Consider the following 40,897-nt stretch of genomic DNA (forward strand, 5'->3'; position numbering starts at 1 on the left):
GGTTTAAAATTTCAGAGTAGATTGTTGTAAATATAAGTAAAATGGTAGCTTTAGTCAATACTATAACCAGTAAAGATTATTTTAATGAAAACGATTATAAATTTAATTCTGTAGTTTTAAAAATTGTTATATTTTCAATCATTATAGATCTTGATTTATCAGGAAACACAAAATACATCAGGGACGCAATGTCAAACGATTCACGGAAATGCTGGGCATCAAGCAGGAAGCCCTCGGTGAAAACTACAATCAGAAGAAAATTTCACTCCTCGAACAGAAAGACGTAATGAAAGAAGCCCTGCTGCAAAATCTTCGAAGTTCTGAACATTCCCTTGGAGGCTTTTCAGAATTTTGATGTGGAGCAGGCAGTGAATATTATTGTAAATACTTTTCATGAAGAAGCGGTTGCAAAGAATTCAGTTTATATAAATTTTATATTTAACCCAATTGATAAAAAAATCGAATTACATAATGAAAAAATTGCTTATATGAACGAATGTTGAAAAAGAAAGATGAAATGATGGCTAGGTTAAAAAGCTTATTAGATAATATAAAAGCCTGAGAAATTTCTCAGGCTTTGGTTTTAAAATGACCATGCTATTTTTTGTTATTAGGGTTTAGCTGTTTCCCTCTGTTTCCCTGATTTTGTACATACTGCTTGTTCACTCCATTAGTTCCTTTGTTAGCATTCTGCATGTTGGAATTGTTTTGTTGTTGTGTCATTTTTGGTTTCATAATAATTTTGTTTAGAAGTTAAAATAATATAATTTGTTACATCATATATAGATCAAAGCAAAGTCCAAAAGACAACAAAAAACGCTTTCCGGAAACATCACGGAAAGCGCAGAAACAAAAGCTTTTTTCAGAGGAATAAGAGCGGTCAGCCAAAAAACCGCTTGAGCTCGCTCTGGTAATTTTCGGACACCGGTAAATGATGACTCTTTATCTTGCCCCGATCATCATACAGCAAGACCTCAACGGTCTCTGTTTTCTTATGATAACATTTAATATATTTTCTATTTACCCTGAACGATTTGTGAATGGTAATAAAATGACTCTTCGGCAGTCCTTTTTCCTGCATTCTGGAGAAAGAAAAATCGATCAGGTTTTCAGGATTTCGGTTAATGAAATGAATCTGCTTGTTATTGGATTCGGAACCGGCCTGTTTGTCGGCACAGAGGTAAACAATATCATCCAATGCAATCCTGTTTCCTTTTGTTTTGTTAAAATCAAGATAAACATATTGCAGTTCGGAAAACAAGTGCACTTCCTTTAAAAACCTGCTGAAACTTTTAATGAACTGTTCTCCGGTAAAAGGTTTGGTAATATGGTCAACGCAGATGTCGGCTTCCCTTTTGAGGTCTTCAATATCTTCGATGTAATCTGCCGTATTGACGCTTGCGAAAAATACGGGGATTTTAAGTTCCTGAGCAACCTCCATCCCTGTCATGCTGTCGTTGCCCAGATCCAGATCTGCCACCAGGATATCAGGCTTTGCCGTTTTCAACTGCTCAAAAAAATCTTCCGAACTCCTGCTTTTCAGTACAATTTCCACATTAGGAATCTTGATAAGATAAGATTCCAGCTTTTCGAGCTGTTTGGGGTTGTCTTCGAGAAGGGCGAGGGAGTATGAATTTGACATATTTAATTATTACGGATTGACAGACGACAAAATTTCTAAAGGTACTTCCTGCATATACATTTTTCTGTAAGCTTTTACTTTAGCAACAGAAGATGGCAAAACAGCTTTATCAAAGTTTTTTAAATCACTATCTATTTCTTCGGCATACTGTTCATCACTATCAAGTATCTCCCCTAATCCTTTCGGATAAATAAAATATACCGGAATGATCTGATCATCAGCAATTCCTAACTCCTCGTAAACACTGTTCAATCTGGAATATCCAGATAGTTGCCTTGCGTCTTCTTTGGTTGGATTTCCATTTTTGTAACGGGGTTTATATTTAGCATCGACTACCGCCTTTATCCCATTTTCTTTTTTTTCATTAATGATAAAGTCAAGTTCCTGGTAATGCTTCTTTTCATGATATTTCACTTCACCAGCCCCGGTAAATCTTTCCCTGAGTTTTTTAAAAACATACAGTTCAAATAATTTACTCATATCGATCCAGTGCGGCGGATGTTTTTTGTTATCTCCGTTCACACTTCCATAGCTATGGCTTATCAGTTTCAGGATCTGGTTTCCTAATCCAAATGCATTGTTGTATACTTTATAGAAGGGATTACTTTCTACTTTGTTATAAGATGTGAATTTCTGACTGTTCACCTGTTGAAAAGCAGCAAGGTTGTACTGTACCAATTCTAATACCTGAGCTTTGAGAACTGGCTCTAAGCTACCGGCGTACGAATAAATTACCTGCAAAACATATTTGAGAAACCGGTTTTCTTCCGTATCAATACCAAATTCCTGGAATGAACAGACAGTATAAGTAAGTCGATGTTTAAAAACATTCTGTTTTAATTGCTGACCGACTAATATCTTACCTTTTACTCTGCTTCTGAGATTCTCAGTCTTTTGGTAATATGATTTCTTTAAGCCCTTTCTTACAATTTGTTTAACTGCCATTAAAAACTGAATGATCAGAAAAGGAGTCAGTTCAACCCTGTGTTTTGACGGCACTTCAATCCATTCAGAATTGAAATCCACTTCTATCAATCCATCCAGGTGATTAAAGTTCTCCGGTTCCTGCAATGCTTCAGTCAATATTTTGATAAAATTAAGCTGGTGACTGTCATTATTCATCTTCGGTTCAACCAATACAGGAATATCCCATTCAGGAACATATTGTAATCCGATATAATAGGATGTTTCAAATTGTAAGAAGTTAATCTGATTTTCTTTTACATCTGCTGAAACTTTAAAACATACGGCATTTTCATTATTCCTGAAAAGAAATGATTTGGGAACAGCAAAATGATCTTGCCAGTCATAAATCCCTTTAAGATACTGCTGACGACATCCGCTATAATAAAAATGATTGTGCTCTTTAAGAACCAGTATTTTCTTTTCCAAAATTTTCAATTATGTCTAATGCATTTAATTTTAAAATTCCATCTTTTACATATTCCCTGAGAATGGGTTTTATTTCATATTCTAAGCGGATATCCATTGAGCCCCCGTCTTCTGTTTTGTCAATAAAATAAGAATGTCCAAGTGCTACTTCAGCCGGTTTAAATTCATCAGCAAGATAATCTGAATTTGTCTGGTAGTCATCTTTTGTAAACAAACTTTTAACTTCTGCAAATAATATTTCATCAAAGTTTTCCATCCCATCATCTGTCTTTAAATTCTTAGGTAAAACATCTACAAACGCAAATCTTCTTCTGATGGCGTAATCAATATGCCCTACACTCCGGTCTGCGGTATTCATAGTTCCGATGATGTATAGATTGGGTGGAAGAACAAGCTTTTGAGATCCATCGACTTCATACATCGATTCAACTTCCTCTCCGCGATATTCTAATGCATAAATAAGTTCTCCTAAAACAGATGAAAGATTGGCACGGTTTATTTCATCGATTACTAAAACATAATTTTTAGGATTTTCTTTTTGACTTTCTGGATTGAATATATGTTTTTCGAAGAATTTTTGTAAAAGAGAGTTGTAGTATGTAAATCTATAATGTGAGTGTACAAACTTTTCTTTATCAAGCTTTGGAGATTCCAAAGTAATTTCTTTGTTAACGACTGCTTTAATAAGCTTTTTAAATTCATCAAATTTCAAATGCCCGGGAGTTTTCCAATCCTTGCCATATAAAAAATCCTTTCCTCTAACTTTAAATATATTAATCTTATCAGATAGAGAAAATTCTTCTTCAGTAAGGTTTCCTTCTATATCATTTTTAAAATCTTCAAAATTTTGGTCAATCCAAACGTCAGTCACTTTAGTTGTTTCCTTGTCCGAACTATTGTAAAAATTTCTTGATGCCTCTTTAGCAAATTTCGCAAGTATTTTATTTTCTGCATCGTAGATTAGTCCAGTTACTTCATCATCTGGTTTTGCCACAATTCCTCTTACAAAGTCTTCATAAGTATAACTTGGATGAAACTGGATGATTTTAAACTGTTCACTCTCTTGAAGTTCTTTTTCATCTAATCCTAAGATATTTTGTGCAATCAGTTTTGCTTCTCTTGTTTTTCCGGTTCCCGGAGGACCTTGTAAGATAATTTGGTTTTTGTATTGTAATAAATTAATTATAGTAGATGAATAAGCAGATATTTCACTCATATCATTTGTGTTATTTAAATCATGCACTAAATGTTCATAGATTTGCCAAGGCAATGTCATATTTTCGTAAGGTAAATCGCTGTCGAGATTTTCTAAAAAAAAGGACCAAACAGCATAGCTATTTTTAAACCAATCTCCGGTAATCGGAATATTAGAATTCTGAGTAACTTCATTTAATTTTCTAATGAAATTTCTTAGGTTATCTTCGTTTACGATGGTACATAATAGTTTGGGCTGTAATCCCGCAATTAAACGATTGGTAGATGCTTTACGATTTTGTTTTGTATACTTTTTTATGATGCTTTTCAATTCATGATATGTATCAAACAGCGGTTCATCTTGTGAAAGAGCTATTTTTTGTAATAGTGGAGCTATTTCCAACCAATTTTCTTTAATTTTTTCTTTCTCCTCGCCAGAAAAATAGCCTTGTTGTAAAGAAGAAATACATTGATCATTTGACTTTTCAAAAAACTCCCAAAAAGTATTTGGATCCCAATCCTTCCAATTGTTACCTTTCTTTGCTTCCTCAATAAATTTTGGAACAAATTCTCCGTACTTATCGCGCCAATCTTCCCAAATGTCTATTTCAGTGGCAATTTCCTGTAATGTTTTCATGTAGTTATTTAGTTTTAAATAGTATTAATTCAGTCAGAATAATTCCTGAATTAAAAATTAATCTGACTGATTTTTATTTTTGCTATATCTATAAATTGTAATATTATTTAAGTTCTTTCAATCCCAGTTCCCTTAAGAAAGCATTATGTTTATCGGTTGCTTCCTTAATTCTATTTTCTATCGAAAGCAGTTTTTCATTAACTTCTCCCAAATCTATTCTTTCTTCTTCTAAAGAAGTATTTACATATCTGGAAATATTCAGGTTATAGCCATTCTTTTCTATTTCTTCCATAGAAACTTTTCGGGAATAACGTGGAAGTTCTTCTCTGAACTGATAGGTTTTTACTATTTTTTCAATATCATTTGGCTCTCCATTCTCTCCTTCTCTTAGTGTATTCTGACGTTTGCCTTTTGCAAAATGTTCACTGGCATTGATAAAAAGAACATCATTGTGCTTTTTACATTTTTTAAGAATCAAAATACATACAGGAATTCCTGTTGAGAAAAACAGATTGGAAGGCAAACCAATTACCGTATCTATATTATTGTCCTGTAATAATTTCCTACGAATTCTTTCTTCTGCTCCGCTTCTGAACAATACACCATGTGGTAAAATAATTGCCATTGTTCCCTCTCCACTTAGAAAATGAAAACCGTGTAATAAGAAAGAAAAATCTGCAGCCGATTTAGGAGCAAGCCCATAACTTTTAAAGCGGAAATCATCTGCCATCACTTCCGTAGGATCCCAGCGCAGACTGAATGGCGGATTGGCGACAATCGCATCAAATTCCATCTTCTTGGCAGGATTCATTTCATTCAGAATATCCCAGTCATTATCCAAGGTATCTCCGTGATGAATCTCAAACTCGGTATCCTTTACACCGTGCAGGAGCATATTCATCCTCGCTAAATTGTAAGTCGTAATATTTTTTTCCTGTCCGTAGATCTTACCAATATACCCACCGTTCCTTTCCAATTGTCTCTTTACGTTAAGAAGCAATGATCCGGAACCGCATGCAAAATCTAAAACCTTATCCAGTTTTTTCTTTCTCCCTGTAGTTGGGTCTTGGCCGTCAAGAGTAACGATTTCTGAAAGTATCGTGGAAACCTGTTGTGGTGTATAAAACTCACCCGCTTTTTTACCCGAATTCGCGGCAAACTGTCCGATTAGATATTCATATGCATCTCCAAGGGTATCTCTTGTAGCCGAAAATTTAGAAATGCCTTCTGATATTTTGGTTATGATGGCACAAAGCTTCTTATTTTTATCGGTATAAGTTCTCCCTAGCTTCTCAGAATTCAGATTAATTTCCGAGAACAATCCCTGGAATGTGCTTTCAAAAGATTCATTTTCTATATAGCGGAAACCTTTATCCAAAGTCTTTAATAAATCCTCATCCTGAATTCTTGCCAGTTCTGAAATATTGCTCCAGAGATAATCCGGTTCTATGACATAATGCACTTTCCGTCGCAATTGCTTTTCAAACTCTATAACATCATCTGGGTTTTCTTTATACCAGATTTCCAATGGATTCGTAATTTTAACGATAGACAATACATCTTTTGGTGTATTCGTATCCGGGTAATCCAATCCCAATTCTTTTTTGACAGCTGCTTCGTAATTATCTGATAAATATCTTAAAAACAGAAAAGAAAGCATATAATCCCTAAAATCATCTGCATTCATTGCCCCACGTAAATCGTCTGCAATGGCCCAAAGTGTCTTTCCTAATTCTTTTTGTTCGTTTAATATCATTCTTGACTTTCGTTTGAAGGTTCGTAAGGAAGCAATTCTGGTAATTCGAATTTATATTTGTCCTGAAAAGCTTGTAAAATTCTTGTAAATAATTCTTTGTTATCTTCTCCCATTTCTACCGGCTCATAAACAGAATATTTACCGTGGCTTAATAAATTAAGAGCACGAGAATAAAGTACTTCATCATCTATGTCCTTAATACATTCAGAAAAATCCGTAAAACCAAAAAAGGTAGAAGTCTTTTCTAAAATACTGCGCAACATATTAAAATGGTATGTATTAATTTGCCCAGATTCTTTAACTCTATTTAGTTCACTTAATATAGCAACGTGATGAAAGTAAGGAGTATCATCTGTAGGCCTTAAAATGTGTCCCTTATCAACATTTTTATATAAAAAATAGCGTTTATGCTTAAATTGTTTCAACTCATTACAAACGACATTGAAGAATAAAGAATGATGAGAAGAAATAACTGTTTTTATACGGTCTTTCCCTTTTTTTAGCAACTGAGCCAAGTCACTTGCTACTGCAATTGCATTATTATCATCCAGTGAAGAAATAGGATCATCAATGTAAACATATTTTACCCATTCATATGATTTAGAGTCTTCAATAACCAATTCGCAGATAGATAAGAAAACACACCAAATAAAAATATTTTCTTCACCTCTTGAAACTTTGATGTGATTTTGTTCCCCTTTTGAAAATATAACTTTCCAATTATCATAATCAATTTTAAAATCAAAATCTGCATAACGTTCCAGATAAGCAAATATTTTTTCTTCTAATGCCAGTTCTTTAAAACCATTGAAAAATTTAGACGAGGCATTAATTTTTAATACTCTTTCTGTATCATTTGCTAAATCATTATCCCAAGAAAACAAATCTTCTGTAAATGCATTAAAATACAAAGTATCTGCTCCGGGATTTTTTTTCCTTTTCTTAGCATAATCTTTAAATGCCATTGACATTCGTGTTTTGCCAGTTCCGTTATAAGCGTAAAGCAAAACAAATAAGTGGTCATTCAGATCATCCCTTAAACGGATAACCAGTTTTTGTAAATCAGGAAAAAAAATAGGCTTTGGTTGATTATTCATTCTTATGCATTTATTTTAGGAAACAATCCCTGCATCAATCCTTTTTTATGGATTTTTAGCTGTTCTATTTTTTTGGTTCGCGCAATAATTAAATTATCAACTGCTGACAAAGTCTCTGCTATTTTTTTTTGTTCTTTTGGATTTTTAGGAATAAAAAAAACATATTTAAGAAAGTTTTTTCCATTAATAGAATTTATTGTTGCTCCCAAGTCACCATTAACCTGCTTTTCATATGAAGTAGTTTGAAAAAGTTGAAAAGCAAAACTTGGATTTTCAGCTCGAAAAACACTCATAAAAGCTCCGTGGGTTGACTTTGGCAAACCATCAGGAATAATTGCATTTTTTCCAATCAATGCTTTTGAACCATTTCTCACACAAATCAGAATATCATTTGGTTGAGAATAATGCGCACCTTTAATGTCTGCTCTAACAAAAACAGAATCATTTAAATCAATTAGCCCATCTTGAATATTTGATGAACGTAAAACTAATAATCCATTTTTTCTAATATCATCTGGACTATATGTAAGTCCATTAATCAATTTCCCTAAGATATTTAATTCTTGCTCTTCCCACTCCTCATCATTCACAAACTCTGGAAAACGATAATTTGGTACTTTTTGTCCTTCCTGTGGAAAAAGGTTTTGCAATAATCCTTTTTTATGATTTTTAAGAACTTCTAATTTATCTTTATGTGCTGTAATCAGTTCATCTAAAGAGGTTAAACAATCTGCTATTTTTTGTTGTTCTTTTTCAGTTTTTGGAAAAAGAATCGTCATTTCATAAATTGTACTTAAAACTATATAAGGAGTATTTCCCTCTTTCTTTTCACTTGCAATTCGAGCAGGTAAATTTTTTTCTAAATAATATTTTAAATAAACTACATCTTTAGAAAAGTCTGATAAAACATATGTTCTTTGGTATGCATTAAATTTGCCTTTATAATAGTGGATATATCCTAAATAGGCACCATTTCCCGCAATTAAAAGAGCTTCAGTATCAAACGCGTATTCATTAATTTTATAATAATTTTTTGCACAAGTATAAAATCTGTATTTTCCATTTTCTGACATTGCATTAGCATCTAGCTTTCCTGTAGTAATTTTATCAGAAATTTTTCCAAGAATATTATTATCCCATTCGCCATCATACATAAACTCAGGAAAACGTAGTTCAGGTATTAATTTATTAATTTGCTCCATTGTTATATCATTACTCATACGCTGCCAATCCAGAAATTTCTCTTCCTTCCGCTATCTTTTTCAGTTGTGGCACTAAATCTTCCATTAAAGCTAATTCTTTTACTCGTCTTTCTTTCCAGCTCAATTCTAAAGGTTCTAAAAGATCAGTTAGTTTTTCGCCGTCAAAGATCATCCGGCTCATAATATCATCGGTAAAAGATTTTAATGCCTGGGTTTCCAAACCGTGTTTGTTGGCAATGGCAGCCAATTCTTTTTCGTTTTTTTCAATTTTAAATGTTTCGTAGCCTTGTTTCAATTGTTTTTCATCCTGTCCTTTGCTCCAGTCTAATCCGTTGATATATTCGGTCAGGTTTTCTTTTTCATCCATCAGATTTGCACTGGAACTCAGTAATTTAATCAACTGTTCTTTGCTCATTTTCTGCTTTTGAGATTTAGGATCAGTCTGATCTGCAATAAGGCTCATAATATAATCGTAATCAATCAAAGTGGAAGCAAATAACACAAATTCAAAATCAAGCTGCTGCAATCCGAGCGGTATGTTATCACCTCCATTCTGCTGGATTTCCTTCAGTTGTTTTGCTGTTTCAAGATAAGAACTGCGGAAAGAACGAAGTTTATCCTCCGGCATAATCTTTTCAATCAGCTCTTTTTGGCCGGCGTCAAGATCTGTGTATTGGTCAAGCTGTGTTTTTAAACGCTGGACTTCCTTGAATGTTTTTACAAATTCAATCTTTGCTGTATTTCCTTTCAGATTATAAACTTCATGCGGCTCGCTGATCAGATCCTGGTTTTCCATAAAAATACCCATGGCTTCTACTGCTTTCTGGTATTTTTCAATAATTGCCGGTGCAGGTTCCACCAGCCATATTTCTCTCGCTCTTTTCTCGTTGCCCTCCCCGGAAAATAATTCTATAGCTTCGTTTACCTGTTGCTGCTGAGAACGGAAATCCAATATATTACCATAGGGCTTAGTATCGTTCAATACTCTGTTTGTCCGGGAAAACGCCTGTATTAATCCATGATATTTTAGATTTTTATCAACATACAATGTGTTAAGATATTTGGAATCAAAACCGGTTAACAGCATATCAACGACAATAACAATATCAATCTTGTTTTTATGCGGATAATCGGCGTTGCTGTACTTATGGTCTTTTATACGTTTCTGTATGTTCTGATAATAGCTGTCGAATTCATTAATGGAATGGTTGGTTCCATGTTGCTTGTTATAATCAGCAATAATGCCCATTAATGATTTTTTCTTTTCTTCAGGATTAATCTGATTGTCCGCTTTTTCCTGTTCCAGATCTTCCTGCAATTGTTTGATATCGGCTGCGTTTTTCTGATCACCGTCCTTTGCCATAAATTGAGCCGGAGGTGAGAAGACACAGGCAATATTTAAAGGAATATAGTCAGGATTTTCTATCTTTTTCTTATTCTGTAATTCTTTAAATAAGTTGTAATATTCTATGGCATGATTAATAGACGCAGTTGCCAGAACAGCATTAAATCTTTTATAATGTGTTGCCGCATCATGCTTTTCCAAGATAGCCTCAACTACAGCTTTTTGAGCAATAGCTTCACCTGGTTTTGCATCAACACTGCCCTGTCCTTTATAAAAATCAATATGAAAACGCAGTACATTTTTATCATCAATGGCATGGGTAATAGTGTATGCATGCAAAAGTTTCTGAAAAATATCTTCCGTTGTTTTATAGGATGCATATTCTCCGTCCACTTTTTTGTAACTGGAATTTTCATCAAAGATTGGTGTTCCTGTAAAACCGAAAAGCTGGGCATTCGGGAAAAACTCCTTGATTGCTCTATGGTTATCTCCAAACTGGGAGCGGTGGCATTCATCAAAAATAAAAACCACTCTTTTATTTTTTAATGGTTCCAACCGTTCCTTATAAGTCTGACTGTTTTCTTTCCTGAAATTTCCGTCTAATGCCAAGCCCAGCTTCTGAATGGTCGTTACAATGACTTTATCTGCATAGTCTGTTGAAAGTAATCTTCTCACCAATGTTTCCGTATTGGTATTTTCTTCCACACTACCTTCCTGAAACTTATTGAACTCTTCTCTCGTTTGACGGTCCAGATCTTTTCTGTCTACAACAAAAAGACATTTTTCAATATTGGGATTATCTTTAAGTAGGGTCGAAGCTTTGAAAGAAGTCAGTGTTTTACCGCTTCCCGTTGTATGCCAGATATAGCCGTTTCCTCTATTCTCATGGATGCAGTCTACAATTGCTTTAACGGCATAAATCTGATAAGGTCGCATGACTAAAAGCTTCTGCTCGCTTTCAACCAAAACCATGTATTTACTAATCATTTCACCAAGTGAACATTTTGCGAGAAACTTTTCTGCAAAATCATCCAAATGAGTGATTTTTTTATTTTTCTCATCTGCAAACTGATAAACAGGCAAAAACTGCTCGTCCGCATTGAAAGCAAAGTGCTGGTTCCTGTTATTAGTAAAGTAATAAGTATTGCTTTTATTGCTTACAATAAAAAGCTGCATAAAACACAACAATGAATTTGTATAACCATTTCCCGGATCGTTTTTATAATCAACAATCTGTTGCATCGCCTTTCTGGGCGTGATATCTAAGGTTTTCAATTCTATTTGTACCACAGGAATCCCATTAATCAGAATAATAACGTCATAACGATGATTGCTGTTTTCGGTATTGATTCTTAACTGATTGATTACTTCATATTCATTTTTACACCAGTCCCTGTTGTTGACAAGAGTATAATGTAGAGGAGTACCATCCTCACGCTGAAAATACTGTTGCTCACGTAAAAGTTTAGACGCAATAAAAACATCAGGATTTATAATTTCATCTCTTAGCCTTGCAAATTCTGCATCGGTTAGCCGAACTCTGTTAAGAGATTCAAACTTCTCACGAAAATTTTTTTCAAGACTGTTTTTATCCCTGATATCAGGTCTGTAAATATATTTCAGATCAGAAAGTTTAGATATAAACATTTCTTCGATCTGGCTTTCTGTGGTATGCATTATTGTATAAAAATGAGTTGTTAAAGATAAGAAATCATTAGACGTTATTTGCATAAAAACCTCGGTAAATTGTAAATAAAACTAAGTTGCGAAATACTCTTTCCAGAAAGAGATTTCGTAATTAGGTATATTCCATTTTTCTGTAATAACATTTAATATTTTCTCACTTCTTTCCTCAATATTCTCTAATGTCCATGAGTCATAATCAAGAAGCTGTTTTTCAGATTCATATACTGTATTATTTCTATTTAAAGCGGTTTGTATACGATCTTTATGATCTTTAAAGGATCTGTCTGAATGGCTGTTATTAGACATGAAAAGATTACCTAAAGCATAAGAATATTTTCTTCTTCTGGAATTTCCCAATTTATTAATCTCTTCGTACGATTTCCTGGCAATAAGCTTATCTTCAGGATATAGACGATTGACAGCAATTTCACGATCCACTTTTATACCACTGATGTATTCTTCATATTCTCTGAGAATAAAGTAGATACCATCCCAAGCATAAAAATAGGTTCCCATTTCCAGATTCCGCCTTACTCCAGCCCATGAAAAATGATGAACTCGTGCATTAAGCAATTGTTCAATCAGCGAAGCTCCTGACTGAGCAGAACTACCGCTTATAAAATATTTATTAATGTCCCTGAAGGTAACCTCTTGATTATAATTGGTTTTATTCCCATACAATAAATAGCACATGATATTGTGACGCTCAGCAGCCCAAAGAAATTGTTCTATAGTTGTAATATTTCTTTCATGGTCTTCTGTCAATTCAACGCCATATTCATATTTTGGAAGTAATCTTACCAGAACAGCAAGTACAAGATTAAGCATATAGCGACCATATCCAAAAGGGAAACTATTGAGTCTCAATAAAGACCTGCGAATCTTATCAGTTGAGTAATATTTGAACTCCGGATCTTCTTCCGCTTCTTCAGGATTATTAATGAAATACCAGAGAACAACTGATTCTTTCATACAGTGAAGCCATTTCCTTAATTCATCTGGCTTCATAAAATGATTATTATGAATATTGAGAAGATTAAAGTCTTTCTCGAATAGATTCTTCTGATAAGATTTAAAATCCTGAGCCACCATGTCTTGCTTAGAAAAATAGAGTAACCAAAATGCTTTTAAAAAAGCATCGTCATCCATTACCTTCTTAGGATTTGGATTTCTACCAAGCCATTTGTAAACTTCAAGCCAGGTTTTATTAACCATTATTCTTCGATTAGCTATCCTCTCCTGTCCGAAAGCTTGTTTTGATAATAAGTACAATACTCTATTTTTAAATCGCTCAAGACCTGAAAGCTGTTTGCCTCTAAAGTTCAATGTTTCAAAGACCATTGATATATCCAGATTATTTCCTGCTGATTCACTTAAATTAAGCACAGAGAAAAGTAACTTGTCTGTAATCTTTGTATTCAGATCTTTCAAATTCTGCTGAGAAAATTCTTCTAATTTTTCATTGAAAAAGGTCTTTGCAAAATATAGGTTATGGGTATACAATGTTTCTATATCTTCTTCACCATACGAAAGATCTTCAAAAATATTACGAATCAGATAATTATGAGATGGTACATCAACATGATATCCGAAGAGATATTTATTACTTACATCTGGTACATAAAAAAAACTTTGACTAAATGAAGTTTTCGCATCATTATCTTTCAATCTCTTTACCGCTTGAGAAAAAAGAATGAGAATTGTTGTGAGCCGTTGCTGACCATCTACTAAGTTTAATGGAATATAATCTACACCATTTATTATTACTTTTTGTTGTTCCCTATCTATATGATTTGTAAAGCCTTCTTTCTCTAAATTATCAAAATCCTGACTTGAAAAATTGTTAATAGTAAGAATACCTGTAAAATGATACGCATTATTATGAAGGTGAATGTTATTAAGATCTGCCCAAAGATCTTCTAGCTGGGATTGCTCCCACGAATAACCTCTTTGATAATCCGGAATTCTAAAAATTCTTTGTTTAAAAATATCTTTGAAGGGTAAAATCTGGGACATATTTTTGCAATTTAAAATTAAGGTGGCATGTAAATAAACAGGTGGATCAATGAAAAATTGACTTCATCATAAATTAAAAGTATCTATTGAAACAGTAATTGTTATAAGCTTTTTTAAAATCAATGGAAGTAAGGCACATCACAGGTCTTTTTTAGTCGGGAAATTCTTTTTCATTTCTTCCTGGATATCGCCGGGAAGATCGGTGAAGTTTTTGCGCATCAGCCAATGGTAGACATTCTGCTGGCTTGTGGTCACCACATAGGCCTGCTGGAATTCCCAGCCTAAAGCACCCATATAATTCATCGCATCCACCATGGAATTAAACTTTCGGTTGCTACCATCTTCATTCCTGACTTTCGTATTCTCAAAAAATGAAGTCGCCTGCCCGTAATCAATAGATACGGTCACCTTATTGCTGAGGAACCTTGATTCACCGACAATCTCGGCATAGACAAATCTGGGAACGGACTGCGCATGCAGGAAGGAAAGGGTACCGCACAGGGCGGTTAAGAAAAACAGTTTCTTCATGGTTAAAAGTTTGGTCAAATATAATTAAAAAAACGATTTCACCGCTACGGGAAACCGTAAAAGATAACCGGCAAATCTTTATTTCCGGTCTTACCTATGATAAAGAAACACAGAAAACCGACAGATTATTTAAACAAAAGATTGAATTTACACTTATTTCATCTAAGCTTTCATAAGTAAAAGGAAAAGAGGTTTAACTTTAAAAGCAATTGCAATCTATCGCCTTAAAGTCCGGACTGATATGAATATCATTTTTTATGTCATTGAAGATTTTGGCAGCAGATTCTTTTTCTTCAGGGATATAAAAATTGATTAATTCTTTTTTTGCATTAAAAAATGCACTCCACACATAATCTTCATCATAAAAGGATGTATTATTTTTAGATTGATCTCTATTTAAAAACACGCTATTGGATTTCCCGATTGATTTTTTTAAAAACTTCAGATCTTCATCCGTTTTCCCTACTAACAGGATGGTCATGTTGCCATATGCCTTTTTTGCTTCTTTCGGTGATACAACCTTAAAGGTTTTAATATCGCCAGATGTCAGCTCTACATCAATGTTATAATTTCCTTCTTTATCCTTCAAACTTATTAGGGTTACATAATTTTTATCCAGATTAACCTCTTTGCGGATAAGATTCTCAACAAAAACATTTACAAAAGGATTTAGAGAAAAGGTTACATAGTTTTTATCCAGATTAACTTCTTTGCTGATAAGATTCTCAACAAAAACATTTACAAAAGGATTTAGAGAAAAGCAATCCCTCTTTTTTGTTTGTGAAATAGCATTATTAAAAAATAAAATAAATGCGATGGTATAAATTTTCATATTATTTTTAATTTGCACCATTTGAATCTTTTTAGAATATCTAACGATGAACATTTCTTATCATTGAGTCAGATAATATGAGCTTATGTCCCTAAATTTTAGGTGTATCACGGTCATGGCATTGTTAATGATAATTCCAAATGGGTTATAAGCCTCTTTACTCCTGATTTTGGATTATTATTTAATCTTTATATAAAGCAAGCCTTATCTGGTCAAAACCTCCTCTCCCCTTAAAACGAAATAAATAAGCATTTAAATTTTTACTTTTCCATTTTATATCATCCCTTACCGTTTCCTCTGTAGATTTTTTTAAATCTTCGGATTTAATAGAAGCCGGATTCCCTATTTTTTCTGATAGAAATAGCTTAATCTCTTCAAATTTATCCGTAAAAATTTCTCTTGGTGTTTCAATTTTTTCATTATAATTCCACTCATAGAATTTAAGTTTTACATCTCCTTCTGCATTGAAGAAATAATCAACTTTTAAAACAAAATTATTAGCAGGTCTTTCGTAAGAAATGGGGTTTTCAAATTTATGATGGTCGAAGTACGGATAAATACCTTCGCTTACTTGCCAAAAATACCCCAATGACTTATCTTTCGATTTTTCTGAAATTTCCTCTTTCTTTATTTCAGAAATTTTTGGGAACTCCAAATTGATTTCTTTTTCTACTTTGATGGTTTTATCTTTATAGACAGAACAACCATGTAGTAAAAAGCTAATAATTAATAACAAAGAAAAGCGTTGATTCATAATTTTAAAAATAATATTATTTTGAAGGAGGTGGAGGCATTGAAATTTCATATTCTTTTATACGATAAAAATACTTCGTAGGTCTCCTTTAGCTATAAGCTCTAGGTGGCTGATATCCTTAATCTTGTATATAACTCCTTTTTGATAATCATTACCGTTATAGGCTAATGGGTACTTTTCAACATCATTTTGCTTTAACTGACTGGGATTTTGGATAAGTGTGAACTTTGGATGATATGGTTCAGTTACTATGATTTTACAACAATCAGTATAAAAGGTTCCTTCTTTCTTTATCATAAAAGTAGGCTTGATTACGTTTTCGTAATTAACAGAAAGGATAATTAACGTATCATATCTATTAAGAACATAGAATAATCCTGCTTTTTTAGATATTTCTTTATGTACTATATCAGTACTTTCTATAACTTTATTATAGATTTCCTCAGAAGTAAAATAAGGATTTTTCACCTTTTCTTTACAAGAAACCAATAATACTAAACCTAATAGGAAAATTATTTTTTTCATTTATTTGGCTGGTACCGGCTCTGGAACATGCCTGTCACTATAGTTAAATAAATTCAATTTTATTCCCTCTTCTACAGAAATATTTTTATAGGTATTATTTATAATTTCAAATATTGCATAGTGTGGATGATATAAAGAAATAGTCTCATTTTCGTATTTAAGTGCACGATCTGGTTTGAACTGTTTTTTATTGTTATTTTTGAAAAAATCCTTTGAATATAAAACAATAATTTTCCCATTATGAAGGTAGCTTCCCGAGATAGAATCTTTATTATAAAATTGAGCTGTAGCAATTTTTATATAATCATTTCCATATTTTTTTTCGTGAGTTACAGTATATAAGTTTATTGAATATCCCTTTGGAAAACCAGATGAGATTGAGTCAATGACATTGTTGATTTGTCCATATAAAGGATCATTTTCCTTTTCTTGTTTAGCAAAAGGTTTTTTTACATTTTTATTGCAACAGCATAAAAAAATAAAAAATAGAATGTAACAAACTTTATTTAACATTGTAATAATTTATTTTGTTAAAACTTTTTACATTAGCAGGTGTCATTTTTAACCCTGTATTCTTCTGCCCATTTCGATTATATTCAATTATTCTATTTCCCAATCCTTCATGTACCGTAAAGAATCTCGATAACATACTGCTGTTCTTTAAGGTTGCCTCATGTATAGTTCTCCTTGTATCTTGGTCTGCTCCCCATTGATTTCCAATTTTGTCAGGATTTGCACCTCCGTAACCATCATGATTATGATAAAATGAAATTAAATTATCATAACTACCTATATATTGTGTCATATAATTAAACCCTTTGGTATTGTTATCTATAGAGTGTTGGGTAGTAATTAAATAATTTTCTGAGCTTCCTCCTCTTGAAAATCTCCCCATCCCAAATTCAATTCCATCAGTGGTATTGTTGTTGAGAAAATTAAATACATTTACAGCATCATTAACATTATTTGTATAGCCTGCTGAAACTGTACCATCTTTTATTGGTCTCATACTACTTAGGTAACCAGTAGCTTGGCTCAAATCATTAATAATACTTCCGTCACTCGGTTTATCCTTTGCAACAGTAACACTATTGCCTTTATCTACATTTCCCTTTTTATCAGAAGCAAAAAGAGTATCAGAACTGTCATTACTCCTTTCCAACAGTTTAACCTGCCCATTTTGAAGTAACTGGAAGTTGTCAAGGACACCTCTACCATCAGGGTCAATGTTTTTTATGGGGTTATTCATAACCATGTTATAAGGAGACCAGCTTGAATACTCTTCACTCAAAGGATCAGGAGAAAACCATCTTCCTGCGGTGTCTAAATATGGTTGAGCATCCGGGTCACTTAAATCAATCTCCCTGAACTCAACAATCTCTTTTGTTTTTCTGTTGAATCTTACTGAACCGATGCTTATAATAGAATCCCTGTCATGGAACTCCAAATACTTTCCTTTGCTGAGGGTAGCTACTTTAGGGTAGTAACCGTATTTCTTAAATGGATTTCCAGCCTCAATGTTTTTTCTCCTTCTTTCCGCTTCCTCAGGGGTTAACGGGTCTCTGGATTTCAAAACCTCATCCATGTAAGGTCTGTTCCTTTCCTCCTTGGTAAGTTTTACAGGATTGGTGTAGGGCTTCTCTGCTTTGGGTTGAGTTTGTGTTTTGCTTTTTTCCTGTGCCTGTATAAATCCAGCCATAAGCACAAAGCCGGTCAATACAATTCTTTTCATGGTCATTGGTTATTTCGTAAAGTTATTTAATAATTTTTTATTCTCGTATTTTTCTCTTTCAATTTTGAGCGATACCAGCCAGTCTAAATACATTTCCTCCGGCATCTGCCGGTAACCCAGCTCATAGATGTGGGTATATTCTTTGGTCATCAGCTCCATGAGTTCTTTGGCTTTCGGGTCCTGTTGGGCCTTTTTTATGTTTTCAGGATTGGCGGAAGTCAAATTCTGTTGATCCATCAACTTTTCAAACTGTGCCTTGTGGGTTTCAGCCTTTAGGATTAAGGCCTTGGCAAAGTTGGGATAAATCTCTATCGCTCTGTTTACAGCCTTTAATAGATAATAACCTCAGAAAGCAATCCAAATTTAGGGTATGTAACTTCGAGAGATACAGCAGTATTAATGCAAATTCCTAAAATGCCAAATAAAAATAAAGATCCAAACTCACAATTTTATCTATATCACCTCTGAAGTATGGATTGGTATTAAAATAACTTAAACGATGTATAGATATAAAATAGCTTATAAAGTTATTACAATAACAAAACCCACCGCAAAACGGTGGATTTTGTGTTTATTTATTTTTTGCCCATTCAGGTAGTTCTTTCCAACCTTTAGGGGGTGCTTCTTTTATACTGTCTGAAACAGGGATGTTAGGATAGATAGTAGAAAAAGAATGGTCTTCCAACGAAAACTGAACCAAATATCTTGCAGGTATTATAACCTCCGGATCTAACGCATAAATATTTGTCGTCTCATAATTTTTACCTTTTACACTATAATTAAACCTTATTCTCTTATAAGACAGTATTGGCCAATACATATCAGTTGCATAACCAATAGTATAGTTTCCTTTCTTTATTGGACTTTGTTTATGAAATACATACCAGAAGAGTGGCGATACGAATATCAAAAAGAATAGTATATTCCATTTAGAATTTCTAACAGAGATATAATAATGAATTTTTTGAAATAATTTTTTCATCACGGCACTTTATTTTGAAGGGTTGCCCTTGTATAATCAGGAGTATTTATTAATACATTGGCCACAGTTGTTCCCGCAGTCTGCCCAAAACTTGAAGTGGTACGCATATAAGAGCCAATGACAGTACTTTTAAAAACTGACGATCCTGTAACTCTGTTTACTGCAGTACCTCCTACAATGCTTAATCCCGCTTGGGCAACATAGGTTCTTGCTGATACACCCCTGTAAATACAGATTTAGTGTCAGTTGCATTACTATTAACAGCGGTTGAAATCACTGCATTTCCAATATAGCTCATTCCTACACCGGCTAACGTTGACTGGGTTAAATTAACGTTACCGAGGGCCTCTCCTATATTTCCTCCATTAGTACTAAAGTTAGCGGCAGTTTTTACAGAAGCGTCTGTTAAAAACCGTCCTCCAATAGCTGTAGCTGTCATCTCGCCTGAAAAAGCAAATCCTCCTACGCCACCGGTAGCAAAAGCTACAGGAATCCCAATAAATAAAGCCTTTTCAACACCCTCTAATTGCTTACAGGCAGCACAATTATTAATGGCAGCACCTAGTCTTTCTCTATTAACATTCGTAAAATCTTCAGACCAACTTCCCTCAGTTTTTAAAGTTACCTCAGAGCCGGAATTAGAAGTATATGTATTATTTGTTTTTCCGTCAGAATAGCGGTCATAACCAAGGCTAACAGCTTGCGATGCACTTTTTATTTTATTCTCCCAGTGCCATCGTGTACTTCCATTAGCATCCGTTTTTCCAACCCAATCTGTGCCCGTTCTTCCATCTGGATCAATAAAACTAATTGGATTATTGTAAGCATAAGTATAAGGACTCCAAGCTCGAAATTCCTCGCTTAAAGGGTCTGGCGAAAACCATCTTCCTGCGGTATCCAAATACGGTTGAGCATCCGGGTCACTTAAATCAATCTCCCTGAACCCAACAATCTCTTTTGTCTTTTTGTTGAATCTAACTGATCCGATGTTCACAATAGAATCCTTGTCATGGAACTCTAAATACTTTCCTTTGCTCAAGGTGACTACTTTGGGATAGTAACCCTATTCTTAAAAGGATTTTCTACTTCAATATTTTTTCTTCCACTTTCAATTGCTATGGGATTTTGATGGCGGAGGCAGAGAAGGTAATATTGGAGGATCAGCAAAGAGATTATTATAGTAAAAAGAGTCATGTGAAGTTTTTAAAAAATTATTACCTTGAACTTCAAAGATTTCAAAACATCTTTTCTCGGAAATTACCCCCCCACTGTTTTTATTATTAAAATTTTCATATTTTTTCAAAAGTGTATCTTTTTCCATTCTGTTATGATTAATTTTATTTTCAAAATATTCTTTGTTATAAAATACAACAAGATTGTTTTTATACTCAGTGCAATGAAAAAGTGAATCGGTGCTGTAATCATACACGGAAGCTACTTGTATAAAATCTTTATTGTCATATTTTTGATATCTTACTTGCAACATTCTATCCTTTCCTCCTCTGCAATAGGTTGAATCCAAGACATAATCTATTGAATGTATCAATTCTTTTTGAAAAGGATTAGATTGATTTGAACTTATTTCTTTATTTTTATTGCAAGAAATCAGAAATAAATTAACAGTTATAATTAATAAGAATTTTTTCATTTTATTTCCTTTTTAGATTTTTTAAAAATTGAACATTAAAAGGATATGTTTGTTTAATATTTGGTCCTGTTCTTGAAATTTCTATCATTCTATTATTATCATTAACTGTGAAAAATCTGGGATCTCCTAATCCTTTGCTTTGGTTACTTCTAAAAATCCCATACATTGTCGACTTATCAGAATGCCATTGGTTACCAATGTTTTTATAATCTAAACCAATTTTTCCATCGTGATTGTGAAGCGACCAAGCCAAATTATCTTGGGAAAATTTATTAGAAAAGATTCTTGAACCATCAATATCATGCATCGTTGCTATCTGAAAATTATCCTGCCCATCAACGTTATAATTTGCTAAAGAAAATTCAATTCCGCTATTAGTATTATTATCTAAAAAATTATAAACATTAAAAGCATCATTAAGGTTTTGAGTAAAGCCCTCTGAGAAATAGGGTATTGTAGATTGTCCTAATATTTTAGGGGTTAGCTCCCCTCCTTGACTTAATCCACTAATAACAGAACCATCACTTGGTTTATCTTTTGCTACGGTTATACTTTTACTTTTATCCACATTTCCTCTACTATCTGTTGCAAAAAGTGTATCAGATTTATCTTTTTCACTGCCATCCAATGGATTTACACGTTGAACTTCACCATTTTTTAATAACTTATAGTCAGTAAGAGGAGCCATTCCATCAGGATCTATATTACTTATAGGATTATTAAATACAAAATTATATGGAGACCATGCTCTAAATTCTTCACTCAAAGGATCAGGTGAAAACCATCTCCCTGCTGTATCCAAATACGGTTGTGCATCCGGGTCACTCAAATCAATCTCCCTGAACCCAACAATCTCTTTGGTCTTTCTGTTGAATCTTACCGAACCAATACTCATGATAGAATCTTTGTCATGAAACTCTAAATACTTTCCTTTGCTGAGGGTCGCTACTTTAGGGTAATATCCATATTTCTTAAAGGGGTTTCCAGCTTCAATGTTCTTTCTTCTTCTTTCCGCTTCCTCAGGGGTTAACGGGTCTCTGGATTTCAAAACCTCATCCATGTAAGGCCTGCTTCTTTCCTCTTTAGTCAATTTTACAGGGTTAATATATGGTTTCTCTGCTTGGGGTCTAGTTTGTGATTTACTTTTCTCCTGTGCCTGTACAAATCCTGCTATAAGGACAAAGCCGGTCAATACAATTCTTTTCATGGTTATTGGTTATTTCGTAAAGTTATTTAATAATTTTTTATTCTCGTATTTTTCTCTTTCGGTTTTTAGTGATACCAACCAATCCAGGTACATCTCCTCCGGCATCTGCCGGTAACCCAGCTCATAGATGTGGGTATATTCTTTAGTCATCAGCTGCATGAGTTCTTTGGCTTTCGGGTCCTGTTGAGCCTTTTTTATGTTTTCAGGATTGGTGGAACTCAAATTCTGTTGATCCATCAATTTTGCAAACTGTGCTTTATGAGTTTCAGCTCTTAGGATTAAGGCTTTAGCAAAGTTGGGATAAATTTCTAAGGCTCTGTTGATGGTTTTTAATACAAACTCACCATCATTATCAGGAAAATTCCTGTTGTATGCCTGTGCTAAATCAAATAAACATAAAGCAAGGCTTTCTTTATTGTTCAGGGCTTTCATAAACACCCCGTTTTTGATGGCATCCAAATGAATGTAACCGGAAGCCATTAACCATGAATCCTGTGGAAATATGCCACTTGTAAGCTCTGTATTGTACCAGCCATCGGATTTGATCTGGTGCTTGATATAAACATGGCTCGGTGCCAATGCCAGATTTGCATCCACTCCCAATTCCTCAGCTAAAATCTTGTAGAGGTAAGGCATGGAATTGCAGTTCCCTTCTTTAGTCATTAATAGTTTCGACACAAAAAGGTTTGTTATATCATTGTGTCCGAAAATATCTTTAAAATCATAGTGAAAGGGCTTATACTGAACCACGGTATCTTTAACAGCAATCGGTAAAGACCGGCACATGATGGAATATACGGCTGCATACCTGCTTACCTTGTCTTTATCTGACTGCTTATAGGTCAGTTCCCTGTTTGCCATAATTGCCTTTGCAAACCTCGTTAAAAACCTGACTTGGTTGTTGAGTTGCACCGTATCTAACTTCCCCTGAAAATAAGCATTCTCTACACTGAATACCGCATCTTTAAAACTGTATTTCTGCTTATCATTCAACATATTGTCGATGGCCTGGTAAGCATCATTGTAAAATTGATTGCTTTGGGCTTTAACCATTACAGAGCTAAGCCAGAAGAATATTAAAAACAGCGTTGCTGTTTTAGTTTGTAAATATTTTTTCATTAAAAATGTTTTGGGTCTATTTTGAAATACCGGGCTTTCTCTTTAGATTGTTCTGATTCTCTTTTCTTCTGTTCCCGGGCTTGTTTCAAAGCTTCCTGCTGTTTCTGCTTTTGTTTTTCGGCATTCACCTGTCTCATCCTGTCAGCAAGTTCCTCGCTTTTTTGTCTATTAGATTCCCCTTTCATATTGCCCAGCCACTGTTCGTAAGCTCCTTCGGGCATCATCACGAATCCCAGATTGTCAATATGGTTAAACTGGGCTTTGGTTTCCTGTAACAAAGCGACTGCCTGAGGGTAAAATCTTATCTTTTTAAGGTCTTCCGGGTTTTCCAAGTCTGTAACTCCCAGTTGACCTGCCACATACGCTAATCTTGCCTGCTGGTACATGGATTTAAGCTGGTTGGCATAAATGTTATTGGGAGAGTATTCCAGTGCCTTATCCAATGTATTGTCCACAAACTCATCCATCCCGTATTTGTGAATATATCCGTTGGCCAAATCCGCATAGAAATGTGCTAAAAGTTCTTTCTTACTCAGATTTTTCATGTAAATGTCATTCTGCAAAGCCTCGGATTTGATATAGCCGGATTCCAGAATTAAAGAATTGGCTGTAAAGATCCCATTGGTCAGCTCGGCATTCTGCCATTCTCCTTCACCATCTAAAAACCTGATGTACGTATGGTTAGGTGCATACGCCAAATACGCTTCGGTATTCATTTCTTCTGCCAGCATCAGATATAGTAAGGGCATAGAATGGCATTGTCCCGAGCCTGTTTTAAGAAGTTTCGAAACAAACATTTTGCTCCAATCCTTTGTGCCCATATAATCCTCAAAATCATATTTGACGGCTTTGTGCTGAACTCCTCCCAGCTTCATGCCTTTTGACAGAAACTCAAATATCATCAGGTTTTTATCTGTACTGCTTTCAGTATCCTGTTTTCTGTCTTTCATCTTCTGCAAAAGCTGCTTAGATGTTTTCTGTATACCGGATTTAAACTGATTAAAGTTCTGTTTACCTTCATAGTAAGCATTTTCCACAATGAAGTTTGCTTGACTTACAGCGTAGTTTTCAGGATTGAGTGACGCTAATTGATGGTAAGCATCGTAATAGGCTTGCGCCCCTGCCTTTCCTGACAAAGAAGGAAGGTTGTAAAATGAATGCTCTAAGGCCTGTTGCCTGTTGTATTCTTCTTTGTTCTTTGTGAGCTCCTGTTCCTGAGCAATCCTTTTAAAATCATCCTGAAACATTCTTTGATTCTGCTGTTCTATCTGTGCCCTTCTCTGATTGGATAAGCCACCATGAGGAACAAAGGGAATATTTGGCTTTGCAGGCGTATAATAGTTCTGGTCAGCATAATTTTGGATACGGCTTACATTCGGCCTGGACATAGCAGGTAAATCGGGAATCTGACCAACCCCATAAAAACTTAAAGACAACCAGCTCAAAAATTGTATTTTTTTCATCATAAACAATGATTTGTTGTATTTACAAAGTTTGCAATTTTACGGAAATTCATTAAGCGGTGAAAATAAAAATCTTTCACAAACACTTACATTATTATAATACAGTCAAATATAGGCATAAGTCGCGACAAAGAGTGTCACATTTACAATTATTTTTTTTTGGAGTCTTTATTACAGCATAACAATTAATCATTGTAAACAAAGGACTACTCCATTTCTTAAATCCAAGCTATCCTAACAAAAGCCGGAGCAGAAAAGGTTCTGCTCCGGTTTAATTATTTATATTTGTCCTGAGATCTTTATCATATGGCCAGGACCGGTTATAAATTCCCGTTCGGGAAATGAGTAGTACAATGTATCATTTTCAATCAGCTTCTTCGGTTTCTGCCCCGATATCAATCTCTTCAAAATCATCAGGGTTTTCCTGAATCGGTTTTTCGAGTTTTATTCCGTCGAGATAGCAGGTCGTTCCCAAATAGATTTCATCACCGAAAATAACCCCGTCTATTTTTCTTCTAAAACATTTCCCCGGCTCTGCTTTCATTATATTATCTGTCTGTTTCATATTTTATTATTATTATTATGTGATCGGATAAATTTTTGATGCAAAATAGCTCCAGTTTGTCGCAGCCTTATAGGCAGAAACACTTCCGGCTGGGACATGAATTTCGACTTTATCTATTATGATCCCGTCAGCAACAAGGTTAGTCCCGACCAAAACAGGAGGTGTCGTGGCCAATACTTTTATGATTACTCTTGTAACGCCTTGCTGTCCTACACTTGCACTGATTGGCAGGCAGTAATTCTCCAGATAATTAATTGAAGCCGGAAGAATAATAGTAACTTCATTTTCACCCGCTCTCATTCTCAAATAAAGTCCATATGAATCTATTCTTTCCAAGCTGGAACATCCCGACAGATCAACAAGATTGGTAACCCCTTCTTCCACATTCTCAAATTCTATGTTATTGTTAAGCATGCTGTTGAAAATCCTCGTGATATAAGGAAGAGTATATTTTCCCGCTCTCGGATACATATATTTAAATGAATTTTCTGTATACGTTTTAACATTTTTAAACAGATTAATGTCTAAATATTTTCCATAAAACGGAGTTTCACCAAGCTCCTCCAGCTTATCAAAATTTCCGGCAACGACAGTTTGAGACTGAAAGTAAAACGCATTAGAACCTATCTTTTTTATGTTGGGCGGAAAAACAATGCTTATCAAACTATTTGATTTAAACGCACGATCTCCGATCGTCTCTACATTCGTGAAAAATCTAAACTCATCAAAACTGTAAGAAAGCTCTCTCGAAGGATTTACTGATGTGTTGAAAGTGTCAGCAGGAATACTGGTAACAGCTCTTGCTTCTGCAAAACTGAGTTCTCCATCACCGTTGGTATTAAAGACATTTAATAAGGTAGCTTTCCTGGCGGCATTCGAAATTTGAATAAAAGCGGCAACATTTGAAAATGTAAAATGAAAGTCAGGCCAATGGGCTTCCATGAAAGTTTTATCTTCTTCGTATATGGTCGTAAAGTTCCATGTTCCTTCAACTACAGCATGCGGCGTTGTGTTGCCCGAATCATCAATCCCCTTAGCATTAATGATGGGGAAAAAAGTCTCACTCGAAGCACTGCTGCCATTCAGATTATTAACCCTTAACCGACTTACATTTTTTAAGTTGGAAACAATACTATTTACATTGATTAAAGGGCAATCCTTGATCACGAGCGTTCTTATCGAATTTGGCGTAAAAATTAAATTTGAATCAGTAATAAATTTCTGGTTGTCCAAAATCAGGGTACTTGCCGTAGAAGGAAGCGTTAAAGACACAAGCAAACCACCTTTTGGCAATAATACCGACGATATTCCCGTACCTGCAGCAGAAACTCTTTTAATACTTGTACAGCCTGTTAAATCTACTGACTGCTTCAAATTGGGACAATTGGTAATATCCAATTCTTCCAACAGCGTATTATTTCCGATGAACAGCGTCCGCAAATTTTGATTGGAATATCCTGAAATCTGGCTTCCTATTCTTAATCTTGATAAATTCAAAGCCTTCGATACATCAAGTGTTCCCAGATACTTTCCGGACAAATCCCCAAGATCTTTAATTGCTGAAGCTCCATAAATAATGGTTTCAGTGTCATTGAAGGTGATCGCCGGAGCCTGTACCAGGGAGGCGGCATTTTTACGCAATCTGGCACGGCTGGTGTAAGAACCAAACTTAATTTTCGTGTAGCCGTCTTTCTGAGCCGTCAATAAAAAATTAGCATTTGGCGGAACTGCAGGCGTGCCCGAAGGTGTATAAAGCCTCATCGTAATATAGTCCGAAGAGAAAGTAGAGGTGTCATATTTCCCGTCCATGTATCTGAAACGATTCAGCAACCAATAATTTCTATGTGATTTTCTTGAGCCCTGAGCCGTATATAAGTAACTTCCGTTCCCGGCTGCCACCAAAGGATCAATGTACTTGTACTTTGCATCTTCATTAAAAATACTTTCCGCCCATTGGTCAGATTCCAAGGTGTTAAAATACGTGTTGCACTTATCATAAGTCAGAATTCCTGAAGCTCTCATTTGCTGATACAAAGCCGTAATTTCAGTATCAAAAGCAGCTTCAACCAATTTCCAAAGCTCTGAAAGCGCGCCATTCCAGACAAAACCGCTACCTACCTGGTCGTGGGCTTCTACCCAGTAATCATAGACATTGTGCCCTTCATTGTTAAGGCCTAAAACCGTGTCGTTATCGTAAAAAATAAGATACCAGCGCTTGTCTCCTTCAGCGTCCGGGTACATCGCAAACATCTGATTTTTAGCGCGCTGATCGACCATGGCGAAAAACTCAGTGAAGACATAATAAAACAGTAAAAACCGAATATTGAAATGATCCTGAGCCTCGGTCCTGAATTTGGCAGGATTATTTTTGCAGCTCACGATCCATGTATGCAAAGCTTCAAGGTTCGAAGTATCTTCATTGTCTTCCGGATATCTTGCCTCAAAATCATTTTTCCATAAATGCCTGCCATTTCCGTCTACGCTCTGAAAATCCGTAGCAATAAATAAGGTATTGTCTGACGTATTGTTTAAAAATTCCCAGCATTCCTGGCCCCCTGTAAAACCCGTTGTGGCTTCATTCGACTTATCATTATTGAAATTATATTTTCCGAGAAAAATACGCTCCGAGTCCGGTGTCGCACGGTGAAAAATAAGCATCGGAAACCCGTCCATTGTGGTTCTGATATCAGGATCCACTAACTGAGGAGGAACCAGGTAGCCTAACTGATTCAGAGAATCCTGTGCAAGCCTCGCCAGACCGATGTTGTGAGAACCGGAGGATTCCATAAAATCGGCTTTAAAAGTAAATGTCTTTTCAGCCAATGAATGATCACGAAGCTTATACCTGGAAGAAACCGATTCGCCATTTTTAAAGCCTCCGTTAAATTTGATTTTAAAGTTTTTCCGGGGATAATACTGTGATGATGTACCCTGGACATCAATACCCGCATTGACATAAGAAAACGATTTTGAAGGATCCCGGGCATTTTCATATTCTCCGGCAATCGTTTTTTTATCGCCCTTATAAGTCGGCAGATCCCCGACAATGGTTAAGCATGGAATGGATTGTAAACATTTATCGTAAGACAAATTTCCGAACGCATCGTACAATTTATTTCTTTCGTAAATGCTGACCTTTTCAACGAGGTTATCCATGTCAGCAATGAAATTGGACAACATCTGACCGGCGTTTAGATTGTTATTATACACCCTGATGTTATATAGATGGATCGTACAGTCACTGCTCCCAATAGTCATGTTTTGAGGAGCTTGCTGTAAAAAGCTGTCTAATGAATTATACTGGTATAATGAAGATATAATTCCATTGATATACACGAATACCAATCTTTGGTCTGCAACCTTTGTAACGACTACACTTACACGGATTCTTTCCTCTTCCTTAAAAAAGATGGATGTGCCGTCCTGCTCAGAACTGAACGAAAACGAATTTGAGGTCGCAACAAATCCGACATTTCCATTTTTGCATGAAAGAATTGTACTGTCACTGTTTTTAACATCTGAAGTTGAAAATTCAAACTCTAATGTTTTACCACCGGTTTTAAAATCGCTGTCAAATATTTTAAAAGGAATCTCAACCCTTGCATTTCCGCTCACTTTAAGTGCCACAGAACCTTTTGAATCCTGGATCCATCCGTTGGTGCTGAAATCAAAATCAGTCAGGGTACATGACAGGTTTTTGTATTTCCACTCGTTTTTGTTAATCTCTGAATTGCTTCTGTTTCGGCTGCTTAAAAATAATTCCAGGCCTAACGTTTCGGCTTCAACCTGGATATCAAACGCCGTTACAACGACGGAAGTGTTTTTTGTGACACTGCCACATGTAAAAGTCACAGTGTGCGCTCCTGAGTCCGTAAATGTATAGGTGAACTTCTGCAGGCTTCTGTTTACCAGTAGTTCAGAAACCTTCACGCCGTCGACCAAAATCTCAACATCGCTGTAATTTGACGATGGTGAATACACCAGATACTCAATGGAAGCCGGAGCGTACTGATTAGCGGTAACATTATTTGCTGAAGAAACCAGCGGCGTCAAATTACCGGCAACAGCACAGATGATGTCTGTAAACAAGTGGTTGCTTTCAATGATTTCTCCTGACAGATCAGCGGTCATATATACCTCTAAACGATGTACGCCATGAGGCTGCTCAGGGATTTCATATAATAATTCTTTGTTATTAATTGAAGTAACCACGGGCGGAAGATCTGATCCGTTTAATTTGAAATGAATCGTCTTCTCGACATTCCCGGTTGGGATATACCGGAAAATTACCGGTCCCGAATTGATAACGGTTTTGTCGTAGGTCGTGCTTACCGCAAGCGCTACTGTCTGAATAGTATATTTTAATTGTCTGTTATTTCCATAACTGTCTGTTATACTTAGGGTAATGGTATTATCTCCCGCCAAAATATAGGGCGTGATATCGATATCATTGACTCCCTGATCAATGTTTTTATTAAACAGAATCGTGTTTCCTTTTAAAATACTCGCCGTTCCTCCGCCGGTCTCACTGCCGTCAATGCTGTCGACGGATGACCATGAAAAAACGATTCTGACTTCACTTCCAAATGATTTTACGAAGGCTGCGGGTATTTCAGATTTTACGCGGAAAACAATTCCGTTGGCTCCTCCGCTTCCCCCGCCGCCAGTTCCGTATTCACTTTCCGACTTTTCTCCTGAAGCTGAATAGGCAATCTGTTTAATGATCTTTCCATCTTCATTTTTAATGAAAAACATGACCGGATATATGAAATGATCTGCCACTTCTTTATCTGATCTTTCATAATTTGTAAAATAAATTCTTCCTGTATATCTCATCTTAATCTTCCTGTGTTAAATCAACAAAACCACCTTCTCCGCCTCCGGGCATACCAATTTCAAGAACAGACCAGACAGAACCGTCAAAAGAGATTATTCCGAAATTTTCAACCGTAACTCCCGAAGCATTTGCGTAGACTCCGCTCCCCGCCCAAAACCATTTTGCTGACCCGGGCTTAACGGTAATATGATCAGTAGGCCTTAAAATTCCTCCAAAGGAAAAATCTGCTCCTGAACCTTTAAGCAATTCGATCTGCTCCCTGTTCTGTTTGATATAGTCATTTAAACCCGTTATCTCATCCATCCTGATATTTTCATCTAAATGACGGAATGAGGAAAAGGTCTGCTGAAACTGATTTTCTGTGGGCATATCACCCTTTTCAAACCAGCTGAAAATTGTTTCTAATGGTACTTTCATTGTTATTATTAAAAATTAGTTTTTATAAAATTGATCATTTTGAGGGAAAATCTGTTCCTGACAGACTTATTATAGTTAAACAGAATTCTGTGTTTTTTGAGCAATTATTGATTTCCTCCCTCTTTACCGTATGATCAGTCGGTGGATTATCAATCGGGTTGTACATGAGAAAACCTGTATTTCCGTAATATTTTTTTTATAATTTTACTTTGAAAAAACGACATTCTTTTACAGTGTTTCTATAATGTTTTCTCAGTATACTTTTTGACTCCAATGATCATCCACCTTTTTTTTAGCGTTCAAATTTCATTGTTTTTTAGCTCTTATAAAAGTTTTCAGACCCCGCTATACTGTAGTTGCAGTAACAAGTACTTTTAACCGAAATAGGACGGTATAAAATAAAAACCTGCTTATTAAAATAAAATTTTATATTATCCGTATAAATGGACTTGTGAATACAGGCTGTGAATTCAGAATGGAAAAATCTCTGCTGGAATGCTGGAGCATACATCAGCCAAAAAACAGGAATCAGTGAATAGGGACAAGCTGTTGTAAAAGAGTGATCAGAGTTGATTATGAAAACCGAGCCTGAAATTAAAGGTTTTTCTGATAAGAACCTGTGGAGGATGAAACAGCCCGGTGAAGCTTATAAAAATTCTCCAAAACTCCCGCCAAGGGTGAGAGAAATGAGCCTGAGCCATAATATGATTATTTTCCCGGTGTAAAACATCGGAAGAACAGGAATTTGATCTCAAAATAACCAAACAAAAGGGCTGCAGTAAGAGAGAATTGTAGGACAATCTGTTGTTTTTCTATTTCCATTATTGTCCAAATAAATCTCTTTATCTGCACCGTTACTGTCCCTTTTATACAATTTCATACCTGGCCTATTCATGCTAAATTATATTAATTTTTGAAAAGTAATATCATCCACCTGCATATAAATTTAATCAAAATCAGAAAGACTTTTTAATGGAAAAATTTTTTTCTCTTTTTTGTATTGCCTTAAAAGGATGTTATAACAAAAAGACTACTGTTAAGAAAGCTTTCTATTCTTTAATAAATTCACTGTTCCCCCCCTGCTCCCGTAGCTGAGCCCCAATGTTTGAATACAGGATTTCATTCCGTATTGGGATCCCGGCAGGAGTTGTATTCCGGAAGAGAACGTGTAGGTCCCGCTTTTTTTCTATTGGTCAGCAGGATCTGCATCTTTTTCATTACACCATCCCGGCCGATCACAGGGACGGCGATTCTGAAAACGGTTTTTTCAATACCGGTAAGCCTGTATCGCTTATTTCCCCGGAAATTCAGGTATTCCGGTACAGGATCGGGGAATATTTTAACAATTTGGGATAACATCACATTATTGTCTGTGGGTAACAACGAGCAGGGAAAAGCATGGAGGGCTTTTCCGTTGAAGCCCAATGCATCATCCTGTAGTTATTTTACTACATCAACTTCCATGTTCCACTACAAAGAAACTTTTACCGCCGCTATAGATTTGTAGTGTTCAAAAGAAAAAATCAGACAGGAATAAAAATCAATTTTTAAAGCAGAATTAAAATATAACGGGATCTGCTTTATCTGATGTGAAAATGGGTGACCGGGTGTTATGCCTCCTATTTTGCGGCATCCGTAATTTAAGAAACTAATCAAAATAAAAACTTATGATTAACAAATTAACGATCATGAAAAACTTTATTTATCCGATGGATTTAGTACCCCTATTATTCGGGAATTTTCGGATTGGAAGTGCTCCTTTCAAAGTTTTACTTCCGATTTTGCTTGTATGCTGTGCCGGCAGTTCAGTCTTCTGCCAGAGTTCCGGCAGGCTTTATCTGTCTTCTGCCGGGACAGGTTTTGTGTATGACATTACCGGTTCAACGCCTTCTGGGGTTGCTGCCGCTTTGCCTGCGCATCTTGCCGCGCCTTCCTATTACAACAACAGCAACGGCGGTGCCGTCAGTAACCTGGCTGTCGGATATGACAATACCCAGGCAAGCCGCCCGCTGGTTTTCCTGAATTCCGATACCGCTGCAAACAGCCCTTTGCTGAAGAACGGTACCTCCACGGGGCTGACATTGCCGGTGGGCATCGGCGGCATCGGCACCAATAACGTGCTTGGAAGCTATTTCGGGCAATCCTTCGGGTTCAGCGGAAAAAACCTTTACCGGCTTTACCCTACCGTTTCAGCAACCCCAATGAGCATTACCGGCGATGCGATATGGAATGCTTCATCTTCCACGATCTTTGCCAGTGACACTTTTTATGACTACCAGAACAATGTGTATACGCTTTTGCAGAATCTTTCCGGAACCACTTATACCCGATATCTATACCGTATTGCCATTACCGGCGCCACAACGGCAACGGCTACTCAGATCGCAGCTGTTTCAGGACCGGCAGGGGTTAGAAATGCGGATGCTAATGTCAGCACGCCCAACGATGCAGGAAATGTACGGGGAACGGCTTACCTGAACGGGTACGTATTTTTAAGTTCCGGAAACGGCAATGATGATGTGGTGATTTACCGGATCAATATTCATACCGGTGTATCAGAATATCTTACCCAATATAATGTGGCCAACCTGAGTTTATCGAATATTGACCTGGCATCGGTTGATTATTTCCAGCCCTTTACCTTTGCCTGCGGAGCGATGGCGCTTCAGGGAACAGCTCCGTACGTAGCCGGCACATCTTCCCAGCGGACTTTACGAATTCCTGTTTCCAATATTTATGCGCCCGGAACGTATACCATTAATGTGACGGGAACGGATTTTACCAATCCCGCATATGCGGCGTCCATTACCGCCGGCACAACGTTCATCGATGTTCCCCTGACCTATAACGGAACAGGCCAGGGGGGATACCGCACCTTAACCGTAGACCTTAACGGAAGTACCACGAACTGTACTTACCAAGCCTTTATCGATGCTGATTCCGATGGGGACGGCATTTTAGACAGCGCGGACCTGGATGACGATAATGACGGGATTCCAGACAGTGCGGAAGGATGCGCCGGGACTGTAACGATGGCATCGGTTTCTCCGGCGACTGCTGCCAGCTTAACCAATACCAATACAGCGGTGGTTCCCCTTGTTCCGCCCGGGACTTCCCTTCCGGGAGGCGGGGTCACCCTTACCAAAACATCAGGAACAGGAAACGGATGGGGAGTGTATACCCCGCCGGTATCCTCGGCAACCCTTACCGTAAACGGTGCTCAGAGTGCGTCTTTTCCGACGACCTATCTGGATATGACAGCTGCAGTTCCCAGGACTTTAAATATTAATTTCGGAGTAACGGCTAACTCATTAAGCTCAAATAACAACAGGTACCAGTACATCATCGGTATTGCCGGGCTGGGAGGAGAAGGCGTTTCGGTAACCAACACTTTTTCCGTTCCTCTGACGGTGGCCGGCAATGCCAATGTCTTTAATACCGGAATATATTCATTATTGGACGGCGCCGTTTCGACGACCCCCGGAGCTTCGGGAACAACCTTTACCACCAATACCCCCTTTAATACCCCGCAGGGATATACTTTTTTCCTTGTACCTGCCGATGTAGCTTCCTTAACGATGACCTGGACAGGGAATAATGACCCCCACGGAGTTATCTTCGGTGTTTATAACTTGAACTGTACAGCAGATACGGATGGCGACGGTACCGTCAACCGCCTGGATCTTGATTCCGATAATGACGGCTGCCTGGATGCGATGGAAGGCGATGAAAATGTAGCGTACAGCATGCTCGTGGGTGCCCACGCGGGGCTCAGCGTAGGAACAGGATCTTCTGCTGCCAGCCAGAACCTGTGCAATGCTGCAAACTGCGTCAATGTAAATGGGGTGCCGGTGCAGGTAAATGCAGGAGGTCCTGCTGATACCCTGGGCACACAGGGACAGGGTGCAGGCGATTCTGAAAATGCCCTGGTATCGGCCTGCTACTGCTATAAGCCGGTGGTTGCTACAGGCGGAACGGTACTGAATACGTTACAGGGTATTACATCATTAGGAAGGGCCGGAGGAAATAATGCCAACTGGCCGATGGTAAGAAAAGGAGCATGGACGGCGCTTGAGTCCAGGACAAAAGGATTCGTTATCAACAGGCTGACTACAGCCCAGATCTCCGCAATTCCTGCAGCCAACCTGGTAGAAGGAATGATGGTGTATAATACGAGCTTAGACTGCTTACAGGTTAATACGACAGGTACGCCTGCCGGCTGGTCATGTCTTAATACACAAAGCTGCCCTGCGAACTAATTTTAAAAATAACATTCAAAACAATGAAAAATATAGTCATCATAACATTCAGCATGCTTTCAGGAATCATTTCAGCCCAGGTTGCTATCGGAAAGACTGCGGTTTCCTCACCTTCCGTATCCCTAGAGTTCGGCACCGCCAACAGGGGAATGATCCTGCCCTGGGTAACTTCTGCCGCTTCGGTAACCGGAGCGGTGAACGGGACAATGATTTACGATCTTTCGGATAAGAAAGTAAAAATAAAGTATGCCTCTTTATGGAAAGACCTGTCGGTAGATAATGCAGGAACCACCGTTGACCCCTTAACCGGTGTAGACGGTACTTTGATCCAGAACACCGCTGCCGAAAATACAAATGCGAAGATGGCTGTCGGGCCGCTTACTTCAACTCCGGGAATCTTGGTGCTGGAGGCTTCCGATAAGGCGATGGTGCTCCCAAAAGCGGCAAGCCCCCACCTTAGTATCATTAACCCTTCCCCGGGAATGATGGTATATGATACCGTCAGTAAACAGCTTGCGGTGTTCAACGGTAAAGTATGGTCTTTCTGGAAATAGAAACTGTAAAATCCTAAAAACAGACCGTGTTACAATGACACTCTCTGTTTTTAAGCTCCTTCTACGTAAAAGTATCTGTTAAAGGATTGTAAATAAATGAAAGTACCTACCGGCAATCTGAAAACAGGATCAAAATATAATTTAAAAACATAGAGTATGACTGCTGACAAACATGATTTTTTACATCTTCTGATAAGTGAAGTTGAAGAATTTTATAAAATTAAAATACCGGAGTATACCGGAGAAACACAGCGTGTTTTTACGATTTCTAATTACCTATCGGGAATGTATAAAAAAAAGATCTATATTCACTTTTTATCCGGGCATATGATTGATTATAAAATCTCTTATTTTATTTTCAATATGAAGATTTTCTGAAAGGATGCGGTACCCTGTTGGTTCATAATCTTTCTCTAAAAACAGGAGTATTTAAATTAATTACATGGTGTCTGAGAATACGTATGACTTCCGCTGGAATGACCCGGTGAAAGATTAACATTAATTCTGCAAACAGGGATAAACAGTATCTGATTCCATCATTTTGTATGATGGAAATCCTGGTGAAAATCATGTTTTGAAATTAACGAAGAATTCGGAAAGCTTTTGAAAAAATGAAAATTATTGATGTTAAATCATAAAATCCATATCTTTAAGACATACATCCTACCGATCTGTTCTGTCCGGACCGTATTTCCTGATTCGGCATGATCAAATACCCTGAAAAGTTCCGGACGCCGGAACTGGGCTCCGGAACCCTTTTCAGTAACCCATATTTTACAAATTCGGAACTGCACGACTTTATCCGATCTTTAGGATTTATCAAATTAATTACCTATTTTGGACCATGTTCAACCGCTAATTTAGCGTCGTCATTCTTTTTCATCTCTCAGCCGATGGGCTATTATTTTATATCAATGAGTTATTATAACAGAATAATTTTATCATAAAAAAATGAAATGAAAAAATCAAAGACAAACCGCAAAAAACGATAAAATGCAGCTATTTATTATTACAGGCGGTCCGGGTGCCGGCAAGACGACATTAATTGATTTTTTAAAAAGTAAGGGCTTTTCAACGGTTCCTGAATCTGCTCGATCCGTTATTAAAGATCAGGTCCGTATAAACGGTGATGGTGTCCCATGGAAAAATAAATATTTATATGCCCGACTGATGTTTAAAGAATCGCTGGAAGCTTATCATGAAATTTCTGATACCTGTTCCGATAGAATTATTTTTTTTGATCGTGGATTGCCGGATACTTTATGCTACATGAATATGGAAAATATCCCTGTATCTGAAGAATTTAGTAAAACCATAAAGAAGACAATCTATAATAAGAAGGTTTTCATATTACCACCATGGGACAAGATCTATGAAAACGATACGGAGCGAAAGCAGAGCTGGGATGAAGCCGTTTTAACGTATGACCGGATGAAGGAAACCTATATGGATTTGGGGTATGATGTCGTTACGGTTCCCACTGGCACTGTAGAGGGCAGATTTGATTTTATCCTAAAGCATATCTGTTTATGCTGAGTATAATATAGACGTAAAGTTTTGAATATAAAGCAGGCAAAATTTTACTTCATAATCATTGTATTTAATCTAAAAAAACGATGTTTCATTAATCAATAAGAATACAATTCATCCTGATCGAAATCTTAATATAAGAATAATGGGTTCCCATACAGGGCTATTTTTAATATCAAATGTATATTTTTGTCACTGCATTGATCAGACATCAGTAAAAAAATCACTTAAAAAGAAATATTTCAAATTATGAAGCTGCCTACAGAATTAGGAGATCCGTATATCGATACTGTTCTTTCCAATTTTTCCTTAGAAGATCTTCCGGATGAGCGATGGGAGCTTATTGAAGGATTTGAGAATTATGCCATTTCCAGTTACGGACGGGTGAAAAGCCTGGAACGCATGGTTCCGCTTCCCGTCAATAGTGAACAGCAGATACCGGACAGGATTATCAGGCCGCAAGCTTTCAGGTATTTCAACAAGCATCTAAAGGCTCATTTCTATAATGTAAGATGCAATCTCTCTCTCGACGGAAAAGTATATGGAAGATCAACAGCCCGTCTGGTTTATTATCATTTTGTTGAAAAAATTGATATGGATGATCACTCCTACCGTATATCGTTTAAAGACGAAAATCGCTTTAATGTACATTATAGCAATCTCGGGAAGATAACAGCTATTGATCTTCGTAACAAAGTACTGAATACAGGCAGGGGGAAAAAAGGGAATTATTGGCAGGCCGTGAGCCAATACACCGTTGACGGCGATTTTGTTGCGGGTTATGACAATATTTATGCGGCAAGTGAAGCTTTGGGAGTCCACCACACCCATATCATTGCGGTGATCAATAAAAAAAGGACTACTGCGGGAAAATTCCGGTGGTTTCCAAAAGAGTATACGCCTGCCAAAGAGGATTTTATACCGGAGGCTAAAAGTAAATCCAAAAAGGTATTCAATACAAGCCTGTGGAAAAAGATCGGCGAACCTCCTGTGGATCAGAACAATCCTCCTGCCTGCCTGAATATGTCACTGGAGGATCTTCCCGGTGAAATATGGAAACCGATTCCCAATCTTGAAGGCTATTTTGCCATATCCAGTAAAGGCAGGATCAAACGCCTGGATACCTGGACGGAGAATAAAAATAAAACTTTTTTCCGGGAAAACATCATTTCTCTTTTCCTGGACACCTCTGATACAAAGGGTTATCTGTATGTCAACCTAAGTCATCAATGCAAACGGGTCCGGATAAGACTGAACAGATACCTTTATTACTGCTTTGTGAAAAAATTCGATTTCAACGACCGGTCCATAGTTATTGTCAACAGGAATGAGCCTTTTTGGAATATTGATATTGCCAATCTCGAACTATGCTCACCCACCCATCATTTAAATAAAAGCAAGATGAGAAGAGAATTGCAAGGGGATCAGGGAGGAAAATGATCCTGACACAGCATAAACCAGCGGTATCCGGAATCTCAACAAAAAAAATCCCCATCCCTGCGGGGATGGAGATCAGAATTCGGTCGGGATGCGTGGCTATACCATGGTCAGCGCGCCGAGGTAGGAGCTGTTGGAGGCCGAGGTCTCTTCCGTGTTGTGGAAATAGGCCCAGACCTGCACCTTCTTCCCGGAATAGTAATCCGGCAGCGTGAGATCCGAGGTCAGGCCGGTTCTCACGGCCACCGATTCAAAGATCCCGAAGGTGCCGAGGTCTTCACTGTAGCAGACCGCACTGGCTTTATCCGTGGCCGATGCATTGCCCTGGGCGGAATTGTCCTGCCAGGAAAGCCGGATGATGTTTCCCGGCTGCACGGCAGCGGTGATCTCCTGGAATCCGGCCAGGTCGCCTCTGGTGATCAGCACCTTGCTGTAGACCAGTTCCGGAACTTCCGCCGTTACCTGCACCGCTTCGCTGATGGTATACGATACCGCCAGGTTCACCCTGGATTTCGAGCCGCTTCCCGATCCGAAATACCGGTTCTGGATCGCGGTAAGCGGCTTAAGGAAATCGATCACCAGCTTAAACTTCAGCTGCTGGAGCATCTGCTTCCCCGTTGCCTTCCGGCTGCTCGGCTTCGGTATGCTCCGGATGATGTCCTGTCCGCGCCAGCTGGCGCCTACTACCGTTCCTACTTTTCCTGAGAATCCCCCGAGGATCCCTTTTGTGATTCTTGCCATTGTTGCTGTTTTTATGGGTTAACGGAACGAAGGTAAAACAGGTTTCCCGGTTTTCAAATACCCGGGAAAGCAGTGTCCGGTTTTGGCAGGTTTTGGCAGGTTTTGGCAGGCCTCCTCCTGCCTTTCTTCGGTACTCGTTCGGTAATCCTTCGGTACCTGTTCGGAAAAAAGATGTTTTTTCCGAACAGGCACCGGACAAATGCCGGGCAAAACCCGAAGACCGGTTTAGCGGGACAGGCCGTTTTACGCCTACGGCATCCGGTGCCTGCCATTAAGACCCGGGACAGGCATTCGGTTTCCGGTTTCCGGGAAGAGGCCGTTATCTGATGCGTCCCGGCGGCCTGCAAAACGGGGGTCTTAAGAGAGGCAGACCCGGATATTCCTGAATGGATTTCTGTTTTTAAGTTGGGGAAGACCGTCTCCCCGATCTGCGGACACCAAACAAAACAGCCCCTAACAAGAGGCTGTTTCAGTACCGACGCATGGTAAAAGTGATCTTATATCCCCTGGGTAAGCAATCCCGCACCCGCTTTCTGCCGCTCGAAGGTGACCACGCTCTGCCGCAGCATTTTTGCCGTAAATACCTGAACGGTATCCGGGTCGGGCGTGTGCCTGAAATATCTGTTTTTCCCTTTTATAATCGCGGTGATCTTTTTACAGGCTTTATCGAAATCTTCCGTGTTTACCTGTAGCGTATAAGTTCCCGAGGCATGTCTGACTGTTATTTTTCCGGTATCCATATCGTGCTGTTTGAAGTATAGCATACGATTTTGATGCCGAAACCTGCCTGAGACCTGAAAGACCGGCAGAACAGGAACGGGGCCGCTACCCTTCCGTCTGTTCCGGACCGCCGTGCGGCTGCCCGTTAAAGAATGATTTGGGATAAAATATTTTCCTCCCGATCTTCACATAGGGAACCGCCCTGGATTTCCTGAGCCGGTGAAGGGTCCGGTCGCTGATGTTCAGCAGCCGTTTGACATCTGCGCTGTCGTAATACCCGGAACTGTACGGCTCTTTCCGGTCCAGGCTTTTGAGGATTTCGGAAAGGAAAACCAGCAGGGTCCCTTTAAACTCTTCTTCATCGGATAACGGATCATTGAATTTCGTTTTCATCGTGTTAAGGTTATTAATTAAATAATCGTTCTGCCCTATGGCAATTGCATTTATTTATGCTAACGTCAATAAAGTGTGAATTATTATCAATCCCTAGACGACTTTGATTGTTTTCCCGGTATTTTTCCCGGTTAAAGCACAGGAAACAATTAACCATTGCAGACAATCAATTAACTGTTGGTTTATAAGCTAAAATTTTTTCTTTGTCCTGAGCCATTTCCGGAAAGCCGGGCCGGTTATTTCATGCCATCATCAGACAGGGATTTTTTAAATACCGTCTGTCTCAGGCGGTGGCCATGCCTGATCGCTTTCACCAGTAAAAAGAGATCATACGACACAACCTGTCGCATTATATGGACGTCCGTTTAAGGGGTTCTCAAGCATCGCATCTTCACAACCCTGACAACAACTAAATCAACACCCGGTGGCTGAGCGGAGCCGAAGCCACACCCTACGCCTCCGGGAACCTCAGGCATCGGACAACTTTCACAACCATAACCACAACTGCAACTTCCCACGGTGGCTGAGGCTCTCGAAGCCACACCTCCACCTTCGGGAACCTCAGGCATCGGACAACTTTCACAACCATAACTACAACTTCCCGCGGTGGCTGAGGCTCTCGAAGCCACATCCTCCACCTTCGAGAGCCTCAGGCGTCGGACCTTTACAACCATAACACCAGCTACA

34 protein-coding genes and 1 pseudogene are annotated in these 40,897 nt (G+C 37.5%); 6 read left to right on the top strand and 29 right to left on the bottom strand.

The window, feature by feature from the left end:
• Positions 1-208 precede the first annotated feature (208 nt).
• Positions 209-562, top strand: a pseudogene (locus tag FY557_RS13645) (XRE family transcriptional regulator).
• A gap of 35 nt (positions 563-597) precedes the next feature.
• Here FY557_RS13645 and FY557_RS20145 read toward each other — a convergent pair.
• The 26 genes from FY557_RS20145 to FY557_RS13775 form a co-directional block, all read right to left on the bottom strand.
• Entirely contained in the window at positions 598-735 is a 138-nt protein-coding gene (locus FY557_RS20145) for a hypothetical protein (RefSeq protein ID WP_185151729.1), read from the bottom strand.
• Between the two features lie 145 nt (positions 736-880).
• Complete coding sequence (locus FY557_RS13650) at positions 881-1,642, bottom strand: LytR/AlgR family response regulator transcription factor (RefSeq protein WP_149247793.1); 762 nt, start codon at positions 1,640-1,642, stop codon at positions 881-883.
• A 9-nt stretch (positions 1,643-1,651) separates the two neighbouring features.
• Positions 1,652-3,043 (bottom strand): 5-methylcytosine restriction system specificity protein McrC, encoded by a 1,392-nt coding sequence (locus FY557_RS13655; RefSeq protein ID WP_149247794.1) that lies wholly within the window; start codon positions 3,041-3,043, stop codon positions 1,652-1,654.
• A complete protein-coding gene (locus FY557_RS13660) occupies positions 3,009-4,865 on the bottom strand; it encodes an McrB family protein (RefSeq protein WP_149247795.1) in 1,857 nt (618 codons plus the stop codon). The genes FY557_RS13655 and FY557_RS13660 overlap by 35 nt, the downstream gene beginning before the upstream one ends.
• Positions 4,866-4,968: 103 nt before the next feature.
• On the bottom strand, positions 4,969-6,621 hold the full coding sequence (locus tag FY557_RS13665) for a type I restriction-modification system subunit M (RefSeq protein WP_149247796.1): 1,653 nt from the start codon (positions 6,619-6,621) through the stop codon (positions 4,969-4,971).
• Positions 6,618-7,718 carry an AAA family ATPase gene (locus tag FY557_RS13670; protein WP_149247797.1) on the bottom strand — a complete coding sequence of 367 codons (1,101 nt, stop codon included), beginning with the start codon at positions 7,716-7,718 and terminating at the stop codon, positions 6,618-6,620. The genes FY557_RS13665 and FY557_RS13670 overlap by 4 nt, the downstream gene beginning before the upstream one ends.
• A 2-nt stretch (positions 7,719-7,720) precedes the next feature.
• Positions 7,721-8,920: a restriction endonuclease subunit S gene (locus FY557_RS13675; protein WP_228451789.1), complete on the bottom strand. Its 1,200-nt coding sequence runs from the start codon at positions 8,918-8,920 to the stop codon at positions 7,721-7,723.
• 10 nt (positions 8,921-8,930) lie between these two features.
• Positions 8,931-11,942: a type I restriction endonuclease subunit R gene (locus FY557_RS13680; protein ID WP_149247799.1), complete on the bottom strand. Its 3,012-nt coding sequence runs from the start codon at positions 11,940-11,942 to the stop codon at positions 8,931-8,933.
• 81 nt (positions 11,943-12,023) lie between these two features.
• Positions 12,024-13,967: a DUF262 domain-containing protein gene (locus FY557_RS13685; RefSeq protein WP_149247800.1), complete on the bottom strand. Its 1,944-nt coding sequence runs from the start codon at positions 13,965-13,967 to the stop codon at positions 12,024-12,026.
• 138 nt (positions 13,968-14,105) lie between these two features.
• Positions 14,106-14,495, bottom strand: a complete 390-nt coding sequence (locus FY557_RS13690; RefSeq protein WP_149247801.1) for a hypothetical protein — start codon at positions 14,493-14,495, stop codon at positions 14,106-14,108.
• Between the two features lie 199 nt (positions 14,496-14,694).
• Positions 14,695-15,327: a hypothetical protein gene (locus tag FY557_RS13695; RefSeq protein WP_149247802.1), complete on the bottom strand. Its 633-nt coding sequence runs from the start codon at positions 15,325-15,327 to the stop codon at positions 14,695-14,697.
• Positions 15,328-15,508: 181 nt separating this feature from the next.
• A complete protein-coding gene (locus FY557_RS13700; RefSeq protein WP_149247803.1) occupies positions 15,509-16,081 on the bottom strand; it encodes a hypothetical protein in 573 nt (190 codons plus the stop codon).
• A 57-nt stretch (positions 16,082-16,138) separates the two neighbouring features.
• On the bottom strand, positions 16,139-16,606 hold the full coding sequence (locus FY557_RS13705) for a hypothetical protein (protein ID WP_149247804.1): 468 nt from the start codon (positions 16,604-16,606) through the stop codon (positions 16,139-16,141).
• Complete coding sequence (locus tag FY557_RS13710) at positions 16,607-17,119, bottom strand: hypothetical protein (RefSeq protein WP_149247805.1); 513 nt, start codon at positions 17,117-17,119, stop codon at positions 16,607-16,609.
• Complete coding sequence (locus tag FY557_RS13715) at positions 17,109-18,338, bottom strand: RHS repeat-associated core domain-containing protein (RefSeq protein ID WP_149247806.1); 1,230 nt, start codon at positions 18,336-18,338, stop codon at positions 17,109-17,111. Before FY557_RS13715 ends, FY557_RS13710 begins: the two co-directional genes overlap by 11 nt.
• A gap of 9 nt (positions 18,339-18,347) precedes the next feature.
• Complete coding sequence (locus FY557_RS13720) at positions 18,348-18,575, bottom strand: hypothetical protein (RefSeq protein WP_149247807.1); 228 nt, start codon at positions 18,573-18,575, stop codon at positions 18,348-18,350.
• Positions 18,576-18,909: 334 nt separating this feature from the next.
• A complete protein-coding gene (locus FY557_RS13725; protein WP_149247808.1) occupies positions 18,910-19,320 on the bottom strand; it encodes a hypothetical protein in 411 nt (136 codons plus the stop codon).
• Positions 19,321-19,501: 181 nt separating this feature from the next.
• A complete protein-coding gene (locus FY557_RS13730) occupies positions 19,502-20,359 on the bottom strand; it encodes an RHS repeat-associated core domain-containing protein (protein WP_228451790.1) in 858 nt (285 codons plus the stop codon).
• A 69-nt stretch (positions 20,360-20,428) separates the two neighbouring features.
• Complete coding sequence (locus FY557_RS13735) at positions 20,429-20,968, bottom strand: hypothetical protein (RefSeq protein ID WP_149247809.1); 540 nt, start codon at positions 20,966-20,968, stop codon at positions 20,429-20,431.
• Position 20,969: 1 nt separating this feature from the next.
• Positions 20,970-22,175: a JAB-like toxin 1 domain-containing protein gene (locus tag FY557_RS13740; RefSeq protein WP_149247810.1), complete on the bottom strand. Its 1,206-nt coding sequence runs from the start codon at positions 22,173-22,175 to the stop codon at positions 20,970-20,972.
• Between the two features lie 9 nt (positions 22,176-22,184).
• Entirely contained in the window at positions 22,185-23,294 is a 1,110-nt protein-coding gene (locus FY557_RS13745) for a hypothetical protein (protein ID WP_149247811.1), read from the bottom strand.
• Positions 23,294-24,760, bottom strand: a complete 1,467-nt coding sequence (locus tag FY557_RS13750; RefSeq protein WP_149247812.1) for a hypothetical protein — start codon at positions 24,758-24,760, stop codon at positions 23,294-23,296. Before FY557_RS13750 ends, FY557_RS13745 begins: the two co-directional genes overlap by 1 nt.
• A 361-nt stretch (positions 24,761-25,121) precedes the next feature.
• Positions 25,122-25,322 (bottom strand): hypothetical protein, encoded by a 201-nt coding sequence (locus tag FY557_RS13755; RefSeq protein WP_149247813.1) that lies wholly within the window; start codon positions 25,320-25,322, stop codon positions 25,122-25,124.
• A gap of 15 nt (positions 25,323-25,337) precedes the next feature.
• Positions 25,338-30,077: a leucine-rich repeat protein gene (locus tag FY557_RS13760; protein ID WP_185151731.1), complete on the bottom strand. Its 4,740-nt coding sequence runs from the start codon at positions 30,075-30,077 to the stop codon at positions 25,338-25,340.
• An 82-nt stretch (positions 30,078-30,159) separates the two neighbouring features.
• Positions 30,160-30,576, bottom strand: a complete 417-nt coding sequence (locus tag FY557_RS13765) for a hypothetical protein (RefSeq protein WP_149247815.1) — start codon at positions 30,574-30,576, stop codon at positions 30,160-30,162.
• A 1,119-nt stretch (positions 30,577-31,695) separates the two neighbouring features.
• Positions 31,696-31,935, bottom strand: coding sequence for a hypothetical protein (locus FY557_RS13775; protein ID WP_149247817.1), 240 nt, complete (start codon positions 31,933-31,935; stop codon positions 31,696-31,698).
• Between the two features lie 308 nt (positions 31,936-32,243).
• Between FY557_RS13775 and FY557_RS13780 the strand changes: the two genes are divergently transcribed.
• The 4 genes from FY557_RS13780 (at position 32,244) to FY557_RS13795 (ending at position 38,359) form a co-directional block, all read left to right on the top strand.
• Positions 32,244-34,835, top strand: coding sequence for a hypothetical protein (locus tag FY557_RS13780; protein ID WP_149247818.1), 2,592 nt, complete (start codon positions 32,244-32,246; stop codon positions 34,833-34,835).
• 23 nt (positions 34,836-34,858) lie between these two features.
• Positions 34,859-35,389 (top strand): hypothetical protein, encoded by a 531-nt coding sequence (locus tag FY557_RS13785; RefSeq protein WP_149247819.1) that lies wholly within the window; start codon positions 34,859-34,861, stop codon positions 35,387-35,389.
• 993 nt (positions 35,390-36,382) lie between these two features.
• Complete coding sequence (locus FY557_RS13790) at positions 36,383-36,925, top strand: AAA family ATPase (RefSeq protein ID WP_149247820.1); 543 nt, start codon at positions 36,383-36,385, stop codon at positions 36,923-36,925.
• Positions 36,926-37,168: 243 nt separating this feature from the next.
• Positions 37,169-38,359, top strand: a complete 1,191-nt coding sequence (locus FY557_RS13795) for an NUMOD4 domain-containing protein (protein WP_149247821.1) — start codon at positions 37,169-37,171, stop codon at positions 38,357-38,359.
• 96 nt (positions 38,360-38,455) lie between these two features.
• Here FY557_RS13795 and FY557_RS13800 read toward each other — a convergent pair whose 3' ends face one another.
• A complete protein-coding gene (locus FY557_RS13800; protein WP_149247822.1) occupies positions 38,456-39,097 on the bottom strand; it encodes a DUF6266 family protein in 642 nt (213 codons plus the stop codon).
• Between FY557_RS13800 and FY557_RS13805 the strand changes: the two genes are divergently transcribed.
• The gene (locus tag FY557_RS13805; protein ID WP_149247823.1) at positions 39,097-39,372 is read left to right on the top strand and encodes a hypothetical protein; all 276 of its coding nucleotides are present in this window, start codon (positions 39,097-39,099) and stop codon (positions 39,370-39,372) included. The two genes, FY557_RS13800 and FY557_RS13805, sit on opposite strands and share 1 nt — an antisense overlap.
• Before the next feature lie 222 nt (positions 39,373-39,594).
• Here the strand turns inward: FY557_RS13805 and FY557_RS13810 are convergent, their stop codons facing one another.
• Both FY557_RS13810 and FY557_RS13815 read right to left on the bottom strand, forming a co-directional pair.
• Positions 39,595-39,861, bottom strand: coding sequence for a hypothetical protein (locus FY557_RS13810; protein WP_149247824.1), 267 nt, complete (start codon positions 39,859-39,861; stop codon positions 39,595-39,597).
• Between the two features lie 61 nt (positions 39,862-39,922).
• Positions 39,923-40,210: a helix-turn-helix domain-containing protein gene (locus tag FY557_RS13815; protein ID WP_149247825.1), complete on the bottom strand. Its 288-nt coding sequence runs from the start codon at positions 40,208-40,210 to the stop codon at positions 39,923-39,925.
• Positions 40,211-40,897: the final 687 nt, after the last annotated feature.

This window comes from Chryseobacterium sp. SN22, from assembly GCF_008329705.1.
GTDB lineage: Bacteria > Bacteroidota > Bacteroidia > Flavobacteriales > Weeksellaceae > Chryseobacterium.

Coding starts and splice junctions, on each gene's coding strand:
- FY557_RS13810 (WP_149247824.1), bottom strand. CDS start 39,861: ATGCTATACTTCAAACAGCACGATATGGATACCGGAAAAATAACAGTC.
- FY557_RS13735 (WP_149247809.1), bottom strand. CDS start 20,968: ATGAAAAAATTCTTATTAATTATAACTGTTAATTTATTTCTGATTTCT.
- FY557_RS13760 (WP_185151731.1), bottom strand. CDS start 30,077: ATGTTTTTCATTAAAAATGAAGATGGAAAGATCATTAAACAGATTGCC.
- FY557_RS13695 (WP_149247802.1), bottom strand. CDS start 15,327: ATGAAAATTTATACCATCGCATTTATTTTATTTTTTAATAATGCTATT.
- FY557_RS13780 (WP_149247818.1), top strand. CDS start 32,244: ATGATTAACAAATTAACGATCATGAAAAACTTTATTTATCCGATGGAT.
- FY557_RS13685 (WP_149247800.1), bottom strand. CDS start 13,967: ATGTCCCAGATTTTACCCTTCAAAGATATTTTTAAACAAAGAATTTTT.
- FY557_RS13710 (WP_149247805.1), bottom strand. CDS start 17,119: ATGTTAAATAAAGTTTGTTACATTCTATTTTTTATTTTTTTATGCTGT.
- FY557_RS13750 (WP_149247812.1), bottom strand. CDS start 24,760: ATGATGAAAAAAATACAATTTTTGAGCTGGTTGTCTTTAAGTTTTTAT.
- FY557_RS13800 (WP_149247822.1), bottom strand. CDS start 39,097: ATGGCAAGAATCACAAAAGGGATCCTCGGGGGATTCTCAGGAAAAGTA.
- FY557_RS13765 (WP_149247815.1), bottom strand. CDS start 30,576: ATGAAAGTACCATTAGAAACAATTTTCAGCTGGTTTGAAAAGGGTGAT.
- FY557_RS13690 (WP_149247801.1), bottom strand. CDS start 14,495: ATGAAGAAACTGTTTTTCTTAACCGCCCTGTGCGGTACCCTTTCCTTC.
- FY557_RS13745 (WP_149247811.1), bottom strand. CDS start 23,294: ATGAAAAAATATTTACAAACTAAAACAGCAACGCTGTTTTTAATATTC.
- FY557_RS13775 (WP_149247817.1), bottom strand. CDS start 31,935: ATGTTATCCCAAATTGTTAAAATATTCCCCGATCCTGTACCGGAATAC.
- FY557_RS13795 (WP_149247821.1), top strand. CDS start 37,169: ATGAAGCTGCCTACAGAATTAGGAGATCCGTATATCGATACTGTTCTT.
- FY557_RS20145 (WP_185151729.1), bottom strand. CDS start 735: ATGAAACCAAAAATGACACAACAACAAAACAATTCCAACATGCAGAAT.
- FY557_RS13675 (WP_228451789.1), bottom strand. CDS start 8,920: ATGGAGCAAATTAATAAATTAATACCTGAACTACGTTTTCCTGAGTTT.
- FY557_RS13650 (WP_149247793.1), bottom strand. CDS start 1,642: ATGTCAAATTCATACTCCCTCGCCCTTCTCGAAGACAACCCCAAACAG.
- FY557_RS13815 (WP_149247825.1), bottom strand. CDS start 40,210: ATGAAAACGAAATTCAATGATCCGTTATCCGATGAAGAAGAGTTTAAA.
- FY557_RS13680 (WP_149247799.1), bottom strand. CDS start 11,942: ATGCATACCACAGAAAGCCAGATCGAAGAAATGTTTATATCTAAACTT.
- FY557_RS13715 (WP_149247806.1), bottom strand. CDS start 18,338: ATGAAAAGAATTGTATTGACCGGCTTTGTGCTTATGGCTGGATTTATA.
- FY557_RS13665 (WP_149247796.1), bottom strand. CDS start 6,621: ATGATATTAAACGAACAAAAAGAATTAGGAAAGACACTTTGGGCCATT.
- FY557_RS13725 (WP_149247808.1), bottom strand. CDS start 19,320: ATGAAAAAATTATTTCAAAAAATTCATTATTATATCTCTGTTAGAAAT.
- FY557_RS13700 (WP_149247803.1), bottom strand. CDS start 16,081: ATGAATCAACGCTTTTCTTTGTTATTAATTATTAGCTTTTTACTACAT.
- FY557_RS13705 (WP_149247804.1), bottom strand. CDS start 16,606: ATGAAAAAAATAATTTTCCTATTAGGTTTAGTATTATTGGTTTCTTGT.
- FY557_RS13670 (WP_149247797.1), bottom strand. CDS start 7,718: ATGAATAATCAACCAAAGCCTATTTTTTTTCCTGATTTACAAAAACTG.
- FY557_RS13790 (WP_149247820.1), top strand. CDS start 36,383: ATGCAGCTATTTATTATTACAGGCGGTCCGGGTGCCGGCAAGACGACA.
- FY557_RS13740 (WP_149247810.1), bottom strand. CDS start 22,175: ATGAAAAGAATTGTATTGACCGGCTTTGTCCTTATAGCAGGATTTGTA.
- FY557_RS13660 (WP_149247795.1), bottom strand. CDS start 4,865: ATGAAAACATTACAGGAAATTGCCACTGAAATAGACATTTGGGAAGAT.
- FY557_RS13720 (WP_149247807.1), bottom strand. CDS start 18,575: ATGGATCAACAGAATTTGACTTCCGCCAATCCTGAAAACATAAAAAAG.
- FY557_RS13755 (WP_149247813.1), bottom strand. CDS start 25,322: ATGAAACAGACAGATAATATAATGAAAGCAGAGCCGGGGAAATGTTTT.
- FY557_RS13785 (WP_149247819.1), top strand. CDS start 34,859: ATGAAAAATATAGTCATCATAACATTCAGCATGCTTTCAGGAATCATT.